52 protein-coding genes and 2 rRNA genes (2 of these 54 only partly in view) are annotated in these 56,964 nt (G+C 55.5%); 33 read left to right on the forward strand and 21 right to left on the reverse strand.

Annotated elements, in window-relative coordinates; genetic code table 11:
- Both FO014_RS10120 and rrf read left to right on the forward strand, forming a co-directional pair.
- A 23S ribosomal RNA gene (locus FO014_RS10120) occupies positions 1-1,974 on the forward strand; it begins 934 nt to the left of the window's first position.
- A gap of 179 nt (positions 1,975-2,153) precedes the next feature.
- Positions 2,154-2,269, forward strand: a 5S ribosomal RNA gene (rrf, locus tag FO014_RS10125).
- 92 nt (positions 2,270-2,361) lie between these two features.
- On the opposite strand, the gene mobB is transcribed toward rrf, so the two are convergent.
- Positions 2,362-2,874, reverse strand: coding sequence for a molybdopterin-guanine dinucleotide biosynthesis protein MobB (gene mobB, locus FO014_RS10130; protein WP_160029376.1), 513 nt, complete (start codon positions 2,872-2,874; stop codon positions 2,362-2,364).
- The gene (mobA, locus tag FO014_RS10135; protein ID WP_160029378.1) at positions 2,867-3,460 is read right to left on the reverse strand and encodes a molybdenum cofactor guanylyltransferase MobA; all 594 of its coding nucleotides are present in this window, start codon (positions 3,458-3,460) and stop codon (positions 2,867-2,869) included. The genes mobB and mobA overlap by 8 nt, the downstream gene beginning before the upstream one ends.
- Before the next feature lie 149 nt (positions 3,461-3,609).
- Here mobA and FO014_RS10140 point away from each other — a divergent pair, with 149 nt between their 5' ends.
- The 3 genes from FO014_RS10140 (at position 3,610) to dsbA (ending at position 5,603) form a co-directional block, all read left to right on the forward strand.
- A complete protein-coding gene (locus tag FO014_RS10140; RefSeq protein WP_105233121.1) occupies positions 3,610-3,879 on the forward strand; it encodes a YihD family protein in 270 nt (89 codons plus the stop codon).
- An 84-nt stretch (positions 3,880-3,963) separates the two neighbouring features.
- Positions 3,964-4,950, forward strand: a complete 987-nt coding sequence (locus FO014_RS10145) for a serine/threonine protein kinase (RefSeq protein WP_160029380.1) — start codon at positions 3,964-3,966, stop codon at positions 4,948-4,950.
- 29 nt (positions 4,951-4,979) lie between these two features.
- Positions 4,980-5,603 (forward strand): thiol:disulfide interchange protein DsbA, encoded by a 624-nt coding sequence (dsbA, locus tag FO014_RS10150; RefSeq protein ID WP_160029382.1) that lies wholly within the window; start codon positions 4,980-4,982, stop codon positions 5,601-5,603.
- Positions 5,604-5,634: 31 nt separating this feature from the next.
- On the opposite strand, the gene FO014_RS10155 is transcribed toward dsbA, so the two are convergent.
- Entirely contained in the window at positions 5,635-6,543 is a 909-nt protein-coding gene (locus tag FO014_RS10155) for an acyltransferase (RefSeq protein ID WP_160031395.1), read from the reverse strand.
- Positions 6,544-7,084: 541 nt separating this feature from the next.
- Here FO014_RS10155 and polA point away from each other — a divergent pair.
- Together polA and spfP are read left to right on the forward strand one after the other, a co-directional pair.
- A complete protein-coding gene (gene polA, locus FO014_RS10160; RefSeq protein WP_160029384.1) occupies positions 7,085-9,883 on the forward strand; it encodes a DNA polymerase I in 2,799 nt (932 codons plus the stop codon).
- A 192-nt stretch (positions 9,884-10,075) separates the two neighbouring features.
- Positions 10,076-10,123, forward strand: coding sequence for a small protein SpfP (gene spfP, locus FO014_RS24310; protein ID WP_071892919.1), 48 nt, complete (start codon positions 10,076-10,078; stop codon positions 10,121-10,123).
- A 242-nt stretch (positions 10,124-10,365) separates the two neighbouring features.
- Here the strand turns inward: spfP and yihA are convergent, their stop codons facing one another.
- Positions 10,366-11,016 carry a ribosome biogenesis GTP-binding protein YihA/YsxC gene (yihA, locus tag FO014_RS10165; RefSeq protein ID WP_105233117.1) on the reverse strand — a complete coding sequence of 217 codons (651 nt, stop codon included), beginning with the start codon at positions 11,014-11,016 and terminating at the stop codon, positions 10,366-10,368.
- Between the two features lie 737 nt (positions 11,017-11,753).
- Here yihA and yihI point away from each other — a divergent pair.
- Together yihI and hemN are read left to right on the forward strand one after the other, a co-directional pair.
- Positions 11,754-12,299 (forward strand): Der GTPase-activating protein YihI, encoded by a 546-nt coding sequence (gene yihI / locus FO014_RS10170; protein ID WP_105233116.1) that lies wholly within the window; start codon positions 11,754-11,756, stop codon positions 12,297-12,299.
- Positions 12,300-12,534: 235 nt separating this feature from the next.
- Positions 12,535-13,908 carry an oxygen-independent coproporphyrinogen III oxidase gene (hemN, locus tag FO014_RS10175; protein ID WP_160029386.1) on the forward strand — a complete coding sequence of 458 codons (1,374 nt, stop codon included), beginning with the start codon at positions 12,535-12,537 and terminating at the stop codon, positions 13,906-13,908.
- A 41-nt stretch (positions 13,909-13,949) separates the two neighbouring features.
- Here the strand turns inward: hemN and FO014_RS10180 are convergent, their stop codons facing one another.
- From FO014_RS10180 to glnA, 4 genes are all read right to left on the reverse strand, one after another.
- Entirely contained in the window at positions 13,950-14,072 is a 123-nt protein-coding gene (locus FO014_RS10180) for a YshB family small membrane protein (protein WP_145961165.1), read from the reverse strand.
- A gap of 110 nt (positions 14,073-14,182) precedes the next feature.
- A complete protein-coding gene (glnG, locus tag FO014_RS10185) occupies positions 14,183-15,595 on the reverse strand; it encodes a nitrogen regulation protein NR(I) (protein WP_105233113.1) in 1,413 nt (470 codons plus the stop codon).
- An 8-nt stretch (positions 15,596-15,603) separates the two neighbouring features.
- Positions 15,604-16,653: a nitrogen regulation protein NR(II) gene (gene glnL / locus FO014_RS10190; protein ID WP_160029388.1), complete on the reverse strand. Its 1,050-nt coding sequence runs from the start codon at positions 16,651-16,653 to the stop codon at positions 15,604-15,606.
- 257 nt (positions 16,654-16,910) lie between these two features.
- Positions 16,911-18,320 (reverse strand): glutamate--ammonia ligase, encoded by a 1,410-nt coding sequence (gene glnA / locus FO014_RS10195; protein ID WP_160029390.1) that lies wholly within the window; start codon positions 18,318-18,320, stop codon positions 16,911-16,913.
- Positions 18,321-18,691: 371 nt separating this feature from the next.
- On the opposite strand from glnA, the gene typA reads away from it, so the two are divergent.
- The 5 genes from typA to fabY all read left to right on the forward strand — a co-directional run bounded on the left by typA (position 18,692) and on the right by fabY (position 23,605).
- Positions 18,692-20,515 (forward strand): ribosome-dependent GTPase TypA, encoded by a 1,824-nt coding sequence (gene typA / locus FO014_RS10200; protein ID WP_105233110.1) that lies wholly within the window; start codon positions 18,692-18,694, stop codon positions 20,513-20,515.
- 165 nt (positions 20,516-20,680) lie between these two features.
- Positions 20,681-21,271, forward strand: a complete 591-nt coding sequence (gene yihX / locus FO014_RS10205) for a glucose-1-phosphatase (protein ID WP_160029392.1) — start codon at positions 20,681-20,683, stop codon at positions 21,269-21,271.
- 46 nt (positions 21,272-21,317) lie between these two features.
- Positions 21,318-22,202, forward strand: a complete 885-nt coding sequence (locus FO014_RS10210; protein ID WP_160029394.1) for a virulence factor BrkB family protein — start codon at positions 21,318-21,320, stop codon at positions 22,200-22,202.
- Entirely contained in the window at positions 22,199-22,636 is a 438-nt protein-coding gene (gene dtd, locus FO014_RS10215; RefSeq protein WP_015962395.1) for a D-aminoacyl-tRNA deacylase, read from the forward strand. Before FO014_RS10210 ends, dtd begins: the two co-directional genes overlap by 4 nt.
- 21 nt (positions 22,637-22,657) lie before the next feature.
- Positions 22,658-23,605 (forward strand): fatty acid biosynthesis protein FabY, encoded by a 948-nt coding sequence (gene fabY, locus FO014_RS10220; protein ID WP_105233107.1) that lies wholly within the window; start codon positions 22,658-22,660, stop codon positions 23,603-23,605.
- Between the two features lie 30 nt (positions 23,606-23,635).
- Here the strand turns inward: fabY and FO014_RS10225 are convergent, their stop codons facing one another.
- Together FO014_RS10225 and FO014_RS10230 are read right to left on the reverse strand one after the other, a co-directional pair.
- The gene (locus tag FO014_RS10225; RefSeq protein WP_160029396.1) at positions 23,636-25,297 is read right to left on the reverse strand and encodes an AsmA family protein; all 1,662 of its coding nucleotides are present in this window, start codon (positions 25,295-25,297) and stop codon (positions 23,636-23,638) included.
- 151 nt (positions 25,298-25,448) lie between these two features.
- The gene (locus tag FO014_RS10230) at positions 25,449-26,843 is read right to left on the reverse strand and encodes a nucleobase:cation symporter-2 family protein (RefSeq protein ID WP_160029398.1); all 1,395 of its coding nucleotides are present in this window, start codon (positions 26,841-26,843) and stop codon (positions 25,449-25,451) included.
- A gap of 241 nt (positions 26,844-27,084) precedes the next feature.
- Between FO014_RS10230 and gltS the strand changes: the two genes are divergently transcribed.
- Positions 27,085-28,296 (forward strand): sodium/glutamate symporter, encoded by a 1,212-nt coding sequence (gene gltS, locus FO014_RS10235; protein ID WP_105233104.1) that lies wholly within the window; start codon positions 27,085-27,087, stop codon positions 28,294-28,296.
- Positions 28,297-28,339: 43 nt separating this feature from the next.
- Here gltS and recG read toward each other — a convergent pair whose 3' ends face one another.
- Genes recG through gmk form a run of 5 tightly spaced genes read right to left on the reverse strand, consistent with a single transcriptional unit; the run spans position 28,340 to position 34,196 of the window.
- Entirely contained in the window at positions 28,340-30,421 is a 2,082-nt protein-coding gene (gene recG / locus FO014_RS10240; RefSeq protein ID WP_160029400.1) for an ATP-dependent DNA helicase RecG, read from the reverse strand.
- Positions 30,418-31,113, reverse strand: a complete 696-nt coding sequence (trmH, locus tag FO014_RS10245) for a tRNA (guanosine(18)-2'-O)-methyltransferase TrmH (protein ID WP_105233103.1) — start codon at positions 31,111-31,113, stop codon at positions 30,418-30,420. Before trmH ends, recG begins: the two co-directional genes overlap by 4 nt.
- Before the next feature lie 5 nt (positions 31,114-31,118).
- The gene (spoT, locus tag FO014_RS10250; RefSeq protein ID WP_015962388.1) at positions 31,119-33,224 is read right to left on the reverse strand and encodes a bifunctional GTP diphosphokinase/guanosine-3',5'-bis pyrophosphate 3'-pyrophosphohydrolase; all 2,106 of its coding nucleotides are present in this window, start codon (positions 33,222-33,224) and stop codon (positions 31,119-31,121) included.
- A gap of 18 nt (positions 33,225-33,242) precedes the next feature.
- Entirely contained in the window at positions 33,243-33,518 is a 276-nt protein-coding gene (gene rpoZ, locus FO014_RS10255) for a DNA-directed RNA polymerase subunit omega (protein WP_015962387.1), read from the reverse strand.
- A gap of 54 nt (positions 33,519-33,572) precedes the next feature.
- Positions 33,573-34,196 carry a guanylate kinase gene (gene gmk, locus FO014_RS10260; RefSeq protein ID WP_015962386.1) on the reverse strand — a complete coding sequence of 208 codons (624 nt, stop codon included), beginning with the start codon at positions 34,194-34,196 and terminating at the stop codon, positions 33,573-33,575.
- A gap of 282 nt (positions 34,197-34,478) precedes the next feature.
- On the opposite strand from gmk, the gene ligB reads away from it, so the two are divergent.
- On the forward strand, positions 34,479-36,203 hold the full coding sequence (ligB, locus tag FO014_RS10265) for an NAD-dependent DNA ligase LigB (RefSeq protein ID WP_160029402.1): 1,725 nt from the start codon (positions 34,479-34,481) through the stop codon (positions 36,201-36,203).
- Here the strand turns inward: ligB and FO014_RS10270 are convergent.
- Entirely contained in the window at positions 36,178-36,795 is a 618-nt protein-coding gene (locus FO014_RS10270) for a trimeric intracellular cation channel family protein (RefSeq protein ID WP_105233101.1), read from the reverse strand. The two genes, ligB and FO014_RS10270, sit on opposite strands and share 26 nt — an antisense overlap.
- A gap of 248 nt (positions 36,796-37,043) precedes the next feature.
- The gene (locus FO014_RS10275; RefSeq protein ID WP_160029404.1) at positions 37,044-38,123 is read right to left on the reverse strand and encodes a linear amide C-N hydrolase; all 1,080 of its coding nucleotides are present in this window, start codon (positions 38,121-38,123) and stop codon (positions 37,044-37,046) included.
- A 109-nt stretch (positions 38,124-38,232) separates the two neighbouring features.
- On the opposite strand from FO014_RS10275, the gene FO014_RS10280 reads away from it, so the two are divergent.
- The 14 genes from FO014_RS10280 to FO014_RS10345 all read left to right on the forward strand — a co-directional run bounded on the left by FO014_RS10280 (position 38,233) and on the right by FO014_RS10345 (position 51,005).
- Positions 38,233-39,114, forward strand: coding sequence for a LysR family transcriptional regulator (locus FO014_RS10280; protein ID WP_160029406.1), 882 nt, complete (start codon positions 38,233-38,235; stop codon positions 39,112-39,114).
- Positions 39,115-39,393: 279 nt separating this feature from the next.
- A complete protein-coding gene (locus FO014_RS10285; RefSeq protein WP_160029408.1) occupies positions 39,394-39,759 on the forward strand; it encodes a DUF3592 domain-containing protein in 366 nt (121 codons plus the stop codon).
- Between the two features lie 100 nt (positions 39,760-39,859).
- Complete coding sequence (locus FO014_RS10290; protein WP_160029410.1) at positions 39,860-40,252, forward strand: hypothetical protein; 393 nt, start codon at positions 39,860-39,862, stop codon at positions 40,250-40,252.
- A gap of 139 nt (positions 40,253-40,391) precedes the next feature.
- A complete protein-coding gene (locus FO014_RS10295) occupies positions 40,392-40,766 on the forward strand; it encodes a hypothetical protein (RefSeq protein ID WP_160029412.1) in 375 nt (124 codons plus the stop codon).
- A 132-nt stretch (positions 40,767-40,898) separates the two neighbouring features.
- Complete coding sequence (locus tag FO014_RS10300; protein ID WP_246168114.1) at positions 40,899-41,276, forward strand: hypothetical protein; 378 nt, start codon at positions 40,899-40,901, stop codon at positions 41,274-41,276.
- 330 nt (positions 41,277-41,606) lie between these two features.
- Positions 41,607-44,006 carry a type VI secretion system Vgr family protein gene (locus FO014_RS10305; RefSeq protein ID WP_160029414.1) on the forward strand — a complete coding sequence of 800 codons (2,400 nt, stop codon included), beginning with the start codon at positions 41,607-41,609 and terminating at the stop codon, positions 44,004-44,006.
- A gap of 4 nt (positions 44,007-44,010) precedes the next feature.
- Positions 44,011-44,358 carry a DUF3592 domain-containing protein gene (locus FO014_RS10310; protein WP_160029416.1) on the forward strand — a complete coding sequence of 116 codons (348 nt, stop codon included), beginning with the start codon at positions 44,011-44,013 and terminating at the stop codon, positions 44,356-44,358.
- A 93-nt stretch (positions 44,359-44,451) separates the two neighbouring features.
- Positions 44,452-44,682 (forward strand): hypothetical protein, encoded by a 231-nt coding sequence (locus FO014_RS10315; RefSeq protein WP_160029418.1) that lies wholly within the window; start codon positions 44,452-44,454, stop codon positions 44,680-44,682.
- Between the two features lie 295 nt (positions 44,683-44,977).
- On the forward strand, positions 44,978-45,334 hold the full coding sequence (locus FO014_RS10320) for a hypothetical protein (RefSeq protein ID WP_160029420.1): 357 nt from the start codon (positions 44,978-44,980) through the stop codon (positions 45,332-45,334).
- Between the two features lie 436 nt (positions 45,335-45,770).
- On the forward strand, positions 45,771-46,157 hold the full coding sequence (locus FO014_RS10325) for a hypothetical protein (RefSeq protein ID WP_246168116.1): 387 nt from the start codon (positions 45,771-45,773) through the stop codon (positions 46,155-46,157).
- Between the two features lie 217 nt (positions 46,158-46,374).
- Complete coding sequence (locus tag FO014_RS10330; protein ID WP_105233095.1) at positions 46,375-48,915, forward strand: DUF2169 family type VI secretion system accessory protein; 2,541 nt, start codon at positions 46,375-46,377, stop codon at positions 48,913-48,915.
- Positions 48,912-49,982 (forward strand): pentapeptide repeat-containing protein, encoded by a 1,071-nt coding sequence (locus FO014_RS10335; RefSeq protein ID WP_160029422.1) that lies wholly within the window; start codon positions 48,912-48,914, stop codon positions 49,980-49,982. The genes FO014_RS10330 and FO014_RS10335 overlap by 4 nt, the downstream gene beginning before the upstream one ends.
- 15 nt (positions 49,983-49,997) lie before the next feature.
- Positions 49,998-50,603: a DUF3540 domain-containing protein gene (locus FO014_RS10340; RefSeq protein ID WP_160029424.1), complete on the forward strand. Its 606-nt coding sequence runs from the start codon at positions 49,998-50,000 to the stop codon at positions 50,601-50,603.
- Between the two features lie 9 nt (positions 50,604-50,612).
- Positions 50,613-51,005 carry a DUF4150 domain-containing protein gene (locus FO014_RS10345; protein WP_105233093.1) on the forward strand — a complete coding sequence of 131 codons (393 nt, stop codon included), beginning with the start codon at positions 50,613-50,615 and terminating at the stop codon, positions 51,003-51,005.
- A gap of 115 nt (positions 51,006-51,120) precedes the next feature.
- Here FO014_RS10345 and FO014_RS10350 read toward each other — a convergent pair whose 3' ends face one another.
- Entirely contained in the window at positions 51,121-51,984 is an 864-nt protein-coding gene (locus FO014_RS10350) for a YicC/YloC family endoribonuclease (protein ID WP_061321841.1), read from the reverse strand.
- A gap of 194 nt (positions 51,985-52,178) precedes the next feature.
- Here FO014_RS10350 and rph point away from each other — a divergent pair, with 194 nt between their 5' ends.
- Both rph and pyrE read left to right on the forward strand, forming a co-directional pair.
- Positions 52,179-52,895, forward strand: a complete 717-nt coding sequence (gene rph, locus FO014_RS10355) for a ribonuclease PH (RefSeq protein ID WP_105233091.1) — start codon at positions 52,179-52,181, stop codon at positions 52,893-52,895.
- An 85-nt stretch (positions 52,896-52,980) separates the two neighbouring features.
- Positions 52,981-53,622, forward strand: a complete 642-nt coding sequence (gene pyrE, locus FO014_RS10360) for an orotate phosphoribosyltransferase (protein ID WP_105233090.1) — start codon at positions 52,981-52,983, stop codon at positions 53,620-53,622.
- A gap of 46 nt (positions 53,623-53,668) precedes the next feature.
- Here the strand turns inward: pyrE and slmA are convergent, their stop codons facing one another.
- The 3 genes from slmA to coaBC form a co-directional block, all read right to left on the reverse strand.
- On the reverse strand, positions 53,669-54,265 hold the full coding sequence (slmA, locus tag FO014_RS10365; protein WP_015962367.1) for a nucleoid occlusion factor SlmA: 597 nt from the start codon (positions 54,263-54,265) through the stop codon (positions 53,669-53,671).
- Positions 54,266-54,550: 285 nt separating this feature from the next.
- Positions 54,551-55,009 (reverse strand): dUTP diphosphatase, encoded by a 459-nt coding sequence (gene dut / locus FO014_RS10370; RefSeq protein WP_105233089.1) that lies wholly within the window; start codon positions 55,007-55,009, stop codon positions 54,551-54,553.
- Positions 54,987-56,201: a bifunctional phosphopantothenoylcysteine decarboxylase/phosphopantothenate--cysteine ligase CoaBC gene (gene coaBC / locus FO014_RS10375; protein ID WP_160029426.1), complete on the reverse strand. Its 1,215-nt coding sequence runs from the start codon at positions 56,199-56,201 to the stop codon at positions 54,987-54,989. Before coaBC ends, dut begins: the two co-directional genes overlap by 23 nt.
- A 184-nt stretch (positions 56,202-56,385) precedes the next feature.
- Between coaBC and radC the strand changes: the two genes are divergently transcribed.
- A protein-coding gene (gene radC, locus FO014_RS10380) for a RadC family protein (protein WP_111737964.1) crosses the window boundary here: on the forward strand, positions 56,386-56,964 show its 5' portion. The gene runs 105 nt beyond the window's last position; 579 of the gene's 684 nt are visible here — the first part of the coding sequence; the start codon lies at positions 56,386-56,388; its stop codon lies beyond the right edge, outside the window.

Here is a 56,964-nt window from a genome sequence, read left to right on the forward strand (position 1 = left end):
ACGGGAGACACACGGCGGGTGCTAACGTCCGTCGTGAAGAGGGAAACAACCCAGACCGCCAGCTAAGGTCCCAAAGTCATGGTTAAGTGGGAAACGATGTGGGAAGGCACAGACAGCCAGGATGTTGGCTTAGAAGCAGCCATCATTTAAAGAAAGCGTAATAGCTCACTGGTCGAGTCGGCCTGCGCGGAAGATGTAACGGGGCTAAACCATGCACCGAAGCTGCGGCAGCGACGCTTATGCGTTGTTGGGTAGGGGAGCGTTCTGTAAGCCGTTGAAGGTGTGCTGCGAGGCATGCTGGAGGTATCAGAAGTGCGAATGCTGACATAAGTAACGATAATGCGGGTGAAAAACCCGCACGCCGGAAGACCAAGGGTTCCTGTCCAACGTTAATCGGGGCAGGGTGAGTCGACCCCTAAGGCGAGGCTGAAAAGCGTAGTCGATGGGAAACAGGTTAATATTCCTGTACTTGGTGTTACTGCGAAGGGGGGACGGAGAAGGCTAGGCTAGCCGAGCGACGGTTGTCTCGGTTTAAGCGTGTAGGGGGAGTGACCTGGTAAATCCGGTTGCTTGCTAACCCTGAGGCGTGATGACGATGCACTACGGTGCAGAAGTAGTTGATGCCAAGCTTCCAGGAAAAGCCTCTAAGCTCCAGGTAACACGAAATCGTACCCCAAACCGACACAGGTGGTCAGGTAGAGAATACCAAGGCGCTTGAGAGAACTCGGGTGAAGGAACTAGGCAAAATGGTGCCGTAACTTCGGGAGAAGGCACGCTGGCGCGTAGGTGAAGTCCCTTGCGGATGGAGCTGAAGCCAGTCGCAGATACCAGCTGGCTGCAACTGTTTAATAAAAACACAGCACTGTGCAAACACGAAAGTGGACGTATACGGTGTGACGCCTGCCCGGTGCCGGAAGGTTAATTGATGGGGTTATGGGTAACCAGAAGCTCTTGATCGAAGCCCCGGTAAACGGCGGCCGTAACTATAACGGTCCTAAGGTAGCGAAATTCCTTGTCGGGTAAGTTCCGACCTGCACGAATGGCGTAATGATGGCCAGGCTGTCTCCACCCGAGACTCAGTGAAATTGAACTCGCTGTGAAGATGCAGTGTACCCGCGGCAAGACGGAAAGACCCCGTGAACCTTTACTATAGCTTGACACTGAACATTGAGCCTTGATGTGTAGGATAGGTGGGAGGCTTTGAAGTGTGGACGCCAGTCTGCATGGAGCCAACCTTGAAATACCACCCTTTAATGTTTGATGTTCTAACTCGGCCCCCTAATCGGGGGTGAGGACAGTGTCTGGTGGGTAGTTTGACTGGGGCGGTCTCCTCCCAAAGAGTAACGGAGGAGCACGAAGGTTAGCTAATCACGGTCGGACATCGTGAGGTTAGTGCAAAGGCATAAGCTAGCTTGACTGCGAGAGTGACGGCTCGAGCAGGTGCGAAAGCAGGTCTTAGTGATCCGGTGGTTCTGAATGGAAGGGCCATCGCTCAACGGATAAAAGGTACTCCGGGGATAACAGGCTGATACCGCCCAAGAGTTCATATCGACGGCGGTGTTTGGCACCTCGATGTCGGCTCATCACATCCTGGGGCTGAAGTAGGTCCCAAGGGTATGGCTGTTCGCCATTTAAAGTGGTACGCGAGCTGGGTTTAGAACGTCGTGAGACAGTTCGGTCCCTATCTGCCGTGGGCGTTGGAAGATTGAGAGGGGTTGCTCCTAGTACGAGAGGACCGGAGTGAACGCACCACTGGTGTTCGGGTTGTCATGCCAATGGCATTGCCCGGTAGCTAAGTGCGGAAAAGATAAGCGCTGAAAGCATCTAAGCGCGAAACTTGCCTCAAGATGAGTCTTCCCTGGGCCTTTAAGGTCCCTGAAGGAACGTTTAAGACTAAGACGTTGATAGGCTGGGTGTGTAAGTGCAGCGATGCATTGAGCTAACCAGTACTAATGAACCGTGAGGCTTAACCTTACAACACCGAAGGTGTTTTAGAGACGGATGACAAAATCGTCGGGAACGATTTTGAACAACGCGGAGCGTTGGCCCCGAAGGGGTGAGTATCAGGATGATACGAATAATTTTCAGCGAAGTTCCGAGATTGGATTGACTGGCAGCGTGAATGCGCTGCGGGTTGATTGAAACAGAATTTGCCTGGCGGCAATAGCGCGGTGGTCCCACCTGACCCCATGCCGAACTCAGAAGTGAAACGCCGTAGCGCCGATGGTAGTGTGGGGTCTCCCCATGCGAGAGTAGGACACTGCCAGGCATAAAACAAAGTAGAAAGCCTCATGCGAAAGCATGAGGCTTTTTGCGTTTGGTCAGAAAAAATAAAAAAGCAGGCAATCATTGCCTGCAGGTTTATTTATTCAGCCAGCTAACAATAAAATCGGCAATTCTCGCCGGATCGTTGATATCAAGTTGGGTGCCGGCAAAATCAAGCGTACGATCGCCGGCCACTGCAATCACATGGTTATCCAGCATATATTCGAACGGTCGACCTATTTCTTCACGGTAGAGGATGATTTTACTTATTGGCTCATGTTTAAAGCCTTCAACCAAAATGAGATCGACATTATTGTGATCGAAGCGGCTTGCCAGATAGTGAAGGTCTAGCGGTTGCTGTTCCGGGGTTTCCGTCATCAGCGCCCAGCGGCGATCGCTGGCGACCAGGGTTTGATCGGCCCCCGCCTTACGGAGTTCATAACTATCCTTTCCTGGCGTATCGATATCCATATCATGATGGGTATGCTTTATCAGCCCGACCCTGATGCGTTTTTCTCGCAGCAGCGGGATTAGCTGCTTGAGTAGCGTGGTCTTGCCGGTGCCGCTATAAGCGGCAATCGCCAGCAGCGGCGTGGTGAACTTAGTCATTGCTGAGCCCCTTCTCCTGCTGCCAGCGCCGGCAGTCATCGGGAGTATTCAGGTTCTGAAAGGCATGAGATCGATCGTTGAATACCACCTGCTTGGCGGCAACCTCTTTAAGGAACAGCATCAGCTTACGTTCTCCCCGCGCTAAATACTCGGCCAAATGCGGCGCCAGGCTTGCATGCAGCAACGCCAGCGTTGGGTGCGCGCGCTCACCGTCGCTGGCATAGGCAGCTAATGCCTGTTGCTTGCCTTGCCATAACGTCTCAACCAGCGTGAGCGGTAAATCGGGCACGTCACAGGGGACAAAGGCCACCCAGTCGGTTTTTGCCGACCGTAAGCCGGCCAGCATGCCAGCCAGCGGCCCAGCGAAATCTGTCGTCAGATCGCCGACCACTGGCAAACCGCTCTGTTGGTAAACTTCCTGATTACGATTAGCGCTGATGATAACGGTGCCAACCTGTGGCGCCAGACGCGCGAGCGCATAGCGATAAAGCGGGAGTCCGCCAAGCGAGATTAATCCCTTATCTTCCCCTCCCATACGTGTGGCTCTGCCGCCTGCCAGGATTACTCCGGTTATATCTATGTGCATAACACCATTCCTTCTTGAAGCCTGCGCCCTGATTGTAGCGCTAAAGCTACCCGGACATCAGGATTTACCTTTATTGACAAGCTGTTCCTTTCCCTGTGCTGACAAGCCTGCTACTTTGTGGGTTTATTAACTTCATTGGACGAATGAGTATGAAAACGCATCGCGTGGATGAATTGATTGAGCTATTGCATCCGGCCTGGCAGGAACAGCCCGACCTCAATCTGATGCAGTTTCTGCAAAAGCTGGCGCAGGAAGCGGGTTTCCAGGGCAATTTGGCCGAGTTAAGCGATGATATTTTAATTTATCATCTGAAAATGCGCGGCAGCGCCGCGACGGAACAGATCCCCGGCCTGAAAAAAGACTACGAAGAAGATTTCAAAACGGCATTATTGCGCGCTCGCGGCGTGATTAAGGATTAGCTTTGCTGCGGTGCAGGGGCATCTGATGCTACTATTTTTCATTCCCGGCCCCCGTGCTGTCATCAGGCTAAAATGAATGTTGTTATGAACGATTCTGCGTTTAATTTTGATACCCTTTCTCCCGATCTGATTATGGCCGCATTAGAAGGGGTTGGTCTGCGCGTTGATTCCGGCCTGACGGCGCTCAACAGTTATGAAAACCGCGTTTATCAGTTTACCGATGAAGAACGTCGTCGCTATGTGGTGAAGTTTTATCGTCCCGAGCGCTGGAACGCCGCGCAGATAGAGGAAGAACATCAGTTCTCGCTCGACCTGGCCAATGCCGAAGTGCCTGCGGTTGCACCGTTACGGCTGCAGGGGAAAACGTTACAGAGCTTCGGTGGCTTCTATTTTACCGTTTTCCCTAGCGTCGGCGGACGGCAGTATGAGATAGATAATCTCGATCAGCTGGAATGGGTAGGCCGCTTTTTGGGGCGCATCCACCAAACCGGCCGGGAAAAGCTGTTTGCCGAGCGTCCGACTATCGGCATTGAGGAGTACCTCACCGCCCCCAGAGAGATTCTGGCGAGCTGTGATTTGGTGCCGGCGGCACAGCGAGAGGCCTTCCTTGGCGCGACGGATACGTTGATTCAGGCTATTAAGCAGAGTTGGCACCTGGACTGGCAACCGCTGCGTTTGCACGGTGATTGCCATCCGGGCAATATCCTGTGGCGCGATGGCCCGCTGTTCGTCGATCTTGACGATGCGCGTAATGGTCCTGCGGTGCAGGATCTTTGGATGCTGCTGCACGGTGAGCGTAGCGAGCAGCTGTTGCAGTTGGATGTATTGTTAGAAGCCTATGGCGAGTTTGCCGAGTTCGATCGACGTGAACTGGCGCTGATTGAGCCGTTACGTGCGATGCGCATGGTGTATTACCTGGCATGGGTGGCGCGTCGCTGGCAGGATCCTGCATTCCCAAGAAGTTTTCCGTGGATGGCGGAGTCTGATTTCTGGTTGTCTCAGACCGCGACATTTACTGAACAGGTTAAGCTGCTACAGGAACCTCCTCTGCAGCTGATGCCGATGTATTGAAGATTTAACACAATGGAGAGTTTAGTCTTATGAAAAAGATTTGGTTGGCGCTCGTTGGTATGGTTATGGCGTTTAGCGCCTCCGCCGCGCAGTTTAGCGATGGTACCCAGTATGTGACCCTGGATAAGCCGGTAACCGGTGAGCCGCAGGTACTGGAATTCTTCTCGTTCTACTGCCCGCACTGCTACCAGTTTGAAGAGGTTTACCATGTTTCAGATACGGTGAAAAAAGCACTGCCGGCGGGCACCAAAATGACCAAGTACCACGTTGAGTTCCTGGGTCCAATGGGCAAACAGCTGACTCAGGCATGGGCCGTGGCGATGGCGCTGGGCGTGGAAGACAAGATCACCCAGCCAATGTTTGAAGCGGTACAGAAAACTCAAACCGTGCAGACGCCGGACGATATTCGCAACGTGTTTGTGAAGGCGGGCGTGAAGGCAGAGGACTATGACGCGGCGCTGAACAGCTTTGTGGTGAAGTCTTTGGTCGTTCAACAGGAAAAAGCTGCGGAAGATCTGCAGCTGCGCGGTGTGCCAGCGGTATTTGTTAACGGTAAATACATGGTTAAGAACGACGGTCTGGATACCAGCTCAATGGATGCATACGTGAAGCAGTTTGCTGACGTGGTTAAATTCCTGAGCGAAAAGAAATAACCTTTCCTTAATCCGAACGTTGCAACGCCGGTCATTGACCGGCGTTTTTCGTTTGGCGTTTTAGCTTATCCAATAAGCGGTCTTTTTCCTGCCAGAGCGTATTTAGCCAGAGCTGGAATTGCCGTTTATATTGTTTATCGTTGAAGTAATCGCCATGCAGGCTTTCATCGATAGGCAAGGTTTCAATGCGCACCACGATCCGCTTCAGGCGTCCGCAGAGCATGTCCAGAAACGGACGTTCGCTGTTATCCGGATAGTGCAGCGTAACGTTGAGTACTTTGTCGAACTGGCTGCCCAGCGCGCTGAGGGTAAAGGCGATGCCGGCGGCCTTTGGCGCCAGTAAATTGCGATAGGGCGAATTGGTTTTAATTTTTTTCGCTTCGGTAAAGCGGGATCCTTCCACGAAATTGACGATGGTAGTCGGCCGCAGGCGAAATTTTTCGCAAGAGCGGCGGGTGGTTTCGATATCCTGGCCGCGCTTTTCCGGGTGCTTAAGTAAATAAGCGCGTGAATAGCGTTTCATAAACGGCATATCCAGCGCCCAGCAGGCCAGGCCGACAAAAGGCACCCAGGCGAGCTGCTGCTTAAGAAAGTATTTATTCATCGGGGCATGATTGCGAAATAGCACGCACAGCACGACGATATCTGACCAGCTTTCATGGTTGCTGATCAGCAGATACCAGTTCTTGCGGCTTAATCCTTCTAACCCTTCAATATCCCAGCTAAGCTGCGGGTTGATGCGCAGCAGCAGAGCCAGCCCCTGGCACCAGCACCACATCATAAAATCTGCAAAGGTGGAAATACCCCGCCAGATCGCCGGCACGGGAACCAATAGCTTTACAATACCGGCCAGCGTGATGGGAATAGAGCACAATACCGTCAACAGGATGGTCAATAAGGTAGAAATAATAAAAACAACAGGGGCTAACAATCTTGGCATGGTAATCGGTTGACGGTTAGTTGGATACAGCGTTGCAGGCATACGCTTTCGCGCGTGAAGGGCGCATTTTAGCAGAAATAGAGGGTGGAAAGCGCCCATAAAGCGTAACTGTTTTCTTTACTGTCGTGCGGGATTTTGTATGCGACCGCCTTCTCTGCGTTTTTTATGGCCGTAATTTGCTGCATTTTCGTGCAACTTTCTCAGTTTGTGCTAGGGTAATTGAGGCGCCGAATTTGATTAACGGCGTGCGGAACAACGCGTGTAACTTATATCCACAAATCTCAAAAAATGAAAATTATGGCGGCTAAGCGATACTTACCATAAAGAGCCATGATTTTATTGGCTTTTTTATTTTTTATTATAACAATTAACCCATTGTTATAATTCATTCTCTTTTCTATGCACAAAGTTATCCACAGGAGCGATCCTGCGGATCGCTTTGCAAAAGGCGATCATTTTTCATCGTAATGCGCGCTAAGGATCGTCTCCGACGGCCAGCTATGGCATCCTTACCGTAAGTCCATCATCAAAAAGAAACGCTATGGCCCAGATTGCTGAAAACCCTTTGATCCTGGTAGATGGTTCCTCTTACCTCTATCGTGCCTATCATGCCTTCCCGCCGCTGACCAACTCTGCCGGTGAACCGACCGGCGCCATGTACGGCGTGCTGAATATGTTGCGCAGTCTGCTGCAGCAGTACGCGCCAACCCATGTGGCGGTAGTGTTCGATGCCAAAGGCAAAACTTTCCGCGATGAATTGTTCGCGGAGTACAAGTCCCACCGCCCGCCAATGCCTGACGATCTGCGTGCGCAGATCGAGCCTTTACACCGCATGGTCAAAGCGATGGGTCTGCCGCTGCTGGTGACGCCGGGCGTTGAGGCTGATGATGTCATAGGCACGCTGGCGCTGCAGGCGGAAAAAGCCGGCCATGCCGTTTTGATCAGCACCGGCGATAAAGATATGGCGCAGCTGGTCACGCCAAACGTTACGCTGATCAACACCATGAACAACACCATTCTGGGGCCGCAGGAAGTGTGTGATAAATACGGCATTCCGCCGGAATTGATCATTGATTTCCTGGCGCTGATGGGCGATTCCTCCGATAACATCCCCGGCGTACCGGGCGTGGGTGAGAAAACGGCACAGGCGCTGCTGCAAGGGCTGGGCGGTCTGGATACGCTGTATGCCAATCTGGACAGCATTGCGACCCTGAGCTTCCGCGGCGCCAAAACCATGGCCGCCAAGCTGGAACAGAACAAAGAGGTGGCTTACCTCTCCTATCAGCTGGCGACCATCAAAACCGATGTTGAGCTGGAGGTGAGCTGCAGCGAACTGAACGTCTTGCCGCCGGATGTCGATCAGCTGCATCAGATGTTCAAGCAGTATGAGTTCAAACGTTGGCTGGCGGACGTTGAGTCCGGCACCTGGCTGCAGGGTAAAAAAGGCGGCGCCAAGGCAGCCAGCGCGGCAAAATCATCCGGCGCAGCGGCGGAGACGCCAAAAGCCGCGGCGGAAGCCAAACTGTCGCAGGATGGCTATGTCACCATCCTGGATGAAAAAACGTTTGCCGAATGGCTGGAACGGCTGAAAAAAGCCGAGCTGTTCGCCTTCGATACCGAAACCGACGGCCTGGATACGCAGAGTGCGAACCTGATTGGCCTGTCGTTCGCGATTGAGCCCGGCATTGCCGCTTATCTGCCGGTGGCACATGACTATCTGGATGCGCCGGAGCAGCTGGATCGCGCTTATGTGCTGGAAACGCTAAAACCGTTGCTGGAAGATGAGAAAGCGCTGAAAGTCGGCCAGAATCTGAAGTTCGACAAGAGCCTGCTGGCGCGGTATGACATCAATCTGCGCGGTATCGCTTATGACACCATGCTGGAATCCTACGTTCTGGACAGCGTCGGCGGCCGTCATGATATGGACAGCCTGGCCGATCGTTATCTCGGCCATAAAACCGTCACCTTTGAAGAGATTGCCGGCAAAGGCAAGAATCAGCTGACATTCAATCAGATTGCATTGGAGCAGGCGGCACCGTACGCGGCAGAAGATGCGGACGTCACTCTGCAGCTGCATTTGGCCATGTGGCCGAAACTGAAAGAGAGTGACGGCCAGCGCAAGGTGTTCAGCGAGATTGAAATGCCGTTACTGCCGGTGCTTTCCCGTATCGAGCGTACCGGCGTGCTGATCGATCAGCATATTCTGGCGACCCACTCACAGGAACTGACCAAGCGGCTGGCCGAGCTGGAAACACAGGCGCACGAGCTGGCGGAAGAGCCGTTTAACCTGGCATCGACCAAGCAGCTGCAGGCGATTTTGTATGAGAAGCAAAAACTGCCGGTGTTGAAAAAGACGCCGGGAGGCGCGCCGTCGACCAATGAGGAAGTGCTGGCCGAGCTGGCGCTGGACTACCCGCTGCCAAAAGTGATTCTGGAATATCGCGGACTGGCGAAGCTGAAGTCCACCTATACCGACAAGCTGCCGCAGATGATCAATCCGGTCAGCGGTCGGGTGCACACCTCGTACCATCAGGCGGTGACCGCTACCGGCCGGCTGTCATCAAGCGATCCGAACCTGCAGAACATCCCGGTGCGTAATGAGGAAGGGCGGCGTATTCGCCAGGCGTTTATCGCGCCGAAGGGATACCGCATTCTGGCTGCCGACTACTCACAGATTGAGCTGCGTATTATGGCGCATCTGTCGCAGGATGAGGGGCTGCTGAAAGCCTTTGCCGCCGGTGAGGACATTCACCGGGCTACGGCTGCCGAGGTCTTTGGCGTGCCGTTGGATAAGGTCACCAGTGAACAGCGCCGTAGCGCGAAGGCGATCAACTTCGGCCTGATCTACGGCATGAGCGCCTTTGGTCTGGCGCGTCAGCTGGGGATCCCGCGTAATGAAGCGCAGCGCTATATGGATCTCTATTTTGAGCGCTATCCTGGCGTGCTGGATTATATGGAGCGTACGCGTCAGCAGGCTTCCGAGCAGGGGTTCGTCAGCACGCTGGATGGCCGCCGGCTCTATCTGCCCGATGTGCGTTCCAGCAACGGTATGCGCCGTAAGGCAGCGGAGCGTGCGGCGATCAATGCGCCGATGCAGGGCACCGCGGCCGATATCATCAAACGCGCGATGATTGCCATGGATAGCTGGCTGCTGGAACAGAAGGAGCCGCAGGTGCGTATGATCATGCAGGTGCACGATGAACTGGTGTTTGAAGTACACGAATCGGTGCTGGAAGAAGCCAGCCAGCGCATTCGCGATCTGATGGAAAGTAGTATGACGCTGGCGGTGCCGCTAAAAGTGGACGTAGGCACCGGGAATAACTGGGAAGAAGCGCATTAATTACGCAACTGTCCGAACGTTGCGCTAAACGGCGAAAAACCCAGCTATTTTCGTAATTTAGCTACATGATACGGCGATTGTTTCCGCAACATCGCCGTTATTCCCCCCTTCTTGCTGTAACTAAACTACAGAAAATTCTTTTGCCTCGTGAAAAAATGATGTAAAGTTACAGGCGTAGGGTACAGAGGTAAGATGTTCTATCTTTCAGACCTTTTACTTCACGTAATCGGATTTGGCTGAATATTAGCCGCCCCAGTCAGTATTGACTGGGGCGTTTTTTATTGTAAAAACAATAAGATTTACAATTTTCTATGCCGACTTTACGTGGCGCCTCGCAACCCTCATCCGCCGCAAATCATTATTTTCCCGTCATAACTTTTTCTGATGATTTTTGGTCAGATCTGTAATTAGATAACAAAACCTTCTGACGCGATCAAAAAAGGGCCCGCTGACGGACCCTTGTTATCATGTGGCCTGCGGTGTTACTCGCCGCCGATATCATCTTCTTCCGGCAGAACTTCCGGCGGGATTTCGTTGAACCAGGTGTTCAGTTTCTGGCTCAGCTTATCGACGCCCAGTTTTTTCAGTGAAGAGAACGGCTCGACCTGGACATCGCCCATAAATGCCAGTACTGCCTCACGCACCATGTTGACCTGCGCTTTGCGCGCGCCGGAAGCCAGCTTGTCGGCTTTGGTCAGCAGCACCAGAACCGGCGTACCGACATCCACCGCCCACTGAATCATTTGCTGGTCGAGATCTTTGAGCGGATGGCGGATATCCATCAGCACGACCAGCCCTTTCAGGCTATTGCGCATTTGCAGGTATTCACCCAGCGCACGCTGCCATTTACGCTTCATCTCTTCCGGCACTTCGGCATAGCCATAACCCGGCAGATCGACCAGACGGATGCCGTCTTCTACTTCAAACAGGTTGATAAGCTGGGTGCGTCCCGGGGTTTTACTGGTGCGCGCCAGGCCCTTCTGGTTAGTCAGCGTATTCAGCGCGCTGGACTTGCCGGCGTTAGAGCGGCCGGCGAAGGCCACTTCGATCCCTGCATCCGGCGGCAGATGGCGGATGTCGGGCGCACTGGTGACGAAATGGGTCATGTGGTAGTTGTAATTTTTGCTGGTCAAAATGTTTCGTCTCCAAGTGAAGAAGGGCTTTCTGGTGGGCGATTATAACTGCATCAGCGTGAAAAAGGGGCGCTTTCTCCGATTTTCAGCCTTAGAGCGGCGATTTTCCACCGGTAAAGCGGCATCGTCGTGTAAGACATTTGCCATTCCAACAGAGGGATATATCGCTTTATTTATCGACCATAAATACATATTTTTTTTAAAAACAAAAAGTTGTTTTCTGTCGGATGCAAATGGTCCGCGTAATGCGCTGTGAGTACCTTGAGCGCGGGCGTAATCCGCGTAAAGTAGCGTCCAACGCAGGATGTGAAGGAATCAGGAACGTTCAGGATGGACGAAAAACCTCAGGGAGCGCACAGGAAGTGCGATGAGTGACAGGATGACTTCAAACGGCGTTGGCTTGTTCGCTTAGGATTAGTGAACGACACAAGGATGGTGAAGTATTAGCAGTCGGATGCTCGCGGGACGCGCGCTCAGGATGAGCGGATACGAAAGGATTGCGTACAGGGATGATTTTTCTTTCCAGGATGAAGGGCTAAATTGCAGGGAATGCGCTGATAGCAGAAGGAAAGACCGGGATGTTGAGTGTGCGCATGGAGTGCGTAGCAGGAATATCCTTTGTATGAAGGTATGAAATAGGCGACAGGTTTAACCTGTCGCCTTTTTTATTTGTCTGCTTTCTGCTAGATTCCGCCGCAATTCTATACTGAATCTACATACACCTAAGAGCATATGCCATGAACCAATCATCAAAAGCGCCCCGCGGCAAAGCGGCGACGTCAAAAGCGAAAAAGAAAAGTCGTGTTGAGCTTGATATGGAAGCTCGCGAGCGTAAGCGCCTGAAAAAACGCCGTGGCCATGCTTCCGGTTCACGCACCCAGGTTGAAAACGCCAAGCAAAAGAAATCAGGAGCCGGAGATGTGAAAGATCCGCGCATCGGCAGCAAAACGCCGGTGCCATTGCTGGTGGAAGCGCAAGCCAATGTCAAACCGCAGACGAAGCCCAAGGCCGAAGTGAAGCCGCGCCTGTCGCCGGAAGAAGAGCTGGCGAAGCTGGAAAATGATGAGCGTCTGGATGCGCTGTTGGATCGCATTGACGACGGCGACAAGCTGACCGGCGAAGAGCAGGCTTACGTCGATCAAACGCTGGATCGCATCGATGCGCTGATGGCGCAGCTGGGCATCGAGCTGGGCGACGACGACGATGACATCGATGAAGAAGAGGAAAAACAGGAAGATATCCTGAAACTGCTGAAAAGCGGCGGTCCGAAAAACGCGCGCTAACCGGTTATGTGGCCAATTCTGCTAATAGCCCTACTGTTAACATGTTATCTGCTGTGGTTATTCGGTAAACTATGGCGGCTGTCGAGGCGCAAAGCGCGCCTTCGCAGCGCTTCCGTGGCCAGACAGCAACGACAATTGCCCATTTCCCGGCCCGGCAGAAAACGTAAACCCAAGGGGTTCTGAGCCGTGGCGCCCGCCGCCCGCTACGCCTTGGGGCGATCGGAAGGAGTGAGCAATGTCAGAACAGGCTATCGTCTGGGATTTGGCCCTGATCCAAAAATATAACTATTCAGGCCCGCGTTATACCTCATACCCAACCGCTTTGGAGTTCAACCAAAGCTACGATGAGGCAGCATTCCAACGTGCCGCCGGGCGCTATCCCGAGCGGCCGCTGTCGTTATATGTCCATATCCCGTTTTGCCATAGGCTGTGCTACTTCTGCGGCTGCAACAAGCAGGTGACGCGTCAGACGCATAAGGCGGATGACTATCTGGCGGTGTTGGCGCAGGAAATCGCCGCCCGGGCGCCGCTGTTTGCCGGGCGTCAGGTCAGCCAGATACATTGGGGCGGCGGTACGCCGACCTACCTGAGTAAAACGCAGATTAGCCGGCTGGTGGCCATGCTGCGCCAGCATTTTGATTTCCTGCCGCAGGCTGAAATGTCGATCGAAGTCGATCCGCGTGAAATCGAGCTGGACGTGCTCGATCACCTGCGCGCCGAAGGTTTTAACCGCCTGAGCATGGGGGTGCAGGACTTCAACAAGGAAGTGCAGCGGCTGGTCAACCGTGAACAGGACGAGGCGTTCATTTTTGCGTTGATTGAGCGCGCCAAAGCGCTGGGCTTTCACTCCACCAATATCGACCTGATTTACGGCCTGCCGAAGCAAACGCCGGAGAGCTTTGCCTTCACCCTTGAGCGGGTTGCCGAACTGAACCCGGACCGGCTCAGCGTGTTTAACTACGCCCATTTGCCGAGCCTGTTTGCCGCCCAGCGCAAGATCAAAGAGGCCGATCTGCCCAGCGCGCAGCAAAAGCTGGATATCCTGCAGCAGACCATCGCCTCGCTGACCGACGCTGGCTATCAGTTTATCGGCATGGATCATTTCGCCCGTCCGGACGATGAGCTGGCGGTGGCGCAGCGCGAAGGGAAACTGCACCGTAATTTTCAGGGCTACACCACCCAGGGCGACAGCGATCTGCTGGGGCTGGGCGTGTCGGCCATCAGCATGCTGGGGGACAGCTACGCGCAGAACCAGAAGGAGCTGAAGGCGTACTATCACAGCGTCGAACAGCTGGGAAATGCACTGTGGCGCGGGCTGACGATGAGCGAAGACGACTGCCTGCGTCGCGACGTGATCAAAACGCTGATCTGCAACTTCCAGCTGAACTACCGGCCGGTTGAGCAACAGTACGGTATTAACTTCGTTGATTATTTTGCTGAGGATCTGCAGCTGCTGGCGCCATTCGAACACGACGGGCTGGTGGCGCGGGATGAGCAGGGCATACGCGTGACGCCGCAGGGACGCTTGCTGATACGCAATATCTGCATGTGTTTTGATATCTATTTGCGCAAGCAGGCGCGCGCGCAGCAGTTCTCCCGGGTGATCTGACGGCGTTACCCGCCACGACCGCATTGTTTGCGGCCGTGGCCTTAACTGAAGAAGTTAATCAGGGCGGCGCACAGCACGGCGGCAACGGCGGCCTGCGGCGTATGGCCCGCAGCGGCGCTGACGTCTGCACCTTGTGAAATAAAAGCGATAAGAGAATCCAGCATGGCGACCTCCGGTTTTTCGCCCCGATCATACTGTGAGTGCGTTGACTGTAAAGTCTAAAGCTGCTGTTTTTTTGTGCGCCCAACGACGTTTTTAACATTGGGCGCGGTGTTTATTCCATCCCCAGTTCTTTCAGCTTGCGCGTCAGGGTATTCCTGCCCCAGCCCAGCAGGCGTGCGGCCTCTTGTTTATGGCCCTGCGTGTGGCGCAGCGCCGTGGTCAGCAGCGTACGTTCCATTTCCGGCTGCGCTTCCGAGAGCAGGTTTTGATGTCCGGAGCGCAGCGCGCTTTCGGCCCATTGCGCCAGCAACGACGCCCAATTGCCGGCGCCAGCCGGCGCGCCGCTCTCCGGCGGCGAGGCTTCAAACAGTTCGGCGGGCAGATCCTGAATCAGCACTTCCTGACCGGCGGCCATCACCGTCAGCCAGCGGCAGGTATTTTCCAGCTGGCGGACGTTGCCGGGCCACGGCAGCCGCGTCAGCGCGGTTTCGGTTTCCGGGTGCAGGTTTTTCGCCTCAACCCCCAGTTCTTTGGCGGCCACCTGCAGGAAATAGCGCGCCAGCCGCGGGATGTCTTCACGACGCTCGCGCAGCGGCGGCAGGTGAACGCGAATCACGTTCAGGCGGTGGAACAAATCCTCGCGGAATTTGCCTTCCTGTACCCGCTGCTCCAGGTTTTGGTGCGTGGCGGCAATAATGCGCACGTCCACTTTCACCGGCGCATAGCCGCCGACCCGATAGAATTGGCCATCCGCCAATACGCGCAGTAAGCGGGTCTGCACGTCCAGAGGCATATCGCCAATTTCATCCAGGAACAGCGTGCCGCCGTCGGCCTGTTCAAAACGCCCCTGACGGATCTGATTGGCGCCGGTAAACGCGCCTTTTTCATGGCCGAACAGTTCGGATTCGATCAGGTCTTTGGGGATCGCCGCCATATTCAGGGCGATAAACGGCGATTTGGCGCGCGGGCTGTGGCGATGCAGCGCATGCGCCACCAGCTCTTTACCGGTGCCGGATTCGCCGTTGATCAACACGCTGATGGATGAACGCGACAGGCGGCCGATAATGCGGAATACGTCCTGCATCGCCGGTGCCTCGCCGATAATATCGGCGGTCGGGCTGCTGGCGGGCTGGCTGCGCGCCGGCTGCTGCTGCTCCTGATAGTGGCTGATGGCGCGCTCCACCAGCGCGACGGCCTCATCGATGTCGAACGGCTTCGGCAGATAGTCGAACGCCCCTTGCTGATAGGCGCTGACCGCAGCGTCCAAATCCGAGTGGGCGGTCATAATGATCACCGGCAGCATCGGGTGACGCTGTTTGATCTGTTTGAGCAGCGCTAATCCGTCCATGCCCGGCATGCGGATATCGGACAGCAAAACGTCGGGAGTTTGCGTGGCCAACGCTTCCAGTACGGCGTTACCGCTGTCGAACGTTGCGCAACGCATGCCGACGCCGGTTAAGGCGCGCTCAAGCACCCAGCGGATGGAGCTGTCATCATCGACGATCCAGACAATCCCTCGTTGCATAGCAAACCTCACTGACGAATAGGCAGGTAAACCGAAAATTCGGTATGTCCAGGCCAACTGTTAAATTCAATTTTGCCGCAATGCTGATCGATCAGACTGCGGGCGATGGATAATCCCAGGCCGGTGCCGCCTTCGCGGCCGCTGACCATCGGGTAGAACAGCGTATCCTGCAGCTGCGCCGGCACGCCGGGGCCGTCGTCTTCAATATCAATGCGCGCCGCCAGCCGGTAGCGCGTGCCGTGCAGGGTGATTTGAAACGCGGTGCGGGTGCGCAGTCGGATGGTGCCGCCGGTCTCCCCCAGCGCCTGCAGCGCGTTGCGGGTAATATTCAGCAGCACCTGTTCAATTTGTTCCGGGTCGTGCGCCAGTTCAGGCAGGCTGGGGTCGTAATCGCGCACCAGCGTGACGTTTTCCGGTTTTTCCAGCGATACCAGCTGGCATACCCGCTCCGCCACCTGGTGGATGCTTTGCGTGATGTGCTGACCGGGCCGCTGCGGCCCCAGCAGGCGATCGACCAGATTGCGCAGGCGGTCGGCCTGCTCAATGATCACCTTGGTGTATTCGGTCAGGGCCGGGTCGGGCAGCGCTTTGGCCAGCAGCTGCGCCGCGCCGCGCAGTCCGCCGAGCGGGTTTTTAATCTCGTGCGCCAGCCCGCGCACCAGATCGCGTGCGGCGACCTGTTGGGCATGCTGCAGCTGTTCCTGGCTCAGACGGCGCTGATTGTCCATCGGCGCCAGCTCCAGCAGGATATAGCCTTCCGGCAGCGCCTGAGCGGTCAGCGACAGAATATGCGCGCGGCCGTCGACCACCAGCGTCACTTCGTTATCGGTAAACCCCTGGCCGGTATTCAGGCTTTCGCGCATCAGATTGACGTTCAGCGAAAAATAGCCGAGCAGATCGGGCAGCGGCGTGCCGAACAGTTTACGGGAACTTTGCGCCAACAGCTGTTGCGCAGCAGGGTTGGCGTAATGCACCGCCAGCCGATCGTCCAGCAGCAGTACGCTGTTGATCAGAGAATTGAGGATCTGCCCCGCATCGGGCAGTGGTTCAGTTGTCATATATGCCCTTCATCTTCCAGGGTGCGGCGCACGGGCTGAGCTTGCTTACCCGGTCAGCCGGCAGACTAAGCGCAGACGCTTTGCACTGTTTTGGTGCATCCATCCTACTCCATCTGTGATGATTGCTAAATGGCGTGGATTTGCAGAAAAAGAGTGTGGAGAAAAAAACCCATCCGAAGATGGGCTGAAAGTTTCCACGGCAACAAAAAAACGACAACTAAAATAGGTGGCGCCGCACGCGGCGGCGCAGGTCAAACTTAAACGCTGTAGTACAGTTCGAATTCAACCGGGTGCGGCGTCATGCGCACGCGGTCCAGCTCTTCTTTACGCAGTGCGATGTAGGCGTCGATCGCGTCGTCGGTGAAGACGCCGCCGCGGGTCAGGAACTCGCGGTCTTCATCCAGCGCGGCCAGCGCTTCGTCCAGAGAACCGGCCACTTTTGGAATCTCGGCTTCTTCTTCCGGCGGCAGGTCGTACAGGTTTTTATCCATGGCGTCGCCCGGGTGGATCTTGTTGATGATGCCGTCCAGGCCGGCCATCAGCAGTGCGGCGAAGCACAGGTACGGGTTGGCCGCCGGATCCGGGAAGCGGGCTTCAATACGGCGCGATTTCGGGCTGGAAACCACAGGAATACGGATAGAGGCGGAGCGGTTACGCGCTGAGTAAGCCAGCATCACCGGCGCTTCGTAACCCGGAACCAGACGCTTGTAAGAGTTGGTGGTCGGGTTGGCCAGGGCGTTGATGGCTTTAGCGTGCTTGATGACGCCGCCGATGTAGAACAGTGCGGTTTCAGACAGGCCGCCGTATTTGTCACCGGCGAACAGGTTAGTGCCGTTCTTGGACAGTGACATGTGGCAGTGCATACCAGAACCGTTATCGCCGAACATCGGCTTTGGCATAAAGGTCGCGGTTTTGCCAAATGCGTGCGCCACGTTGTGAACCACGTATTTGTAGATCTGGATTTCATCGGCTTTCTTGGTCATGGTGTTGAAGCGGGTTGCCACTTCGTTCTGACCGGCGGTTGCTACTTCGTGGTGGTGAGCTTCAACCACCAGGCCCATTTCTTCCATGGTCAGACACATGGTTGAACGCAGGTCCTGGGAAGAGTCGACCGGCGGCACCGGGAAATAACCCCCTTTGACCGCTGGACGGTGGCCCTTGTTGCCGCCTTCATATTTGGTGCCGGAGTTCCAGGCGGCTTCGATATCGTCGATAGCCACGTGGGAGCCGCTGATGCTGCTGCCGAAGCGGATGTCGTCGAACAGGAAGAATTCAGGTTCCGGCCCGAACAGCACGGTGTCGGCAATGCCGGAAGCGCGCAGGAAGTCTTCCGCACGTTTGGAGATGGAGCGCGGGTCGCGGTCGTAGCCTTGCATGGTTCCCGGCTCGAGAATGTCGCAGCGAATGATCAGCGTAGGTTCTTCGTAGAACGGATCCAGTACCGCGCTGCTGGCGTCCGGCATCAGCACCATGTCAGATTCGTTAATGCCTTTCCAACCGCCGATCGACGAACCGTCAAACATTTTGCCTTCTTCGAAGAAATCAGCGTTTACCTGGTGTGCAGGAATGGTGACGTGTTGTTCTTTACCCTTGGTGTCAGTGAAACGCAGGTCTACGAATTTCACTTCATGCTCATTCAGCATCGTCAAAACGTGTTCAGCGGACATACTTAACTCTCCCGGATTTATCGTTGTCGTCGTCGTGGAACGAATCTTTACTACTGGCTTTTTTTCACCTTGTGTAGACTAAAGCGAAAAGCGTGCCAAGTTTAAAAATGGCAACCTTGCGCCATTCTGGGCGGCTTTTACCCATTCCGAGTATGCACCAACAGGAATGCATTGCACCATAAGTGTGCAAACAACCCCATGCAGGGCACTATAATGGTGCAAAATGCGACCAAAGATGACGCGTTGCACCGTGAAAGGGATCACAAACTAACCTGATTAGCATTGTTTATCAGAGATGGCTGTGATCTTGTTTAGTCCCTCGCTTAATACGTGTACAATAGCGCGCTATTTCTAATGCCTGAGGCAAAGCTGTGATCGAAAATTTGCGTAATATCGCCATTATTGCCCACGTTGACCATGGTAAAACCACCCTGGTCGACAAGCTGCTGCAACAATCCGGTACTTTCGGAGAGCGTGCGGAAGCCGCCGAGCGCGTAATGGACTCCAACGATTTGGAGAAAGAGCGTGGGATTACCATCCTCGCAAAAAACACCGCCATTAATTGGAATGACTACCGCATCAACATCGTGGATACCCCGGGACACGCCGACTTCGGCGGCGAGGTAGAGCGTGTGATGTCAATGGTCGACTCGGTGCTGCTGGTTGTGGATGCAATGGATGGCCCGATGCCGCAAACCCGTTTCGTGACCAAGAAAGCGTTTGCAAATGGTCTGAAGCCGATCGTGGTCATTAACAAGGTTGACCGTCCGGGCGCGCGTCCTGACTGGGTTGTCGATCAGGTGTTCGACCTGTTCGTAAACCTGGATGCCACCGATGAGCAACTGGATTTCCCAATCATCTATGCATCTGCGCTGAACGGCATCGCCGGCACCGATCATACCGATATGGCTGACGACATGACGCCGCTGTATCAGGCGATCGTCGACCACGTGTCTGCGCCGGCAGTTGATCTGGATGGCCCGCTGCAGATGCAGATCTCCCAGCTGGACTACAACAACTACCTGGGCGTTATCGGCATCGGCCGCATCAAGCGCGGTAAAGTGAAGCCGAACCAGCAGGTCACCGTTATCGACAGCGAAGGCAAGACGCGCAACGGTAAAGTGGGCAAAGTGCTGGGCCACCTGGGTCTGGAGCGTATCGACAGCGACCTGGCGGAAGCGGGCGACATCATCGCCATCACCGGTCTGGGCGAGCTGAACATCTCCGACACCATCTGCGATCCGGCCAACGTGGAAGCGCTGCCTGCGCTGTCCGTTGATGAGCCGACCGTCAGCATGTTCTTCAACGTCAACACCTCGCCATTCTGCGGTAAAGAAGGCAAGTTCGTGACGTCTCGCCAGATCCTTGAGCGTCTGAACAAGGAATTGGTGCACAACGTGGCGCTGCGCGTAGAAGAAACCGACGATGCCGACGCGTTCCGCGTGTCCGGCCGTGGCGAACTGCACCTGTCGGTGCTGATCGAAAACATGCGTCGTGAAGGCTTCGAGCTGGCCGTTTCCCGTCCGAAAGTTATCTTCCGTGAAATCGATGGCCGTAAACAAGAGCCGTTCGAGAACGTCACGCTGGATATCGAAGAGCAGCATCAGGGTTCCGTGATGCAGGCGATGGGTGAGCGTAAGGGCGACATGAAAAACATGGATCCGGATGGTAAAGGCCGTGTGCGTCTTGACTATGTGATCCCGAGCCGCGGCCTGATCGGCTTCCGTAACGAGTTCATGACCATGACCTCCGGTACCGGCCTGCTGTACTCCACCTTCAGCCACTACGACGATCTGCGTCCGGGCGAAGTCGGCCAGCGTCAGAACGGCGTGCTGATCTCCAACGGCCAGGGTAAAGCGGTAGCGTTCGCCCTGTATGGTCTGCAAGATCGCGGCAAGCTGTTCCTGGGCCACGGTGCGGAAGTGTATGAAGGCCAGATCATCGGTATTCACTCACGTTCCAACGACCTGACCGTGAACTGCCTGACCGGTAAGAAACTGACCAACATGCGTGCTTCCGGTACTGACGAAGCGACCACGCTGGTTCCGGCTATCAAGATGACTCTGGAGCAGGCTCTGGAATTTATCGATGATGACGAACTGGTTGAAGTCACGCCGACGTCTGTGCGTATTCGTAAACGTCACCTGACGGAAAACGATCGCAAACGTGCAAGCCGCGGTCCTAAAGAAGCGTAATTGCTGATTTAGCACGCACTGCTTGGGGCGCCTGTCGGGCGCCCTGAGTTTTTTCTTCTGCTTTCCCCCCTTTCTGCGGCGCGCTATGCGCTTTTCTCCACCTTATCTGTTCAGCCTCTGCTTTTCCCGCTACAGTGAAACCTCACCGGTCGTCAGGAGGGGACTATGCTGTATATCTTTGATTTAGGTAACGTGATCGTCGATATCGATTTCAAACGTGTGCTGGGCGTATGGAGCAATCTGAGCGGCACGCCTTTGGCGGCGCTGGCGGAACGTTTTAGCATGGGCGAGGTGTTTCAGCGCCACGAGCGGGGGGAAGTGACCGATGAAGAGTTTGCCGCCCGCCTGTGCGACGAAATGGGCATCGCGCTGAGCTTTGAGCAGTTCGCCGCGGGCTGGCAGGCGGTATTTGTCGCGCTGCGCCCGGAGGTGATCGCCATCATGCAGCGCCTGCGCAATGAGGGCCACCGGGTGGTGGTGCTGTCGAACACCAACCGCCTGCATTGTAACTACTGGCCGCAGCATTACCCGGAAGTGGCGGCGGCGGCGGACCATCTCTACCTGTCGCAGGATCTCGGCCTGCGTAAACCGGAGCCGGCCATTTATCAGCGGGTGCTGGATGCGGAAAACACGCCGGCGGAACAGGCGGTATTCTTTGACGATCATCCCGACAACATAGCGGCTGCGCGGGCCATGGGCATTACGGCGGTATGGGTGACCGATCGCGATACGGTGCCGGCCTATTTTGCCGGTTAAGCCAGGCGGGTTAAGCTTAAGACATACGAACTGACAAGGAGTGAGTATGTCGTTTTTCCGTAGCAAGAAGCTGCCGTCATCCGTAAAACCGGGCGTCACCTACGGTCGGTTGCTGCTCAAGCGCATCGACAGCGATGGCCTGACCATGTTGGCGGGCCATCTGGCGTATGTATCCCTGTTGTCGCTGGTGCCGCTGATCACCGTGGTGTTCGCGCTGTTTGCCGCCTTCCCGATGTTTTCTGATATCAGCGAGCAGCTGAAGAGCTTTATTTTTTCCAATTTTGTACCGGCGGCCGGTAATGTTATCCAGCGCTACCTTGAGCAGTTCGTCGCCAACTCCAACAAAATGACCGCCGTCGGCACCTGCGGCCTGATCGTTACCGCGCTGCTGCTGATCTCCTCCGTCGACAGCGTGCTCAACACCATCTGGCGCAGTAAAAACAAGCGGCCGATCGTCTACTCGTTTGCAGTGTACTGGATGGTGCTGACGCTGGGGCCGCTGCTGGTCGGGGCCAGTATGGCGATCAGCTCCTACCTGCTGTCGCTGAACTGGCTGGCGCAAACCGGCGTGAACAGCCTGGTGGATCAGCTGCTGCGTATTTTTCCGCTGCTGCTGTCGTGGGTCTCTTTCTGGCTGCTGTACAGCGTGGTGCCGACGGTCCGGGTACCGCCGAAGGATGCGCTGGTCGGCGCGTTGGTCGCCGGGCTGCTGTTCGAACTGGGTAAGAAGGGCTTTGCGCTGTACGTCACCATGTTTCCTTCTTATCAGCTGATATATGGCGTGTTGGCGGTGATCCCGATTTTATTTCTGTGGGTCTACTGGAGCTGGTGTATCGTATTGCTCGGCGCGGAGATCGCCGCCACGTTCACGGAGTACCGCGCGTACAAACAGCAAAAAATTGAGCAGCAACAGCAGGATAAACCGTCATGATTGCATTGATTCAGCGAGTATTAAACGCCAGCGTCACGGTAAACGGCGAGACGGTAGGCAAAATTGGCCCAGGTTTGTTAGTGTTATTGGGTGTAGAGCAAGATGATAACGAACAGAAAGCCGAGCGTTTGTGTGAACGCGTACTGGGCTACCGCATTTTTGGTGATGATAACGGCAAGATGAACCTTAACGTTCAACAGGCTGGCGGCAGCGTGCTGGTGGTTTCCCAGTTTACGCTGGCCGCGGACACGCAAAAGGGCATGCGGCCCGGTTTCTCGCGCGGTGCAGAGCCTGCGCAGGCCGATCGGCTATATCAGTATTTTGTTGGCCAATGCCGCGAACGCGGCGTGGAAACACAGACCGGCGAGTTCGCGGCGGATATGCAGGTCGCGCTGGTGAACGACGGTCCGGTGACGTTCTGGCTACAGGTTTAAAAATTTGGAGAGAAGGCGTCTATGTATCACCTACGAGTACCCGTTACAGAACAAGAACTGAAGGATTATTACCAGTTTCGCTGGGAAATGCTGCGCAAGCCATTGCACCAGCCGGTGGGTTCGGAAAAGGATGCCTATGACGCCATGGCGCACCACCAAATGGTGGTGGATGAGAATGGCAAAATCGTCGCCGTTGGCCGGCTGTATATCAATGCGGATAACGAAGCGGCGATTCGTTTTTTAGCGGTCGATCCCGGCGTGCAGGACAAAGGGCTGGGTACGCTGGTGGCGATGACGCTGGAGTCGGTGGCGCGTCAGGAAGGCGTGAAGCGCGTGGTGTGCAGCGCGCGTGAGGACGCGGTGGCGTTCTTCGCCAAACTGGGGTTTGAAAGCCAGGGGGAGATCAGCGCGCCGCAAACCTCGCCGATCCGCCACTTCCTGATGATTAAGCCGGTGGCGACGCTGGACGATATTCTGCACCGTCCCGACTGGTGCGGACAGCTGCAGCAGGCCTGGTACGATCATATTCCGCTCAGTGAAAAGATGGGGGTGCGCATCAGCCAGTATACCGGCCAGCGTTTTGTCACCACCATGCCGGAGGTCGGCAATCAGAATCCGCACCATACGCTGTTTGCCGGCAGCCTGTTCTCGCTGGCGACGCTGACCGCCTGGGGGCTGATCTGGCTGCTGCTGCGCGAGCGCCATCTGGGCGGCACCATCATTCTGGCGGATGCGCATATCCGTTACAGTAAACCTATCACCGGTCGCCCGCGCGCGGTGGCCGATCTCAGCTCGTTGAGCGGCGACCTTGACCGACTGGCGCGCGGCCGCCGTGCCCGCGTGCAGGCGGAAGTGGTGCTGTTTGGCGATGATGATAAAGGGGCGGTGTTTGAGGGCATCTACATGGTGCTGCCGGCCGAGCCGGAAGTCCCGCTGGATCAGGGTGGCTGCGAGGCCATTCCCGAATAACCAATAAGGGCGCTATGCGCCCTTATTGCTTTACGGCTGTTGCTGATTGACCGTTTGCCCGTCCTTCGCCGTGGCCTGCAGATTACCCCGTACGGAATCCCGGAACGGCCCGTCGCTGTTTAACAGCCCCTGAACCTGCAGCTGCAGGTTGCCGTCGCCCTCCAGCGGCACCGGCTGCCAGCCCCATTGCTGCAGGGTATTGAGCGGCACCGAACGACCGGATAAAGACAGCGAAAACGGCTTGCCCGGCCGTTGCGTGACGGTTGCCTTGGCATCCAGCAGGCCATTAGGCATAAAGGCGCTCAGCTCGGTAACGGCGATTTGCCGCTGGTCCGCCGTCAGCGCCAGAGAAGGCCGGCGGACGTCGATTTTATTGAACGTTGCTTCGCTGGCGCTCAGGTTTAGCGAACCGGACCAGATTCCCCACTGACCATCGTGCGCCAGCAGCAGATTGCTGCCGTAACCGTTCAGCGATGTCAGCTGGAACGGGAACGCCGGATTGATATCGATAATCAGGTTACGGTTGGTGGTCAGCTTATTGACGTATACCTGCGACAGCCATGCCGGCAGCGGTTTGAGCCACAGCTCACGCCAGTTTTGCGGCAGCGTATACTCCAACGCCGCGACGGTGACGTCGTCCAGCTGCAAACGTTTGGTGGCGCGCAGCCAACTGCCGTTGGCGCGCAGCAGGCCGCCTTCCCAGCGCGAGGTGAATTGCTCAATGGCGATACCGGCCGGTGACAGCCGCGTACTGATAATCGGATCCACCAGATGGAAGCGGCCGTTGATAATATCGCTGGCGTTGGCATGCAATGCGCCGTTCTCGCTGCGCCAGTCTCCCTGCTGAAGCGAGACGTTTTGCAGGGACAGGTCAAGATCGTTAAACGCCCACCCCTTGCCCTCCAGCCGTGCGTCGATCAGGTCAAAGCGTTGCAGTGTGATCGGCGGCAGGGTGGTAAAGCGCTGCCAGAATTGTTCCAGCGACAGCGGCGTTTGCAGCCGCACCTTGTTCAGGCGCAGACGGTCTACCAGCCAGCTGCCGTCGGCGGCACGCGTCGCTTTACCGGTCAGGTCGCCCTGGGCCAGATCGGCGCCGAAATCTTCCAGCAGCAGCTGATGATCTTTGATTTGCCCTTGCACCAGCGCCTGAGAGGCGGGGATGCCGTTCAGGGTCAGCGAGCCGGCGCTGAACTGGAAGCGGTTGTTGTCGCCCAGCAGGTGCCCGGACTGAGGCCGCCATGGCGTAATCCCGGCGTTAACCCGCTGCGCATTAAGCTGCCAGTCGGCGTCGCCGGCATGCAATGCCATATTGTTCAGCTGCAGCACGTCGGCCTGGATCGGTAACGCCGCTGCGCCAGGTTGCACATTGAGTGTTCCGTCGTGCAGCGTCACGCTGTGGAAGTAACGCGGGTTGGTGATCTGACGCAGGCTGAGACCCAGAACGACGCGCTTGGCCGTTAACGCCTGCGGCTGGTTGGCGCGCGTCAGCGCGACGTCTTCCAGGCCGATCTGCGCCGGTTCATCCCAGGAGTGGCTGATTTTACCGAGAGAGAGGCGGTAGTCGCTGTGCCCACTCACCCAGTTGCCGATCTGACCGGCGGCCCAGCGGGTCTGCCCGACCAGATACAGTAATACGATGACGATTGCCGCCGCCACCAGCAGCCATAGCAACAGTTTCCCAATAAATTTCATCGCCTGCACACCCTAGCGGTCAAAAAAGATACCCCGTTTATGCCGCAATTGGCCGGCTATCTCAAGGGTAATGGTCTGACTGACAATAAAAAAACGGCCGCAGGCGGCCGTTTTCGACGATAAAGCCGGGTCACACGCCCCCGCAGTGGAATTATTCCTTCTCCTGCGGAAATACCAGATTCAGTACGATGGCGGTAATCCCGCCGGCGGCGATACCGGAGGAGAGCAGGGTTTTCAGCCAGTCCGGCGCGAACTGCAGAATCAGCGGCTGCTGAGAAACGCCTATACCGACCGCCAGCGACAGCGCCATAATCATGATGGCGCGGCGATTAAGCTTCTCGCGTGAAACGATACGTACGCCGGACGCGGCGATGGTGCCGAACATCACAATGGTGGCGCCGCCCAGTACCGGCTCAGGAATATGCTGCACAAAGCCGGCGACCGCCGGGAACAGACCCAGCGCGATCAGCATCAGCGCCACCACAAAGCCAACGTAGCGGCTGGCGACGCCGGTCAGTTGGATCACCCCGTTGTTCTGGCCGAAGCAGGAGTTTGGGAAGGTATTGAAGACCGCCGACAGCATGGAGTTCAAACCGTTGGCCAGCACGCCGCCCTTCAGGCGTTTCATATACAGCGGGCCGCGCACCGGCTGTTCGGATACGTCAGAGGTGGCAGTGATATCGCCGATGGTTTCCAGCGAGGTGACCATAAAGATCAGCATCAGCGGCAGCAGCAGGTTCCAGTCAAAGCCCAGCCCGTAATACAGCGGGGTGGGGATGGTGATCGACGCGCTGTTGCTGACGGGCTGGCTGGCGGGCAGCATATCGAGCGCCCAGGCCAGCAGATAGCCGACCGCCATGGCGATCACCAGCGAGGCAACGCGCAGATAGGGATTACGCTGACGGTTGAGCAAAATAATCACCGCCAGCACCGCGCCGGCCAGCAGCAGGTTTTTTGGCGCGCCGAAGGTGTGGTCGTTCATTGCCGCGTAGCCGCCGCCGATGGAGGTCAGGCCGACCTGAATCAGCGACAGGCCGATAATCATCACCACAATGCCTGATACCAGCGGCGTAATAATGCGGCGCGCCAGGTGCAGGACGCGCGACAGCAGAATCTCGGTGCAGGAGGCAACCATCAGGGTGCCGAACAGCGCCGCCATCATGGTCGGCACGTCTGCGCCGCCGTTTTTCAGCGCCATGCCGCCCATAATCAGCGGTGATACGAAGTTAAAGCTGGTGCCCTGAATCGACAGCAGGCCGGAGCCGACCGGACCCCAGGTTTTGATTTGTAAAATAGAGGCCAGACCGGAGGCGAACAGCGACATGCTGATAATGTGCTGAGTATCCTGCGCCGGCAGCCCCAGCGCCTGGCAAATCAGCAGCGCCGGCGTAATCACGGCCACGAACATCGCCAGCAGATGCTGGCCGGCGGCAAACAGCGTTTGCGGCAGCGGCGGGCGGTCTTCCAGGCGGTAGATCAGTTCGCTTTTGGGCGGGGAGGCGGAGGCGTTTTGCACGGATTCAAGCTCGGCGGATTGCATGGTCATGGTGTGGCACTTTTCCGAAACGGCAAAGCAGGCATTTTAATCGTCTGGACACTAAAAGCAAACGGTTGCGCCTAACTTTTCTTCCCCGCTTATTTTTATTTATGTCGCATTTTCATGCATTTTTTCTTGTCTTCTTAGCACTTTTTCCTTCTAATCCAGCATTCATCGAGTTTAAAAAACTAAGTGGTTTTATATAACTTATTAATATAATTGGATTTATCCCCTCACATGGAGTACCTGGATGTTTCATCTTGATACTTATGGCACTTTGGTTGCCGCAACTCTGGTTTTGCTCCTTGGGGGCAAGTGCGTTAGAAGCATTCCTCTGCTGAAAAAATACACCATTCCTGCCCCCGTCGCCGGTGGTTTGCTGGTTGCGCTGTTATTGTTGATTTTAAAAAAGACCGTTAATTGGGAAATCAGCTTCGACATGTCGCTGAAAGATCCGCTGATGCTGGCCTTCTTTGCCACCATCGGCCTTAATGCCAACCTGGCGCGGTTGCGCGCCGGTGGTAAGGCACTGGTTATCTTCCTGTTTGTGGTGCTGGGACTGTTGGTGGTGCAGAACGCCATCGGCATCGGTATGGCGAAGATGCTGGGGATGGACCCGCTGATGGGCCTGATCGCCGGTTCTATCACCCTGTCGGGCGGCCACGGCACCGGCGCTGCCTGGAGTAAGCTGTTTATCGAGCGTTACGGCTTTGAAAACGCCACCGAAGTGGCGATGGCCTGCGCCACCTTCGGCCTGGTGCTGGGCGGCCTGATTGGCGGCCCGGTGGCGCGCTATCTGGTGAAGCACTCTTCCTCGCCGGAAGGTTCGCCGGATGACAGCGTCCAGCCGAGCGGCTTTGAAAAACCGGAGAGCGGTCGTCTGATTACCTCGCTGGTGATGATTGAAACCATTGCGATGATCGCCATCTGCCTCAGCCTGGGCCAGCTTATCGCCGGCCTGCTGAGCGGCACGGTATTTGAACTGCCGAACTTCGTCTGCGTGCTGTTTGTCGGGGTGATCCTCAGCAATACGCTGGCATTCACCGGCTTTTATACCGTGTTTGAGCGTGCGGTATCGGTGCTGGGTAACGTCAGTCTGTCGCTGTTCCTGGCGATGGCGCTGATGAGCCTGCGCCTGTGGGAGCTGGCGTCACTGGCGCTGCCGATGCTGGCGATCCTGGCGGTGCAGACGCTGGTGATGGCGCTGTACGCGATTTTCGTCACCTACCGGGTGATGGGCAAAAACTATGATGCGGCAGTGCTGGCTGCCGGGCACTGCGGCTTCGGGATGGGCGCTACGCCGACCGCGATTGCCAATATGCAGGCGATTACCGATCGTTTCGGCCCATCGCACCTGGCGTTCCTGGTAGTGCCGATGGTGGGGGCGTTCTTTATCGATATCGCCAACGCCATCATTATCAAGCTGTACCTGCTGCTGCCGGTCTTCCCGGCGGTTGGCTGAGTAACCACTGGACAGCAAAAGGGCGCCTTCTCGGCGCCCTTTTTTATGCGTTGGAATAGCGTGCCTTTTCCGGCAGCCAGCGCTCAATCAGCGCCTGAGCGTGTTCGGGGTATTGCTGGTGGATATGGCGGGCAACCCGCTGTACTTCCGGGATCATCGACTGGTCGCGCAGCAGATCGGCGACTTTGAATTCGGCATTGCCGGTCTGCCGGGTGCCGAGTAGCTCGCCGGGGCCGCGAATTTCCAGATCGCGCTGGGCGATCACGAAGCCATCGTTGCTGTCGCGCAGCACCTGCAGGCGCTTCTGCGCGGTTTTACTCAGCGGGGTTTTGTACAGCAGTACGCAGTGTGAGGCGACCGCGCCGCGACCTACGCGGCCACGCAGCTGGTGCAGCTGCGCCAGGCCCAGCCGCTCCGGGTTTTCAATAATCATCAGGCTGGCGTTCGGCACATCGACGCCGACTTCGATCACCGTGGTGGCAACCAGCAGCTGCAGCTCCCCCTGCTTGAAGGCCTGCATCACCGCCTGTTTTTCCTGCGCCTTCATCCGGCCGTGCACCAGCGCCACCTTCAGCTCCGGCAGCGCCGCTTTCAGCTCTTCCCAGGTGGCTTCCGCCGCCTGCGCTTCCAGCAGTTCGGACTCTTCAATCAGCGTGCAGACCCAGTAAGCCTGACGGCCTTCCTGCTGGCAGGCGTTTCTGACGCGTTCGATAATATCTGCCCGGCGGGTATCCGGGATCGCCACCGTGGTGACCGGCGTGCGGCCCGGCGGCAGTTCATCGATGACCGAGGTGTCCAGATCGGCATAGGCGGTCATCGCCAGCGTGCGTGGGATCGGTGTGGCGGTCATGATCAACTGGTGGGCATGGAAACCCTGCTCTTCACCTTTTTCCCACAGCGCCAGACGCTGATGGACGCCAAAGCGGTGCTGTTCATCAATGATAACCAGCGCCAGCCCGTTGAACTGAACCTGCTCCTGAAAAATGGCGTGGGTGCCGACCACCATCGAAACCTGACCGCTGGCGATCGCTTCCTGCTGCGCGATGCGCGCTTTGCCTTTCTGCTTCCCGGCCAGCCAGCCGACTTCAATGCCCAACGGCGCAAACCATTGGCGGAAGTTATTGGCATGCTGTTCCGCCAGCAGCTCGGTCGGCGCCATCAGCGCCACCTGCTTACCGTGGGCAATGGCGCGCAGCGCGGCCAGCGCCGCCACCAGCGTTTTCCCGGAGCCGACGTCGCCCTGAACCAGACGCATCATCGGGAAATCTTTTTGCATATCAGCTTCGATATCCGCCACCACGCGCTGTTGCGCACCGGTCGGGGCAAACGGCAACTGGGCCAGAAACGCTTTTTTCAATCTGCCGTCCGGCAGCAGCGGCTGGGCGTGATAACTCTGCGTGCCGGCGCGTACCGCCAGCATGCTGAGGTTGTGTGCCAGCAGCTCTTCCATAATCAGCCGTTTCTGCGCCGGATGTTTGCCCAATTCCAGATCGGCCAGCTGGATATCCGGCGGCGGACGATGCAGCGTATGCAGCGCCTGCGGCAGGCTCATCAGGCCGCCGCTCAGTTCCGGCGGCAGCAGTTCGGTAATGGCGCAGGTATCCAGCAGCTCCAGCGCCTGATCGGTCAGCTTACGCAGCGTAGCCTGACGGACGCCTTCGGTTGTGGGGTAGACCGGCGTCAGCGAGGCCTGCAGCTCGACGTCGTCATGTTCGCCCTGCAGGCGGTATTCCGGATGAATGATTTCCGCACCGTGGTTGCCGCGCTTGATTTCCCCGTAGGCGGTAACGCGGCGCCCGGTCGCCAGGCTGTTTTTCATCGCCGCGTTGAAATTGAAAAAGCGCATGGTGAGGATGCCGGTGCCGTCGCTGATTTGGCAGGTGAGCATACGGCGGCGGCCAAAACTGATATCGCTGCGCAGTACTTCGCCTTCTACCGTGGCGAAAATGCCCGGCAGCAGGTCATTGATGGGGTACAGGCGGGTGCGGTCTTCGTAACGCAGCGGCAGGTGCAGCAGCAGATCCTGAATGGTTTCCAACCCGATTTTAGCCAGCTTGGCTGCCTGGCTGGCGCCAACGCCGGTCAACGTGGTGAGCGGAACCGCATCCAGCAGGCGGCCTTTCATCTGCGCACCGTTGCTTGCATGGCGGCCCACCATTCGGCCTCGGCGATCACTGCGCCGTTTTCATCGATATGGGGGCGCGGCAGGCCTTTACGCTTGGCGACGTTGGCCAGCACCGGGTAGCCGCCCTCAAACAGCAGGCGCTGTTGCTCTTCAGCATCCAGCATGCTGCGATCGCGGCGGTACATGCCGGCATTTTGGCGCTGTCGCTGCGCTTCGTACAGGATCAGGGCGGAAGCCACGGAGACGTTGAGCGATTGCACCATGCCGATCATCGGAATGATGATGTCCTGGTCGGCAAGCTGCAGCGCTTCTTCGGTGATGCCGGTTTTTTCCTGCCCGAGCAGAATACAGGTTGGGCGGGTGTAGTCGATATCACGAAAATCCACCGCGCGGTCAGACAGGTGCGTCGCCAGAATTTGCATGCCCTGGCCCTTCATATGGCCGACCGCATCGCCGATGGTAGGGTGCGTTTTTACGTTGACCCAGCTGTTGCTGCCGGCGGCGGAAGAAACCAGCGTCCGCATGCGGGTGGTTGGCCAAACGGCATGAACCTGATGCACGCCGACGGCGTCGGCGGTACGGATAATTGCGGAGACGTTATGCGGTTTGTGAACCTGTTCCAGACAAACCGTCAGATCCGGTTGACGGGTGGCGAGCATTTCACAAATCCGCGCATAGCGTTCGGGGCTCATAGGCGCTAGTTTCGGTTACGGTTAACTTTGATTACATCCGGCATGATACGGATTTTACGCATGATATTTGCCAGATGGATGCGATCGCGAGTGGTCAGGCGGATAAAGGCGCTGTAGACCCGGCCGTCTTTCTCTTCAGTATTCAGGCTTTGAATATTGGACTCAGCTGCATTGATCGCCGCCGTCAGGTTGGCCAACGCCCCCTGGTGGTTAAACATATCCACTTTGATTTCGGCGATGAATTCTTGCTCGGTTTCCTTATCCCACTCGACCGCCATGAACTTTTCCGGTTCTTTCTGGTAACCGCGGATGTTGCGGCAGGATTCATGGTGGATCACCAGCCCTTTGCCCGGGCTGACATGGGCGATAATCGGGTCGCCCGGAATCGGCCGGCAGCACTTGGCAAAGGTGATCAATACGCCGTCGGCGCCTTTGATGGCCAGGTTGCGCACGCCGGAAGAGGCGCCGAGGCTGGATTGGTCGCCCTGCAGGTTTTTCGCCACCACCACGCTCATGGCGTTGCCGAGGCCGATTTCCGCCAGCAGATCGTCCAGCGTCGCCAGCTTCATGCGCTCCAGCTCGTGCTGAATATTTTCCTGCGGGATTTCGGCCAGCTTGCGACTGCCGCCCAGCGCATGGTTCAGCAGACGACGGCCGAGGTTGACGGAGTCGTCGCGCTTAAGGTTCTTCAGCATCTGGCGGATTTTGGCGCGCGCTTTTGAGCTGACGACAAAGTTCAGCCAGGCGGCATTCGGCCGTGCGCCCGGCGCGGTGATGATTTCCACCGTCTGGCCGCTGGTGAGCGCCTGCGACAGCGGGTAAGGCTGGCGGTCGACGCGGGCGCCGACGCAGGCATGGCCGATATCGGTATGCACGGCGTAAGCGAAGTCGACCGGCGTGGCGCCGGCCGGCAGTTCGACGATGCGGCCTTCCGGGGTGAAAACGTAAATCTCATCCGGGAACAGATCGGATTTAACGCTTTCAATAAATTCGAAGGAGCTGCCGGCGCTTTGCTGCAGCTCCAGCAGGCTTTGCATCCAGCGCTGGGCGCGGATTTGCGCGGTAGTGCCGCTCTCGCCCTGTTCTTTGTACGCCCAGTGCGCCGCCACCCCCATTTCCGCCATCTGATCCATATCTTCGGTACGGATCTGCACTTCGACCGGCACGCCGTGCGGCCCGATCAGCGAAGTATGCAACGACTGGTAGCCGTTGGCCTTGGGAATGGCGATATAGTCTTTAACCCGCCCCGGGCGCGGTTTGTACAGGCTATGCACCTGGCCCAGCACGCGGTAACAGGTATCCACTTCTTTGACGATCACCCGGAACGCATAGATATCCATAATCGAATGGAAGCGCTGTTCTTTCAGGTGCATCTTGCAGTAAATGGAGTAGAGGTGTTTTTCCCGTCCGCTGACGCGGCAGGCGATGCCGGCTTCGGTTAACCGTCCTTCGATCTCGGAAAGAATCTTTTGGATCATTTCCTTACGGTTGCCGCGCGCGGCCTTGACCACTTCCTTGATGACGCGGTAGCGGTTAGGGTAAAGCGCCTCAAAACCCAGCTCTTCCAGCTCGGTTTTCAGGTGATGGATGCCCAGGCGGTGCGCCAGCGGGCTGTAGATTTCCAGGGTTTCACGCGCGATGCGCCGGCGTTTGTCCGGGCGCAGCGAACCGAGGGTGCGCATATTGTGCGTACGGTCGGCCAGCTTGATCAGCACGACGCGGATATCCTGCACCATCGCCATGATCATCTTGCGGAAGTTTTCCGCCTGCGCTTCTTTTTTATCCTGGAATTTGAGCTTGTCGAGCTTGGATACGCCTTCAACCAGTTCGGCGACGCTTTTGCCGAACAGCTGTTCCATATCCTGATAGGTTGCCGGGGTGTCTTCAATGACATCATGCAGCAGGGCGGCCATCAGCGTCTCGTAATCGAGACGCATCTCCGCCAGGATGCAGGCCACGGCGACCGGGTGAGTAATATAAGGCTCACCGCTGGAGCGTGTCTGACCCTCGTGAGCATCACGCGCGACGAGGTATGCCTGTTTGAGGCGCTTAATTTGCTCCTCAGGCAGGTAACGTTGAATCAGCTGGTTAAGGCTTTCAAACAGGTACAAGGCAGACTCGCTATTTAATTAACGACGGCCTTCAGCAATCGCGGTAACCGCCTGAATTTCTGCGGCTTCCTGCTCTTGCTGCTCCTGGCGCTCACGCACATCGAGGATCTGGCTGTTGATCAGGCCTTCTTCGATTTCGCGCAGAGCGATAACGGTGTACTTATCGTTCTCTTCAGGAACCAGCGCGTCTTTGCCGCCGACCTGGATTTGACGTGCCCGACGAGCAGCGACCAACACCAGGTCAAAACGGTTACCAATTTTCTCTACAGCGTCTTGAACAGTTACGCGTGCCATATTTGTGCTACTCCACAGGTGACGAAAAGACTGGGCATAATACTGAAACTGTCTTCAGTCTGCCAATAGTTTGCTGATTAAAGCGTCATGTCGCAGCATTTGCCGACCTAAACGCAAGCGCTCGGCGCGAATAATGGTTTTCAGATCGGACAGCGCCAGATCGAAATCATCGTTCACGATTAAATAATCATACTCCGCATAGTGCGTCATTTCCGCTACCGCCTGCGCCATGCGCTTGGCGATCACCTCATCGGAGTCCTGCCCGCGGCCGCGCAGGCGGCGGCCCAGCTCTTCCTTCGACGGCGGCAGGATAAAGATGCTGCGCGCCTGCGGCATCTTGGCGCGAATTTGCTGCGCGCCCTGCCAGTCGATATCCAGGAAAACATCCACGCCGGTCGCCAGCACCTGCTCGATAGCCGCGCGCGAGGTGCCGTAGTAGTTGCCGAACACTTCGGCGTGCTCAAGGAAGGCATCCTGCGCAATCATGCGGCGGAATTCGTCGTGCGACACAAAGAAATAGTGTTCGCCATGATTTTCACCCGGGCGACTGTCGCGCGTGGTGTGTGAAACCGAAACCTGCGTGTCGTACAGCGGTTGGGTCTTTAACAAAGCCTGAATCAGACTTGATTTACCTGCGCCGCTGGGTGCAGAGACAATATAAAGCGTGCCTTGAGCCATGATGATGTTCGTTGATAGCGGTTGATGTGCCAATTACAGCAGATGTGTATTTTCTCCGCACAGTATACACGGCTAACGCCGCTGATGCAGCGTTTGCGCGCATTTTGCCCGCGGCTTTGGCGGAAAAACACGGCGAAAATTACAAAGTGCCTTGCGTATCGCGTTATTTCGATGGTTTTTCGCAAACGAAAATTTATTTTGCGATGTGTTTTGCGACCGATGATTTTATGCGTCGCCGCCGCGCTGAAAAGCGGATTTACTGCATGGCACCAGGGAGGAGGAATGAAAGGACACCTTTTTTACGGCGCCGTGTTTTTTATTCTCGCGATGGTCATCTCCGTCGGCGCGCAGGCAGAAACCTGCCCGCACTGGCCGGCGGAGCGCCTGCGCAATGAACTGAATGCTTTGGAAGAGCAGCTGGTGCGCTGGGACGCGGCCTATTATCAACGCGGGAAAAGTTTGATTAGCGACGAACTTTACGACAGCCTGCGGCAAAAACAGCGATTTTGGCGAGTTTGCGCCGGCCGGACGGGGGTAATTCCTCTGCCTCAGTTACCGGCGGGAAAGGTGCCTCATCCGGTCGCCCATACCGGGCTGCGTAAGCTGGCCGATCGCCGGGCGGTTGCCCAATGGCTGGCGGAGCGCCGCGACGTGTGGCTGCAGCCCAAGGTTGACGGCGTCGCCGTGACGCTGGTGTACCGGCACGGTAAACTGGCGCAGGCGATCAGTCGCGGCAACGGCAGGCTGGGCGAAGACTGGCTGGAAAAGGTCAGGGCAATCCCCGGCGTGCCGTTAACGTTGGCGAACGCGCCGGACCTTCTGGTGCTGCAGGGAGAGCTGTTTTTGCTGATGACCGGTCATCGTCAGCAGCTGCATGGCGGCGTCAACGCACGCGCCAGCGTTGCCGGTACATTGATGCGTAATCAGCCCTCTGAGCGGCTTACGCAGCTGGGCATTTTCATCTGGGCCTGGCCCGACGGCCCGCCCGCGATGTCGCAGCGGCTGGCGCAGCTGGCGGCGTGGGGGTTTACGCTGGCGCGCGACTATACGCAGCCGGTGAGTTCGGTTGAAGACGTTATCCGTTGGCGTGACGCCTGGTTTGCCAGCCCCTTGCCCTTTGTGACCGATGGCGTGGTGCTGCATCAGGCAAGTTCGCCGTCCGGGCGCTACTGGCGTAATAAGCCGGCGTTGTGGGCGGTAGCGTGGAAATATACGCCGGCAGAGCAGGTGACGCGCGTGGAACAGGTGATGTTCCGCATCGGCCGTACCGGTAAAATTACGGTGGTGCTGGCGCTGGACCCTCTGCGGCTGGATGACAAGTGGATACGGCGCGTCAATATCGGTTCGCTTGCCCGCTGGCGGTATTGGGACATCGTGCCTGGCGATCAGGTTGCCGTCAGCCTGAAGGGGCAAGGAGTTCCTCTGGTTACCCGCGTGGCATGGCGCAGCGTGGAACGGCCGGTGCGGACGGCGCCGGATGCCGCGCGCTACCACGCGTTCAGTTGCTTTACCCTGCAGGAAGGCTGTCGGCAGCAGTTTATCGCACGACTGGTGTGGCTGAGCGGCCCGCAGGGGCTGATGATGAACGGCGTCAGTGAGGCCAGTTGGCGGATGTTGGTCGACCATGGGCAGGTAAAAGAGCTGGCGGACTGGCTGATGCTGACGCCGGAGAGTTTGCGGACGCTGCCGGGGATGGGGGATAAGCAGGCACGGCGTCTCTATCAGCAATTTATGCTGGCGCGGCGGCAACCTTTCAGTCGCTGGCTGCTGGCGCTGGGGGCGCCGCTGTCGTCCGAGCAACTTGCCGATGTGACGGGGTGGCAACAGGCCAAAAGGCTGCCGCCGCACATATGGCAGCGGCAGGCCGGCATCGGGGACAAACGGGCGGCGCAACTGGTTGAATTCTTCCGACAGCCGGCGCTACTGCGCGTGACAAATATCCTGCGGCAGCAGCATATCGCCGGTTTTGCCGGCGATGCGGTTAGTGATCCGGATGCTGATAATTGAAAACGGGCAGCCCAAGCCGGAAGCGCAGGGCAAGCAGGCGCGCACTCAGGCCGGCAAACAGCGTAATCAGCACCACGACGTTATGCGGCAGGTCGAGGTACTGCAGGCCGATATAGAGCCAGGCCGCAGCGAAAGCGATACCGCCGTAAATCTCTTTTTGGAAGACCAGCGGGATGCGGTTGCAGAACATATCGCGCAATACTCCGCCGAACACGCCGGTGATCACCGCGGCAATGGCGGCGATGATCGGGCTGTGGCCCATATCCAGCGCCACCTGCGCGCCGATAATGGAGAACACGATCAGGCCGACGGCATCCAGCACCAGAAACAGCCGGCGCAGATGGCGCATCAGCGGGGCGAGCCAGGTGGTGACGATGGCGGCAATGGCGACAATCACGATGTACTCGGGGTGTTTAACCCAGCCAAGAGGGTAATGGCCAAGCAGAACATCGCGCACCGAGCCGCCGCCGATCGCTGTGGCGGAGGCGATGATCAGCACGCCGAACATATCCATCTGACGGCGGCCGGCAGCCAGCGCGCCGGTCATGGCTTCTGCGGTGATGCCAATGATATAAAGGATACTCAGTAACATGGGGAATTCGCTGTGCGGCTAGAACGGAACTTTTAACTGAAGGGTAATGATCAACCTATTATGTCGCCACTGAGTTTTTCTCACCGATATCAATTCGGATTACTATAACTAATGTCAAAGCGTGGTTTCTTCTCTGCTTACAGCATTGTTGCCGTTTTTTATTAAAACTCAGGCATAAATTATCTCGTGCTGATTTCCTGGTGAAACTATTTGTGCACTAGCCCGCGCCGTGCGGCGCGGGGCTGGCGTTACTTCGCCTGCGCCAGAATATTGCCCTCCCATCCTTGCTGCGCGTAGTCATTCAGGTGCTTGATTTGCCGTACCGGTTGGCCTTGGCTAAAGTTGATATCGTGTAGCGATACCCAGACCTGTGAGGCCGCGAAGGTCGATTTGAAGTGATATTCGCCGTGGCTCAGGTCGGAAATTGCGGTCCAGTAGGTGCCGATGCCTTTATTTTGCTCCGGGCGTTTACTGTATTTTTCATACATATCGGACACTTTCTGTTCGTCAGGCTCTGCCGGCGAACCGATCGGGTAAGCCACGTTGTTGATGACCGATAAAATAAATCCCTGAGCCTGATCTTTGTTATCCGGCTGCGGTAGGTTTTGTAAATCGTAGCTGGCGCGCACCAGACGTTCATCTGCTTCCAGCCCGCCGGGAATGTCGCGGCGTTTGGCGTGCTGGTATTTAGCCAGGTTTTTCAGTTGTTGCGCATAAGACGGCGGATTGGTCATCACCCGGTAGTTTTTGTCGTGATAAACATTAACTTTGCCGTTATCAATCTCAATAATCGCGGAATCACCGCTAACGTCTTCAATGGCGATATGTTTGGTGTCGGAGGCGTAATCAATCGGCAGGCGTGCGGCGACCAGACGCACATCGTTGCGGATCGCATTTACTGCCTGATCGACGGTAGCGTAATTGTCCAGAATATAACTGAGCCAGGCGCGGCTTTCGAGAACCGGTTTATCCTGGTTGCCTTGCTGAACCTGGCTGCCGTTCATATAAAACAGCGTATGCCCCGCCAACCCTTTTTCATTCATGCCATCCATCGGGAATACGCCATCGGCATAGACCACCACGCTGCCGTAGCGGGTTTGCCAGTGGGCGGCATTCTTACTGTCGCCGCCGTTATGCGCCACGCCGCGCGGGGTGATCACCAAAGAGGGATCGACCGGGCCGAAGAAATCCAGGTTACGGGCGCTGACCATATAGCCGGGGTACATATTCATAAACGCGCGGGTGCAGGCCTGTGCGCCGGTGGTCAGGCTGGCGCTGAGTATCGCGCCGGCCAGCAGCGCTGATGCGCTGGAAGCAAATTTTTTCATGTTATCTCCTTACCATTATGCGAGGGGTGCCCGGGGATGGTAAGGCGTGGGTCGCGCGGCCAAGAGTGACTTAATGGGGGAAAATCCCCCGAACCGGACAGGATCATCAGTGGAAAAGATTCGATTTTCTTTAGCCCAGATAGAAGCGTTTGCCAGCGTATGTGAGAGCGGCAATTTAACGCGGGCAGCCAAACGCCTGGGGAAAGATCGTACAACCGTCGGCGAACTGGTCGAGTACCTGGAGCTGGACTTGGGCTATGCGCTGTTCGATCGCCATACGCGCCCGCTGCGGTTAACGGATGCCGGGCAGCGCCTGTATCGTCAGGCGAGATTATTTCTGCAGGAAGCGGAAACCTTTTGCCAACTGGCGGAGCATATTCCGCAGCAGGTTCGCCAGCGCGTGGTGCTGTGCTATGACGCGTTTACGCCAAGGTCGTTTTTGAGCGCGCTGTCGGCGGCGCTGTATCAGCAGGGTATTGCACTGGATCTGCGCATGATGGAAAGGACGGAGGCGGAAGAGCTGCTGGCAGGCGGGGCGGCGCACCTGGGCGTCTATCAGGCGCTTAATCGCAGCATCAGCGATCGGTTTAAATGGCGGGCGTTAGGGGCGTTGGAGATGGCGGTGTATGCCCGCGAGGGGTTCTTTCCTGATGCCGACCCGACTCCGCTGATTGCGCTGGCTGCACACACTCAGCTTATTCCGTTCAGCGACCTGCCGGATGCCATGGCCAAGCGCTTACAGATCTCTGACCGTATCCGGGTCATCAATGAATTGCCGCTGCTGCAGGCATCGCTGAGCGCCGGACAGGGCTGGGCATTTTTACCGACGCATTTTCAGGCCCAGCAATGGCCGGCGGTAAGCCGGCTCGACACCGAGCTGGGCCAGAGCGGCCTGACGCACCCGATGGTTGCGCTCTGGAAGCCGGGCGCCGATGATGAGTTGCTGCGGTTGATTGAGCAGATACAGTGGATATACCGCGAGGAGTCTTAGGCGGTTCCGGTGGAGAATATTGCAGAGGCTGTGGCTGATTTTTCCTTAATGCTTAATATGCTATAGAAAATTATTCAACTAAGACCAAGGAGTCGCCTCGTCGTGGTTGGATCATTGTGACGTCAAATTCAGACTTTTCTGTAATAGGGTGTATTACTTTTATTTTTAAGGTTAAAAGGTTAGTGGTCCATGTCTATTATTTGAAACAGTTTTGCTCTAATGTGGGGCCGTGGCATGATGAAAATAAATACTATAGAGTGTTGATGTTCTGGAGGGAGAGTGAGAGTTATCTCTGATTTAATATTTGTTACTGTTATTAGCATTGTTTTATATGCATTTATTTCTATTGCCTTAAAAGATTGGAGGAATAAAAAAGAAAAGAGAGAGGTTGAGAGGGATGGAGTTGAAGTGTTAGGCAAAATAACACGTTCATATACTCGTTCAGGTGGAACATCTGGTGTTATTAACGTAATTATTGATTTTTCTTACTCAGCGGAGAATGGTCAGGTATTTAAAGGTAAAAAAGAAATAGCTATAAAAGATATTTGCATTGATAAGTATCGGGTTGGGGAAAAACTCGCATTACGTTATGCTAGGAATGACCCTTCAAAGGTTACCCATATCACGGATAACCCTTTCTGTTAGTCCTGATGGTTAATTTATTGTAATCCTCGCAACTAGAATGTATCGGTAAAACCATGGCTGTGATTTGTTCTATATATTTAAATGTGCACGGAGAATAAACTTGAGTATATTATATTTTATTCAGCACTATCCCATATCAATATTGCATATATCTATAGTTTCTCTAATTATATTTTTTATTGTATTTTTTTTAGTTAAAGGTATTTTGAGTGAAAGAGGAAAGGGAAATGTCCGAAGAAATGGAGTGAGTGTTATAGGTGATATTAAAAAGTATTATGAAAGCCCTGGGAGTAGCATAGATCTTATTAATATTACCTTGGAGTTTGAGTTTCAAACAGAAGAAGGAATCTGTAAAATAGGAAGAGTTAATATGGTTATTAGAAAGAGTGATGTAAGCGATTATCAAGCTGGAAAAAAGATACCGTTGCGTTATTCTAAAAACGATGTTAATACTGTTGTAGTTGACGCTCCCCAGCCGTTTCTTGCTCGATAATGGCATCAGGGAATAGGATTCTTGGTGTTTATTAAGAAACTGGTTGGAACTTTCAATTAGAATGGATTGTTATCTGTTAGTTTTCTTAGGTGTAAATATAAAACACCTATAACCAATATATTTAACGAAGTAATATAAGATGTTTATTAATGACCCATTTTTTGTATTCGGTATATTGACAACCATAATTTCTTTTATTTTGGTAGTGATGATGACCAGGACAAGAAAATCACAATTGGTTGCAATGAGATGTTGGATTTCGCGCGAACAATGGACTGGGAATTTGATTACTGTTCCACTGGAATCATGGAGGCGTACAGGCACCAAGTGCGGTGATGGTTTCATCTATGATCTCTATTTTTATTTGGATGTTAATAATTCGAAAAAGAAATGCTTTGCAAAAGGTATTGTAAACCCAAGCGATATTCATAAATTGAATAAAGGCTTAGGGTTAATTATTAAGTATAGTGATAACACTCCATCAAATATAGCAGTTATGCATATTGATTTTTAAATTTTCAAGAAATAATAATTTATCGCGTTAGTATGCTATATTTATTGGATCCTAAGTTGAATTACACTCATAAATAAGATTGATATTGTTTTAGATGTCGATATTTATTTTTATATTCTGTAGAGGCAAGTAGTGGACTATTCTGATTATATTTCTTTGTCTATGTTTGTTATTGTTTTACTATATGTATACTTCTCTTTTAAGGGAATAAAGATCAATAAAAACGAAAGTAGTGAAATCAAGGACTGGAGCAGTAGAGATTTATGGAAAGGTAGTGTCACCACTGCCAGACTCATCTCATGGAAACAGCTGCAGGCGACACACAATATTGATTACTTCTACTCGTTTACTGTTGAAAGCGAGTTGGACGGTAGCTTAAAGCAGTACAGCGCTGCAGGAGTGGTTAAAGCCTCAGAGGCTGGAAAGTTGCGGAAAGGGCTAGTCGTGACGATAAAGCATCAAGGGGTTCCGCCTAAGAAAATGGCCGTTATTGGTATAGACTTTGACTGAGCAATAACGTGTTAATACCGGATGTAATTTATTTTAGTAAGTTGAGTCGCCGTATCGCACGCTGTTTGCTAAGTGCTAAAATAGCGTGAGGATAAAGAACGTAGCGCATTGCACCCTCTTGCATTTAAGGGAAGCGGTGCTGCAGGACTCTGTTATTGGCTTATGATATGGATAGCTACGCGGAGCAAAACACCAGATCTTTATAATGTTATAAATAAACGTGATGATATTCATCATATTCTGATTCTATATTTCACTATCACGGCCTATCCTGATATAAAGGCGATTCTTCACTATCGCATTAACGTTGTCAGGCAAAGGACTTCCGTCATGTTAGATCGTATTACCGTCCAGCTACCCGTTCCCGGGCTGCTTTTCTGGAAACTCTCCGGGCGCGAGGCGTTATCGGAGCCGTTCGAACTGAGCGTAACGCTGCTGAGCACGGATGCGCGCATCGATCGCAGCAGCCTGCTGGGGCAGCCGATTACGGTGACCATCCCGACGCGTTCCCTGATGGGCAAACGCTACCTGAACGGTAAAGTAACCCGAGTGGCGGTAAGTGCGGTGGAGCTTTCCGGTACCCGCTACGCGGAGTATCGCCTGACCATGGAACCGGATCTGTGGCCGATGAAGCGTGACCGTAACCTGCGTATCTTCCAGGGTCAGACAGTGCCGCAGATAGTGAAGAGTCTGCTGGGCGAAAGCCAGGTGAATGTTGAAGATCGGCTGACGGGCAGCTATCGCCCTTGGGAATACTGCGTGCAGTACCAGGAGAGCAGCCTGGCGTTTATCAGCCGTTTGATGGAGCTGGAGGGCATTACCTATCACTTCAGCCATGAGGCGGACAAACACACCCTGGTGCTGACGGATGCGCCGCAGCAGCAACAGCCGTTCAGCGGTTACGAGAGCATTCCCTACCATGTCACGCCTTCCGGCGGCAGTACCGACGAAGAAGGCATCAGTCAGTGGGCGCTGGAAGACAGCGTCACACCGGGCATCTACAGCCTGGACGACTACGACTTCCGCAAGCCCAACGCCTGGCTGTTCCAGGCGCGCCAGAATCCGGCCTCGCCATCACCGGGCAGCATCGACGTTTACGACTGGCCGGGGCGCTACGTGGAACACGGCCACGGCGAGTTTTATGCCCGCATCCGTCAGGAGCGCTGGCAGGTGGATCACCAGCAGATACAGGGAACAGGCACCGCCGTCGGGCTGGCGCCGGGATACACTTTTGCACTGCTGAACGCGCCGTTCTTCAGCGATAACGGTGAGTATCTGACCACGGCGGTACACTACCAGTTTGAAGAGAACCGCTACGCCAGCGGCAGCGACGGGGGAAGCGTCCACCGGTTGGACTTTACGGTGATCCCGTCTTCCGTAGTATTCCGCCCGGAGCAGGCGACGCCTTGGCCGCGCACCTACGGCCCGCAGACCGCGAAGGTGGTAGGGCCGCAGGGCGAGTCCATCTGGACCGATAAATACGGCCGGGTGAAGGTGAAGTTCCACTGGGACCGTCTGGCGAATGGCGATGACACCAGTTCGGGCTGGGTGCGTGTTTCCAGCGCCTGGGCTGGTCAGGGGTTTGGCGGCGTGCAGATCCCGCGCGTTGGCGACGAAGTGGTGATCGACTTTATCAACGGCGATCCGGACCGCCCTATCGTGACGGGCAGGGTATATAACGAAGCCAGCATGCCGCCGTGGGAATTGCCGGGTGGTTCGACACGTATGGGATTTATGACCCGTAGTAAGGGCGGGCATATGGATAATGCCAGTTACCTGTTCTTTGAAGATAAACTGGGTAATGAATCGGTTGATTTGCACTCAGAGCGGAATATGAATGTTTCTGTCGAAGGGGAACATGTTGAGACAGTGCATAAAGCGACCAGTTATACTCATAAAGATGTCAGGAATGTTACTGTAGATAAGCATGATACTCAGACTTATAACAGTGGGCAGACCGTGTCTGTAACTGCCGGTGGGCGTAAAGAGAGTATTACGGATAACGAATCCAAAGATGTTACTGGCTATTCAGACAATAAATATAGCAATAATTTGGTCGTAAGTTCTGGTGCGACAGTAAGTACCAAAGCTACCAGTGATATTATGTTTGATGCGGGTAGCAAGATTGTTTATGGCCAAACAATATCGGCGGATGGTTCAGAATCAGCACTACCTTCTGTCCCTTTTGATATTAATGCCAAAGGTACTGTGATGGCTCCAGAAGGGGCTTTTGTTCCACCTACATCTATATTAGCGGCTGCATCATCTGGTGCAATCGGTGCTGCAACACAGGTGGTTTATAAGAAAGGTGTTGTCACAGAAATTAATGGCGTAGATAAACTAACGGTTGATCATAACCAGATCGTGGATGTAAAGGGGAATGTAGCGCGGGATATTAAAGGGAAATGGGAAGAAAGTGTTGCAGGAGAAGTATCTATAAAATCCCCAAGTAAGATCACAATAAAAAGCGACGTCAATGTCGAAATAAATGCACCATTTTTTGCTAGTAATGTAAAGGGCTATCAGGTGTCTATAACAGGTGCATCTGGTAGTTTCACAGGAGTTTCTGGTGGTTTGACTGGTGTATCTATTTCTCATAATGTAGTAGACCACTCAAGTAAAAATATAGATTTAGCTGATGCAGATACTAGGGTTCGGCTTAGGAATAAAATTGAAGTCACAAAATCAAATTTGAGAACTTTTTTTAATAACCTTTTCATTGTAGGATGATCTTATGTCTAATTCTTTTTGGGTTACATTAATAATAATAGTGTCTGTTATAATTCTTGTAATAGCTTACTGTTATAGAACAGGAGCCATTTATGATCGATTCAAGAAAGATGGGGTTCGTACAGAGGCTAGAATTTTGAATATGGAGAAAATCGGAGCAACAGGAACGGGAAATACAAAGCTTAAGATGGATATTGAATTTGATACTGACTCAGGACAGGTTACTACGACAGCTAAAGAATATATTTCCCCTCAGAACATGGTAAAGATAATGAGGAATAATACGATTTATATTTATTATATGCCTAATAACCCAGAGGAAATATTTTTGGCCCCATCTGAAATGAAGTGATAGTGTATTTTATAACGAGGAAGGTTTAGAGTTGTAGATAATTACAGAAATATTTTATAAGAGTGAATTAAATACCTTTAAAGACGGCGGGGGATGGCAATCACCAACAGCCGCGATATGGAAATAACCAGCGTCGGCGACTTGGTTAAGGCTAAATGTGGACAATTAGTTATGATAAATATCTTATCTACAGTAATGCCAAAGTTGGCGGTGATCATACCACTAGTCCTTTTAGTCTATTTCTGCTATGCAATATATCAGAACAATAATATTGCATCACAGGATAGAAAAATATATTCAGAAGGTATTGAACAAAAAGGCTAGAATAATAAAAATTGAATATAGAAAAAATAAATATTCATCTGGGATAGTTGTAGCTACCTTGACGGTTTCATACCTTTTTAAAGAAGGGGGAATTAATTCCCTAAGAACTTTAAAATATGAAATCCATCAGCCAGAAAATATAAAAATCGGATCTTTTTTTAGAGTAAAATTTATCCCTGATGATGTTGATAGGATCGTTTTTTTAGATTATAAAACTATTTAATTTTATTATTCTATATAAATGTTTTTGTTATTTGGTGAGGTGGCATGATTAATTTTAAGACTGACTTTATTAATGGTTAAAAATGAACATTTCTTATTTTACAACTTACCATTTATTGGCTATATCTTTTATCGCCATGGTTTTTTTGTATATGCACTAATTCGTGGAGGGAGTGGGGTTAAAATTAGTCCACAAGATGCCGTTGATACACAAGGAGAGATTGTATCAATAAGGAGTTCAAGTGGTGAAAACTCTGCGTTTGTTAACGTTTTGATTACAGTTAGGTTTAATACTTTTGATAAAAAAATCATTACAAGTGAAGGCAGGGAAGTTATTGATGTAACGAAATTAACAGAATATAAAAAAGGTGATTCAATACCATTGACATATTCAAAGGTTGATCCTAAAAATAAAATCCCCATTGGATAAATAGTGTCTTTGTATGAGTGAGAAGTGGAAATATACTTACGGGAAGTAAGATGAGCAATGCGTTTATTATAACAATGGTAATAATCGCGCTGGTTTTCGGCGTTTTCCCCATGGCACGGTTCCTCTATACGAATTTTTACCATATTTAAAAGATGGTTTTTCTCAGGATGCAGTTTTAAAATATGGTGTGGCTACAGATGCGGAAATTGTTAATACAGTTCGAACAAGTAGTTGGGATGGTGGTAAACCTGTTTATAAACTTACGTTCCGATTTAAAACAAAAGACAATGAGCTCGTTGAAAGCACAATAATGAAGCCATTCACTTTTAAAGAGATCGGATTTCTTAAGGAAGGCTATATAGCCACGATAAAGTATGATCCTGCAAAGCCGCATAAAATTGCGTTGTATGATAAGCCATTAATTCTCGGGGATTAAATGATAGTCATACTGGAAGTCGCTAATGTAATATTAACCTTTGTGATTATCTTGGTGTGCTATTATTTTTCCAACCGAATCGTCAAAAGAAACCGCCAACGTGAACAGGTGATGACTGAACGGGGAGCAGACGTTTACGTCACAATCTTTTCGCTAAAGCAAAGCGGTGTATTCATAAATAATAACCCTGTTGTTGAGATGGATTTGCAGTTGGAGAATCCTGAAACAAAAGAAGTGTGGGTGCTGGAAAAACACCGGGAAACCGTGTTGCTGATTGCGCTTTCGGCTTATCAACTTGGATTGGTGTATCAGGCCAAGGCTAATGGTAAAAATGATTTTGTTTTTATTAAAGATAACGCTGGAAAACCCGTTGTTGTTAGCTATTGATGTTATTTATCAATGGTTTTACTCTGATTTTTTAGAAAGGGTAATGAGATATTGGTCGTTCGCGTTAATGGATAATCCAAGTTTAATATAACGGTAACTTTATTTTTATATAGTGGAATGTCGCGCATGGTTTTTCTGTTAACTTATCACCTTGAGAATGATATTCTCCATGCAAACGATTAGCGGATGATTATTTTGGCCATGGTGAACTCCTCCTATGAAAATTATCAAACCCCTGCGCCTTAGCGTATTAAATCGCCCTTATCGCTGGCAGGGCCATAACCACCTTGGCGTTTCGGTGATGGCGCTGGCGGATATGGGGGAGGCGCCGCAGCTGCGGCCGGAAGTAGAGCTGTGGCAGCTGGCGGCCAGCGAGCTGCAGACCAGCGGCGGGGTGATTGATATGGCGATCCCCAAAGCCCGGGCGGAGTTTCTGGCCACGGGTTATGCCTACAGCCATCACCAGTCGGATAAAACCGCCGTTGCGGCGCGTATCGAGATCGAAGGTCTGAGCAAAACCCTGGCGGTATATGGCGATCGCTACTGGGCCGGGGATCGGCCAACGCCGCCGCAGCCCTTTGAACAGATGCGGCTGGACTGGAGCCGCGCCTGGGGCGGTGAAGGCCATGATGAAAACCCTCACGGCGTTGGTCTGCATCCGGTGGCAGTAGGTGGCTATCAGCTGCGTCCGTTGCCCAATATCGAATCAATGCAAGAGCGCATCACCGCCGCCGGTCAGCAGCCGGAACCGGCGGGTTTTGGCGCGCTGGATTTACTGTGGCCGCGACGCTTTAAGCGCATGGGTAAAAAATATGATGCCCGCTGGCTGCAGCAGGACTTCCCCGGCTTTGCCCGGGATATCGACTGGCGGGTGTTTAACGCCGCCTCGCCCGATCAGTGGTGGCAGGAGCGTGATGCGCTGCCTCCTCAGGCGCGCTGGCGCATCTGGAATATGCATCCGGAACAGCCGCTGCAGGAGGGCACGCTGCCGCCGTGGCAGGCCCGCTGCTTTATCAACCGCCAGCGCGGCGATGAGACGTTATTCGAAGAAATCGCGCTGCGCGCCACCACCGTCTGGTTCTTCCCGCATCTGCAGCAGATGATCCTTATTTGGCAGGGCAACACCCGCATCAATGAAGATGACGCCGCTGATGTGCTGCAGCTGATGCCCGCTCTGGAGAACGTTGGCGCTGCCCGTTCGGCCAGCCACTATCGCAAGGTGCTGAGCCAGCGAATGGATAAAGAGCGCGGCGCGCTGTTTGCCTTCCGGGAAAAGGACCTGGTGCCGGAAGCCGCCATCGGCCCCTGGATCGACAGTGAAGTGGAGCAGAGCCCCAGCCCGATGCGCGACAATATGAAGAATCGCGCCAACCTGTTACGTGAACAGCATCGGGCACGGCTGGAGGCTCAGGGCGACAGCGTCGATGACCTTCTGCCAGAGTTCGAAGAGCCGGAGATCCCGCCGCTGGACGAACTGCCGGAGTTTATCGACAAGCTGGAACAGCAGGCGGAAGCGCAGCGTCTCGAAGCCGAAGAGCGCAAGCGCGAGATGGAGGCCCGCTTCCCTGAGGCAGCAGAGGATGAAAACGGCCCCCGGGGGCCGGAATCGATGCAGCGTATGCAGGATATGCTGCACCAGAATAAGGATGCCATCAGCGAGAAGAAGCTGGCGCAGAGTCAGGCGGCGCTGCACCAGATGTACCTGATGTCGGTACAGAGCCAGCCGCCGGCCCGGCGTCTGAAGGGCGACCTGGCGCAGATCATTCGCGACCGCGTACAGCGCACCCTGGCACAGGGGGGCGATTTCAGCGGTATGGATCTGACCGGCGCGGACCTTTCCGGTATGGATTTGCGCGGCGCCAACTTCAGCCGGGCGTTGCTGGAGTGTGCCGACCTCAGCCACAGCCGGCTGGATGGCGCCTGCTTGCGCGAGGCGATGCTGGCGCGCTGCGAACTGCATCACAGCTCGCTGCGGGAATGCGATCTGGAGAGTGCCAGCCTGGCGTTGGCCCAGTGTTGCCACAGCGATTTCAGCGGCGCGCGTTTTAAAGAAACCCAGCTGCAGCAGACGCTGTTCGACGACTGTATTTTTGACGATGCCGTTCTGGATGGCCTGCTGCTGCGTGAAACCTGGCTGACCCGCTGCCGTTTCCGACGGGCGCGGCTGGAGGGCTGCGTCTTTATGGAGCTGACGCTGCCGGCGCCCGATTTCAGTTCGGCCCGGCTGCATAAAACCACCTTTATGAAAACCACGCTGGAGGCGGCCTGTTTCAGCGGCGCCAGCCTTGAAAGCTGTTCCTGGGTGGAGAGCCACGCCGAGCAGGCGCGGTTTGACGGCGCGACGTTGGTGACCTGTGCGGCGGCATCGGAAAGCGTGCTGAGCGGCGCAGACTTTAGCAACGCCACCCTGAAGCAGTGCAACCTGCGCCAGACGGCGCTGCGCGGCGCTCGTTTCACGCTGGCGAAGCTGGAAAACAGCGATCTCAGCGAAGCCTGCTGCCAGGGCGCAGACTTTACCCGGGCTAATTTAGTGGGTAGTTTGTTTGTGCGCAGCGATTTCCGCCAGGCCGACTTCAGCGACGCCAACCTGATGGGGGCGATTTTGCAAAAAAGCCTGCTGGGCGGTACCCGCTTTAACGGCGCCAATCTGTTCCGGGCCGATCTCTCGCAGGCCATTACCGACAGTGAAACCAGCCTGAACGGCGCCTGGACCAAACGGGTTAAAACGTTGCCGGGCCGTGACGGGGAGACAGTATGAGCCATCTTAGCGCAACAGATTTACAGCAGCGGGTGAAAGGCGGCGAAGCAATTAGCGAGCTGGTGCTGGATGGGCTCGATCTGCGCAACTGCGACCTGTCTGGCGGTATCTTTCAGGAAGTCTCGCTAAACGGTGCCGATCTGCGCGGCGCCAACCTGCATGAGGCGGTGTTTACCGAGTGCGAGCTGAACGATGTTCAGGCCGACGGGGCGCAGCTGGTGCAGACGGTGTTTAACCAGTGCGGCATGGCAAACCTCCGGGCTGCCAGTACGGCGCTGCGCGAGTGCGTCTTTAACGAATGTGTGCTGACGGCCGGCGACTTTTCTGACGGCCAGTTTGATACCACCCAGTTTATGCGCTGCGAGCTGCAGCAAAGCCGTTTTAGCCGCAGCGCGCTGGATCGCAGCACCTTCTTTGAAACGCCGCTGGATAAGGCGCAGTTTTCCCAGTGTCGGCTACTGATGACCACCTTTTACGGTATCGATTTGCGCGGCGTCGATTTCGGCGGCGCCAGCTTCGAGCGGGTGGTGTTCTTTGAATGCGACCAGCGGAATAAAAGCTATGCCCGCCAGCAGTTTACCGGCTGCCAGTTTACTGATAGCCGCCTTGACGAGGCGGATTTCAGCGGCGCGCAGCTGACCCAGTGCAATTTTAAAGGCGCTTCGCTGCAGCGGGCGAACCTGCGACAGGTCGACGCCCGTCAGGCGCTGTTTATGGAGGCCGACCTGAGCGGCGTTCAGTGTCAGGGCAGCCAGTTCGATCAGGCGATTATGGTCAATGCGCTGCTGAGCGGCGCCGATTTCAGCCAGAGCCGGCTGTTTCAGAGTATTTTGCAGCAGGCGGTCGCCGTGGGGACCCGTTTCCGCTTCTGCGATCTGACCTATAGCGACTTTTCCGGCGCTGATCTGCGTCAGGCGGATTTTACCGACGTCCGTTTTTCCCGAACCCGCTTTCACCGTGCCCGCCAGGACGGCGCGCACATCCCAAATCGCAGAGGGATGCTGGAATACGATGAAGAATTACTGGCCGCCGAAGCCTGGAGCGCCCAGCGCCACAGCCGAGGTTGAGGTTAAGGAGAGGTGATGAACAATATCAATCATAAACTGGCTCAGGCGGCGCTGCCGCCGCTGCAGGCCGCTGGCCGGGTAACCCACTGTTTTGCCGACGGCAGCCTGATGGTGGAGTGCGAAGGCCGCGGCTGGCACTGCCGCCGGGCGGCAAGCTGTCTGATTGCCCCGGCGGTCGGCGACAGCGTGCTGATCGCCGGCGCGGCGGACAAGGCGTGGCTGCTGGCGGTGCTGGAGCGGGCCGATGAAGGCAGCGCCGAGCTGTCGCTGCCGGGGGATCTGCATATCCGCAGCGCCGGAGAATTAAGCCTGAGCGGCGTCACCCTGAAGGTGGAAGCGCAGCAAGGGGACTGCCATATCGGCGAGATGAACTACAGCGGTGATAAGCTTTCCGCCTGGGTCAGCCTGACCCGTATGGTCGGCAAGCGCGCCGAATCGGTATGGCAGACGGTGACCCAGGTCAGTCAGAACCTGTTCCGTCATACCCGTAATACCGAGCAGGTGCGGGCCGGGCAGGTGGATATCCGGGCCGATGATTACGCGCGTCTGCACGCGCACAACACGGTGATTACCTCCAAGGCGATCACCAAAGTCGATTCTGAACAGATCCATATGGGCTAAGGAGCCGCGATGTTTGCCAACTGTCAAATGATGGGCGTCGATCTGGCCTTCCCGGACGTGTGCCTGACGCCGATGCCCGCACCGACGCCGGTGCCTTACCCGGATATCGCGCTGGGGCCGACGGCGATCCCCAACGCGCTGAATATTCTGTTTATGGGTATGCCGGCCCACAATATGGCGACGGTGACGCCGCTGACCAATGGCGATAATGCGGGCGTCGCCACCGGCGTGGCGTCCGGCACGGTGATGGGTCCGTCGCGCCACCTGACCGGCTCGTTTACCGTCCTGCTCAAGGGCACGCCGGCCACCCGCCTGACCAGCGTATCCCTGCAGAACTCCACCAATACGGTGGGGATGCGTATTGTGCCCAGCCAGTTTAAGGTGTTGATGCTGGCGCCGTAAGCGCCGTGAAAATCATGGCCGATCGTCGCGTAGCGACATAAAAAAACGGCTTCCGCCAGCGGAAGCCGTTTTCGTGTTAATCATACGTCTGGAGTCATGCCGGTGGTTGGCGGTATTACTCGATATTCTGAATCTGCTCGCGCATTTGCTCGATCAGCACCTTCAGCTCAATCGCGGAGGTGGTGACGTCGGCATTGATGGATTTAGAGGCCAGCGTGTTCGATTCGCGGTTGAACTCCTGCATCATAAAGTCGAGGCGACGACCCACGGCCTCTTTTTTCTTCAGGATGTTGCGCGTTTCTTTAACGTGCGCCTCCAGGCGGTCCAGCTCTTCGGCCACGTCGATACGCTGCGCCATCAGCACCAGTTCCTGCTCAAGACGGGTATTTTCCAGCTGCACCTGCGCTTCTTCCAGCTTGCTGACCAGGCGCTCCCGCTGCCATTGCAGAATATTCGGCATCTGCGCGCGCACCTTGACCACTTCTTCGCCGACGGCGTCCAGGCGCTGTTCGATCAGCGCTTTCAGCGCGGTGCCTTCGCTCTCCCGCGCGGCGATAAAGTCATCTAGCGCGCCGTCCAGCGCCTGCAGCAGCTGTGCGCTGATGGCGTCCAGATCCTGCTCCTGTGCGGACATCACGCCCGGCCAGCGTAGCACGTCGATCGGGTTGATTTCCCCTTCGTCGCTTTGCATTTTCACCCAGTTGGCGGCTTCCACCAGCTGTTTGGCCAGCTTTTCGTTCAGAATCAGCGAGCTTTGCGCGCTGGGATCCAACTCAAAGCGCAGGTTGCACTCCACTTTACCGCGCGTCAGGCGGCCGCGGATGCGTTCACGAACCACCGGCTCCAGGCTGCGGAACTGCTCCGGCAGGCGGATATAGGTTTCCAGGTAACGTTGGTTAACGGAACGCAGCTCCCAAGCTGCGCTGCCCCATTCACCCTTGATTTCACGCCGGGCGTAGGCGGTCATGCTGCGGATCATTGTGCGTACCCGAATTAAGAAATGATGGTTCGATTATAGCGTTGCCGCCGCGGGCAAGATAGGCATAACGTCACGATGCGACAAGATCGCCGCGCGGCGGGCACTTTGGGCGGTTATCTCGTCACGTTGCTGCAACTGGCGATATTTTGGGTATAATGCGCAGCCAATGATGATTTAACGTCGGAGAAAGCCCCATGCGTCCAGCTGGCAGAGCACCACAACAAGTTCGCCCCCTGACACTCACCCGTCACTACACGAAACACGCTGAAGGCTCAGTGCTGGTTGAGTTTGGCGATACCAAAGTTCTGTGCACCGCCACGGTTGAAGATGGCGTACCGCGCTTTCTGAAAGGCCAGGGTCAAGGCTGGATCACCGCAGAATACGGCATGCTGCCGCGTTCGACCCACAGCCGCAACGCCCGTGAAGCGGCGAAAGGCAAGCAGGGCGGACGTACGCTGGAGATTCAGCGGCTGATCGCCCGTTCGCTGCGTGCGGCGGTCGATCTGAAAAAACTGGGCGAGTTCACCATTACGCTCGACTGCGACGTGCTGCAGGCGGACGGCGGCACCCGCACCGCCTCGATTACCGGCGCCTGCGTGGCGCTGGCCGACGCGCTCAATGCGTTGGTTGCCGCCGGCAAGCTGAAGGCTAACCCGATGAAAGGCATGGTGGCCGCCGTTTCCGTCGGCATTGTGGGCGGCGAGCCGGTCTGCGATCTGGAATATGTGGAAGATTCCGCAGCGGAAACCGATATGAACGTGGTGATGATGGAAGATGGCCGCATGATCGAGGTGCAGGGCACCGCAGAAGGTGAGCCGTTCAGCCATGATGAGTTGCTGGCGTTGCTGGCGTTGGCCCGAGGGGGCATCGACACTATTTTCCAGGCGCAGAAAGCGGCGCTGGCAGAATAATTTTTAAGGCGACTGAGAAGTCGCCTTTTTTACGCCCGGCGATCGGGCGCAGTATGAATCAGTATCAAGACGAGGAGAAGCAGTCATGAAAGCCTATCAGCGCCGGTTTATCGAGTTTGCGCTTAACAAGCAGGTATTGAAGTTCGGCGAGTTCACCCTGAAATCCGGCCGCACCAGCCCGTATTTCTTCAACGCCGGCCTGTTCAATACCGGGCGCGACCTTGCGCTGTTAGGGCGTTTTTATGCTGAGGCGCTGGTGGATGCCGGCATTGATTTCGATTTGCTGTTTGGCCCGGCGTATAAAGGCATTCCGATTGCTACCACCACCGCCGTCGCGCTGGCCGAACATCACGATCGCGACGTGCCTTACTGCTTCAACCGTAAAGAGGCGAAAACCCACGGCGAAGGCGGCTCGTTGGTCGGCAGCCCGTTGCAGGGGCGCGTGATGCTGGTGGATGATGTGATCACCGCCGGTACCGCTATTCGTGAGTCTATGGAGATTATCAACGCCAGCGGCGCCAGCCTGGCCGGCGTGCTGATTTCCCTCGACCGCCAGGAGCGCGGCCGTGGCGAAGTGTCAGCGATTCAGGAAGTGGAGCGCGATTATCACTGCAAGGTCATCTCTATCGTCACGTTGCAGGATCTGATCGCCTATTTGGCAGAAAAGCCGGAAATGGCGGAGCATCTGGCGGCGGTGCGCGCTTACCGCGAACAGTACGGCATTTAATCGCGCGGCTGACGATATAATAACGCCGGGCATGCCCGGCGTTATCTTACTGTAACTGCGCCGCCAGCAGCGGCCAGCGTCCTTCAAACTCTTCCGTTGGGCGGTAGCGGAATTCGGAACGCACATAGCGTGACAGCATGCCTTCGCAGAATGCCAGCAGCTGGCTGGCCAGCATGGTTTCATCCACGATAAAACCTTTCCCTTCCCGCAGCTTGCGCTCTTTCAACACCTGGCGCAGTTGCGCTTCGATGCGTTCAAACAGCTGGTTAATCCGGCCCTGCAGGCGATCCTGTTCAAACATCAGCGCATGGCCGGTCATAATCCGCGTTAACCCCGGGTTGCGCTCGGCAAAGCTGAGGACGAGCAGCAGAATCAGCCGCAGGCGGCTGAAGGTCTCTTTTTCATCCTGCAGGATCAGGTTGATACGCGTGATCAGGCTATCTTCGATAAACTCGATCAGGCTGTCGAACATCCGCGTCTTGCTGGGAAAATGCCGGTACAGCGCGGCTTCAGAGACACCGACATTCGCAGCCAGTTTTGCCGTGGTGATGCGCTGGCTGCCGTCGCTGGATTCCAGCATCTGGGCTAACGCCTGCAGTATCTCCTCGCGCCGATTCCTTTTGGTATTTTCTTTTTCTGCCATGTCTGATTAGACCCTTGCTAAAACGGCTTGGACTTTTGGAAACCCGGCACCGGCCGCGCCAGAAGCTATTCTGTGCGGCTTATGTGATAGCTTTTTTACGGTGTGGGGTCAGCGGTCTTTACGACCGGTTTTCTTCGCATTGCCTGGCCTGCGGCGGTTATGCGCCTCATGGTATGACGCGCAGAGCCTTGTCGGCAGCCGGGAAACCCGTTGCTGAGGTCTCCATGCCTCCGGAATACGGTGTTTCAGGCGGCTTCCCTGCCGGCCATCCTAATGCGGTATTGCTTATTGGCGACCCGAGTGGCCGAAGCCGCCCTCGCCGCGTTCGCTGCTGTCGAATTCTTCGACCAGGTTGAATTCCGCCTGCACCACCGGTACGAAGACCATCTGCGCGATGCGTTCGCCCGGCTCGATGGTGAACGTCTTTTGCCCGCGGTTCCACACGGAAACCATCAGTTGCCCCTGATAGTCGGAGTCGATCAGGCCGACCAGATTGCCCAGCACGACGCCGTGCTTATGGCCCAGGCCGGAGCGCGGCAGGATCACCGCCGCCAGGTTGGCGTCAGCGATGTGAATGGCCAGACCGGTCGGCAGCAGGGTGGTTTCCCCCGGCGCCAGCTCGACCGCAGCGTCCAGGCAGGCGCGCAGATCGAGGCCCGCAGAACCCGGCGTGGCGTAGGTCGGTAATGGAAAATCTTGACCGATACGCGGGTCGAGAATCTTAACGTCGATTTTTTTCATCATAACGGCTGACTATCTCGTCTATTAAACGTTGGCCAAGGAGAGCTTTATCGCTAAGCGCCAGGCGCTTTTCCCCATCCTGCCAAAAAAGGTGTAAGGCATTGGTGTCACTGTTGAAACCCTGCCCTGCAAGCGATACATCGTTGGCGCAGATTACATCCAGTTTCTTACGCGCCAGTTTTTGTCGCGCGTATTCTTCCACATTCTGGGTTTCGGCAGCAAACCCAACGACAAACGGTCGGTTTTTGTTCATGGCGGCAACGCCGGCGACAATGTCGGGGTTTTTTACCATCTTGATGGTGATGTCATCACCCTGTTTTTTAATTTTTTCATCGGCCATCTGTGCCGGGCGGTAATCCGCCACCGCAGCGCAGGAGACGAAAATATCCTGCTGAGCCGCCCGCTGCTGCACGGCCTGCTCCATCTCCAGCGCGCTGGTGACGTCAATACGCGTTACCGACGGCGGGGTCGGCTGATCCACCGGCCCGGCGATCAGCGTCACCTGCGCGCCGCGCGCTGCGGCTGCGGCGGCAATGGCAAAGCCCATTTTGCCCGAGCTGTGGTTGCTGATAAAGCGCACCGGATCCAGCGCCTCGCGCGTCGGGCCGGCGGTGACCATCAGCTTAAGGTGCGTGAGGTCCTGCGGCGTTGAGAAGTGGCGGTTCGCCAGGTCGACCAGCTCCAGCGGGTCGAGCATGCGTCCCGGACCGACGTCGCCGCAGGCCTGGCTGCCGCTGTCCGGCCCCCACATCAGCATGCCGCGCGCCTGCAGGGTGCGCAGGTTAGCCTGCGTCGACGCGGCGCGGTACATCTGTTGGTTCATCGCCGGCGCGGCGGCGATGGGGGCGGCGGTTGCCAGGCACAGGGTGGTGAGCAGGTCGTTGGCCATGCCGGCGGCGACGCGCGCCAGCAAATCCGCCGTTGCCGGCGCCAGAATCACCAGATCGGCCCACTTGCCCAGCTCGATATGGCCCATGGCGGCCTCTGCGGCGGGATCCAGCAGATCGTCCGACACCGGATAGCCGGAAACCGCCTGCAGCGTCAGCGGGGTAATGAACGACTGTGCAGCCTGGGTCATCACTACGCGTACTTCGGCGCCCCTGTCGCGCAGGCGGCGCACCAGCTCCGGGCATTTATACGCGGCGATGCCGCCGCTGATGCCCAGTACGATATGTTTGCCGGAAAGTCCCGTCATCGTCATTGTCCGATTGAAAACCGAAAGATGCGCCATTTTAGCATACTCGCCGCGCGGATGAGCGTTTCTGCATAACCTGGTGGTCGTTACATTGAGCTTTGCGCGGTGCATCGCAAGCTTATCCGGCAGCCGTCGTTAACCCCGGCATCGCATGGCATGATAGCCAGCTCAGGGAGGACGAATCATGAATAATCACAGTCTGGCGCCGTGGCCGGGTGAGCTGGCGCCAAGGGAAAAATTGCTGCGCGACGGCGCGGCGGCACTTTCGGATGTTGAACTGCTGGCGATTTTTTTGCGTACCGGTTTTCCCGGCGTACACGTTATGTCGCGTGCGGAACAGCTGCTGCGGCAGTTTGGCTCGCTGCATCGGCTGGTGTCGGCGGATTATGCCCAGCTGTGCGCTCAGAAGGGCGTGGGGGACGCCACATACAGCCAGCTGAGCGCCACGTCGGAACTGGCGTTTCGCTGCTTTTCCAGCCGGTTGACGCAGGAGGACGCGCTGCTGAACCCGCAGGTCACCCGCAATTATCTGCAAAGTCTGCTGACGCATCGAGAACGGGAGGTTTTTTTAGTGTTGTTGCTGGATAACCAGCACCGGGTGCTCCGCCATCAGGAAATGTTTGCGGGCAGCATCAGCAGCGTGGTGGTTCACCCGCGGGAAATCGTGCGCGAAGCCTTAAAAGCGAATGCTGCCGCCATTATTTTGGCGCATAATCACCCCTCGGGGCGGGCTGAACCCAGCCTGGCCGACCGCCAAATCACC

This window comes from Serratia rhizosphaerae, assembly GCF_009817885.1.
In the GTDB taxonomy this organism is placed as follows: Bacteria; Pseudomonadota; Gammaproteobacteria; order Enterobacterales; family Enterobacteriaceae; genus Serratia_B; species Serratia_B rhizosphaerae.

Bases quoted from the DNA above. Each gene is read 5' to 3' on its own strand.
- mobB (WP_160029376.1), bottom strand. From the start codon at position 2,874: ATGACTAAGTTCACCACGCCGCTGCTGGCGATTGCCGCTTATAGCGGC.
- mobA (WP_160029378.1), bottom strand. From the start codon at position 3,460: ATGCACATAGATATAACCGGAGTAATCCTGGCAGGCGGCAGAGCCACA.
- FO014_RS10140 (WP_105233121.1), top strand. From the start codon at position 3,610: ATGAAAACGCATCGCGTGGATGAATTGATTGAGCTATTGCATCCGGCC.
- FO014_RS10145 (WP_160029380.1), top strand. From the start codon at position 3,964: ATGAACGATTCTGCGTTTAATTTTGATACCCTTTCTCCCGATCTGATT.
- dsbA (WP_160029382.1), top strand. From the start codon at position 4,980: ATGAAAAAGATTTGGTTGGCGCTCGTTGGTATGGTTATGGCGTTTAGC.
- FO014_RS10155 (WP_160031395.1), bottom strand. From the start codon at position 6,543: ATGCCAAGATTGTTAGCCCCTGTTGTTTTTATTATTTCTACCTTATTG.
- polA (WP_160029384.1), top strand. From the start codon at position 7,085: ATGGCCCAGATTGCTGAAAACCCTTTGATCCTGGTAGATGGTTCCTCT.
- yihI (WP_105233116.1), top strand. From the start codon at position 11,754: ATGAACCAATCATCAAAAGCGCCCCGCGGCAAAGCGGCGACGTCAAAA.
- hemN (WP_160029386.1), top strand. From the start codon at position 12,535: ATGTCAGAACAGGCTATCGTCTGGGATTTGGCCCTGATCCAAAAATAT.
- FO014_RS10180 (WP_145961165.1), bottom strand. From the start codon at position 14,072: ATGCTGGATTCTCTTATCGCTTTTATTTCACAAGGTGCAGACGTCAGC.
- glnG (WP_105233113.1), bottom strand. From the start codon at position 15,595: ATGCAACGAGGGATTGTCTGGATCGTCGATGATGACAGCTCCATCCGC.
- glnL (WP_160029388.1), bottom strand. From the start codon at position 16,653: ATGACAACTGAACCACTGCCCGATGCGGGGCAGATCCTCAATTCTCTG.
- glnA (WP_160029390.1), bottom strand. From the start codon at position 18,320: ATGTCCGCTGAACACGTTTTGACGATGCTGAATGAGCATGAAGTGAAA.
- yihX (WP_160029392.1), top strand. From the start codon at position 20,681: ATGCTGTATATCTTTGATTTAGGTAACGTGATCGTCGATATCGATTTC.
- FO014_RS10210 (WP_160029394.1), top strand. From the start codon at position 21,318: ATGTCGTTTTTCCGTAGCAAGAAGCTGCCGTCATCCGTAAAACCGGGC.
- dtd (WP_015962395.1), top strand. From the start codon at position 22,199: ATGATTGCATTGATTCAGCGAGTATTAAACGCCAGCGTCACGGTAAAC.
- fabY (WP_105233107.1), top strand. From the start codon at position 22,658: ATGTATCACCTACGAGTACCCGTTACAGAACAAGAACTGAAGGATTAT.
- FO014_RS10225 (WP_160029396.1), bottom strand. From the start codon at position 25,297: ATGAAATTTATTGGGAAACTGTTGCTATGGCTGCTGGTGGCGGCGGCA.
- FO014_RS10230 (WP_160029398.1), bottom strand. From the start codon at position 26,843: ATGACCATGCAATCCGCCGAGCTTGAATCCGTGCAAAACGCCTCCGCC.
- gltS (WP_105233104.1), top strand. From the start codon at position 27,085: ATGTTTCATCTTGATACTTATGGCACTTTGGTTGCCGCAACTCTGGTT.
- recG (WP_160029400.1), bottom strand. From the start codon at position 30,421: ATGAAAGGCCGCCTGCTGGATGCGGTTCCGCTCACCACGTTGACCGGC.
- trmH (WP_105233103.1), bottom strand. From the start codon at position 31,113: ATGAGCCCCGAACGCTATGCGCGGATTTGTGAAATGCTCGCCACCCGT.
- rpoZ (WP_015962387.1), bottom strand. From the start codon at position 33,518: ATGGCACGCGTAACTGTTCAAGACGCTGTAGAGAAAATTGGTAACCGT.
- gmk (WP_015962386.1), bottom strand. From the start codon at position 34,196: ATGGCTCAAGGCACGCTTTATATTGTCTCTGCACCCAGCGGCGCAGGT.
- ligB (WP_160029402.1), top strand. From the start codon at position 34,479: ATGAAAGGACACCTTTTTTACGGCGCCGTGTTTTTTATTCTCGCGATG.
- FO014_RS10270 (WP_105233101.1), bottom strand. From the start codon at position 36,795: ATGTTACTGAGTATCCTTTATATCATTGGCATCACCGCAGAAGCCATG.
- FO014_RS10275 (WP_160029404.1), bottom strand. From the start codon at position 38,123: ATGAAAAAATTTGCTTCCAGCGCATCAGCGCTGCTGGCCGGCGCGATA.
- FO014_RS10295 (WP_160029412.1), top strand. From the start codon at position 40,392: ATGTTTATTAATGACCCATTTTTTGTATTCGGTATATTGACAACCATA.
- FO014_RS10305 (WP_160029414.1), top strand. From the start codon at position 41,607: ATGTTAGATCGTATTACCGTCCAGCTACCCGTTCCCGGGCTGCTTTTC.
- FO014_RS10310 (WP_160029416.1), top strand. From the start codon at position 44,011: ATGTCTAATTCTTTTTGGGTTACATTAATAATAATAGTGTCTGTTATA.
- FO014_RS10315 (WP_160029418.1), top strand. From the start codon at position 44,452: ATGGCAATCACCAACAGCCGCGATATGGAAATAACCAGCGTCGGCGAC.
- FO014_RS10320 (WP_160029420.1), top strand. From the start codon at position 44,978: ATGGTTAAAAATGAACATTTCTTATTTTACAACTTACCATTTATTGGC.
- FO014_RS10325 (WP_246168116.1), top strand. From the start codon at position 45,771: ATGATAGTCATACTGGAAGTCGCTAATGTAATATTAACCTTTGTGATT.
- FO014_RS10330 (WP_105233095.1), top strand. From the start codon at position 46,375: ATGAAAATTATCAAACCCCTGCGCCTTAGCGTATTAAATCGCCCTTAT.
- FO014_RS10335 (WP_160029422.1), top strand. From the start codon at position 48,912: ATGAGCCATCTTAGCGCAACAGATTTACAGCAGCGGGTGAAAGGCGGC.
- FO014_RS10340 (WP_160029424.1), top strand. From the start codon at position 49,998: ATGAACAATATCAATCATAAACTGGCTCAGGCGGCGCTGCCGCCGCTG.
- FO014_RS10345 (WP_105233093.1), top strand. From the start codon at position 50,613: ATGTTTGCCAACTGTCAAATGATGGGCGTCGATCTGGCCTTCCCGGAC.
- FO014_RS10350 (WP_061321841.1), bottom strand. From the start codon at position 51,984: ATGATCCGCAGCATGACCGCCTACGCCCGGCGTGAAATCAAGGGTGAA.
- rph (WP_105233091.1), top strand. From the start codon at position 52,179: ATGCGTCCAGCTGGCAGAGCACCACAACAAGTTCGCCCCCTGACACTC.
- pyrE (WP_105233090.1), top strand. From the start codon at position 52,981: ATGAAAGCCTATCAGCGCCGGTTTATCGAGTTTGCGCTTAACAAGCAG.
- slmA (WP_015962367.1), bottom strand. From the start codon at position 54,265: ATGGCAGAAAAAGAAAATACCAAAAGGAATCGGCGCGAGGAGATACTG.
- dut (WP_105233089.1), bottom strand. From the start codon at position 55,009: ATGATGAAAAAAATCGACGTTAAGATTCTCGACCCGCGTATCGGTCAA.
- coaBC (WP_160029426.1), bottom strand. From the start codon at position 56,201: ATGACGGGACTTTCCGGCAAACATATCGTACTGGGCATCAGCGGCGGC.